The following is a 57,274-nucleotide window of genomic DNA, read 5'->3' on the forward strand; positions in this document are numbered from 1 at the left end:
CACCCAGCCGGGCGCCGACGCCCTCATGGCGCAGGTCGCCCGCGGACTGCGCGACCATCTCCGGCAGCTCTAGCCTGCATTCCGGGCCGGGGCTTCTTCGCCGGCGAGCCGTACGCCGCCCGGCGGGGCATCGCGTGCGGCACGGCAGGCGCCGCACCTCACCCGGGCCGCCGATGCCCGGCGCCTGAGGACCGGAACGGGGGCAGAGCCCGGTTCGGAGCGGAGTGGTTCGAGGCGGAGTGGTTCGAGGCGGGGCGGGAAACAGCCCCGCAGGGCCGGATCCCGAGCGCCCGGGATCCCGGTCCCGGGGCCGGAGCCCCGGGACCGGAGGCCGTCAGGTCAGGAAGTCGCGGGCGATGTTCTCCGCCACGCGTTCCAGCAGCGGGCCCGCCTGCGCCATGGAGCGGGCCGGGTCCGGCTCCAGGTCGGCCAGGGCGTACGCGCGGCGGATGCCCGCCGCGCCGAGGACCTCCGGGGGGAGGGCCAGACGGCCGCAGACCGCGATGACCTCGACGTTCTTGGCGCGTGCCGCCGCCGCCACACCCGCCGGCGCCTTGCCGTGCAGGGTCTGCGCGTCGAGGGAGCCCTCGCCGGTGATGACCAGGGTCGCCCGTTCCAGGGCGGGGGCGAAGCCCAGGACGTCGAGCATGACCTCGATGCCGGGCCGGAAGCTCGCGCCGAGGGCGATCAGCGCGCCGTAGCCGATGCCGCCGGCCGCGCCCGCGCCGGGCGAGTCCTCGTGCTCCGGGCCGAGTACGGACGCGTAGTGCGCGAGGGCCGCGTCGAGGGTGGCCACGTCCTCCTCGGTGGCGCCCTTCTGCGGTCCGTACACCGCTGCCGCGCCCTTCGGGCCGGTCAGCGGGTTGTCGACGTCGCTGGCGAGGACGAGGTCCACGTCGGCGAGACGCGGATCCAGGCCGGACAGGTCGGCTGTCGCGAGGGCGCGCAGGCCACCGCCGCCGGGGCCGACGGGCTCGCCCGCCGCGTCCAGGAAGCGCGCGCCGAGCGCGGCCAGCATGCCCGCGCCGCCGTCGGTGGTGGCGCTGCCGCCGACGCCGAAGACGATCGTGCGGGCGCCCGCGTCGAGTGCGGCGCGCAGCAGTTCGCCGGAGCCGTACGTCGTCGCGGTGAGCGGTGCGAACACGCCCTCGGGGAGGTGCTGGAGGCCCGAGGCCTCCGCCATTTCGACCACGGCGGTGCCGTCGCGCAGCGCGAACGCCGCCGTGAGCTGTTCGCCGAGCGGTCCGGTGACCCGTACCTCCCGGCGCTCGAATCCGGCCGCCACCGCCGCGGCCACCGTGCCGTCGCCGCCGTCGGCGACGGGCAAGGCCTCGACGACGACGTCGGGGACAACCCGCCGCAGCCCGGCCGTCACCCGCTCCGCGACCTGCACGGCCGTGAGCGAGCCCTTGAACTTGTCCGCCGCGACGAGCACGCGGGCGGTCTCAGTTACTGCTCCGTCCGTCACCTTGCTATCCCTTGCTTTCGAACAGGCAGTCGCGCCGCCCCGACCCTATCCGCAGGAAGGGCCCCGTGCCCATGGGCACCCGTCACGGCCCGGCCTCCCGTACGGCGCGTCAACCTGATTTGTCATCTTTTGGCGCCCATAGTGGTGCGTCATGCGCAGCAAAACGATCGGACGGCCTTCACCCGGACGGCGGCGGCTCCGGCCGGCCGGAGCGCCGCCAGAGGGCCGCCCGTGTGCGCACGGCGCTCCGCACCGCGTTCCACTCTTCTCGCATACCGGTGAAATACCTATAAATGCCCCATGCTCGACCACGGGAAGTGGGTAGAGCCGACGCATGACGCCACACCGCACGCACACCGCCGACCGGATTCTCGGCGGCTGGCTGGGCCGAATCGCCGGCAACATGCTCGGCAAGCCCGTGGAGCGCGGCGACCACTGGACACGAGCACGCATCGACCGCTACCTGCGGCTCACCGGCGCGCTCCCCCTCACCGACTACCTGCCCGAACCCCCGCCGGCCGCGGCCGGCTTCGAACTGCGCCCGGAATGGCCGCACTGCGTGCGCGGCAGGATCAGCGGCAGCTGCCGGGACGACGACGTCGACTACGCGATCCTCGGGCTGCACCTCCTGGAGACCCACGGCTTCGCGTTCACCACCGAGGAGGTCGGTGAGCTGTGGTTGCTGCGGCTGCCGTATCTGCAGACCTTCACCGCCGAGCGGGCGGCGTACCGCAATCTCGCGAACGGCCTCAGGCCGCCGCTGACGGCCACCTACGAGAATCCGTACCAGGAGTGGATCGGTGCCCTCATCCGCGCCGACATCTTCGGCTGGACCAACCCCGGCGACCCGAACCGGGCGGCCGCGCTCGCCCGCCGCGACGCCGTGCTCTCGCACACCGGCAACGGCGTGTACGGCGCGATGTGGGCGGCGGCGCTGATCGCCGCCGCGTTCACCGCGCCGGGGCCGCGCGCCGCGTTGGAGGCGGCGCTGGAGCGCGTGCCCGCGAGCAGCCGTCTCGCCCGTACGGTCCGTCACACCGCCGCCCTGCACGCGGCCGGAGTCGCCTGGGAGGACACGCTCGCCGAGATGGAGGAGGAGACCGGCGGCCTCGGCTGGATCCACACCGTCCCGAACGCCGCCGTCATCACGGCCGGACTGCTGTACGGCGACGGCGACTTCACCCGGACCGTCACGCTCACCGTGCGCGGCGGCCTGGACACCGACTCCAACGGCGCGACGGCGGGCTCGGTGGCCGGGGTGCTGTGCGGGGCGGCCGGGATCGGACCGCAGTGGACCCGGCCGCTGGAGGACACGGTGCGCAGCGCGGTGTTCGGTTTCGACGGGGTGCGGATCAGCGAACTGGCGGACCGTACGGCCCGGCTGGCGCTCGGCTGAATCGGGCCTGTCCGCCAACGCCGGTGCCCTCTACGGTCTGTTGCCTCGGCGCCTTCACCCGGTGTTGCACCGGAGTGCACCGAGTGGCCCACAACGCCGCCCAGCATGACCGGCATCGCCCGCTCCCCCGCTCCCTCGCTCCTTCTTCCGCTCCAGCCCGCCCCAGCCCGCTTCAGTCCTCGACGAGACCCGGAGAGCCTCATGCGTCCATTCGTTGGCGGAGTCCTGACTGCCCTCGCCGCCGGGGCCCTTGTGGCCCAGGGCACCCTCGCGGCCGGTGCGGCGGAGCCCCCCGCGTCCGCGGCGGCGGACCGGTCGGCCAAGGCGAGGCACCTGCCCTCCGAGATAAGGGGCGGTGCCTGGAAGGCCGGACACGTGCAGGGCGTGGCGGTGGACCGTCGCAAGGGGTTCGTGTACTTCTCCTTCACCAACCTCCTCGTCAAGACCGATCTGCGCGGCGATCCGGTGGGCTCCGTGTCCGGGTTCACCGGGCATCTCGGCGACCTGGACTTCAACGAGAGGGACGGCCGGGTCTACGGTTCGCTGGAGTACAAGGCGGCGAAGGCCTTCTACATCGCGGTCCTCGACGTGGACCGGATCAACCGCATGGGCATGGACGCGCACACCAGTGGCGTCGTGTCGACGGTCCATCTCCAGGAGGTCGTGGACGACTACACGGCCGACATGGACGGCGACGGGAAGTTCGACGGCGACACCGCGAACACCCCCGACCACCGGTACGGGTGCAGCGGGATCGACGGAGTGGCCTTCGGGCCCGAGCTGGACCGGGGCGGCCGGGCCAAGTCCGGCAAGCACGTCCTGACCGTCGCGTACGGCATCTACTCGAACGTCAAGCGGCAGGACAACGACCACCAGGTCCTGCTCCAGTACGACGTGAGCAAGTGGCGCACGTACGAGCGTCCGCTGCCCGAGAGCGCCCCGCACACCAGTGGCCCCCCGCGCGTCGACGGCAAGTACTTCGTGCGCACCGGCAACACCCGGTACGGCGTGCAGAACCTGGAGTACGACGCGTACACGGGCAACTGGCTGATGGCCGTCTACAAGGGCGCGAAGCCGCAGTTCCCGAACTACTCGCTCTTCGTCGCCGACGGCTCGAAGCGGCCGTCCTACGGGAGGGTCACCGGCCAGCCGGAGCCCACGAACGGCTGGCACCTGCCGCTGCTCCGCCGGGGGCTGCACCACGAGCCCTCCGGCGTCTACGGCTGGGAGTCCAGTGGCCAGTACGGTCTGGTCTCGCTCGGCGACGGCCGCTTCTACCTCACCGAGGCGGGCACGGTGGTGGAGGACGGCGTGACGAAGCAGACGGCCCGGGCGGTCCTGCACCGGTGGACGGGCCGGCCCCCGACCCCCTTCACGCCGATCGCCGGCCAGACCGCGGGCAGGACCGGGCCGTAGGGCGGGACCAGGTCGCGGGGCGGGGCGAGTCCTGGAACAGCTGGTCCTCGGCTCCCGCCCCGCCCGCCTCGAACGCCAGCAGCCTGCGCTTGCGGTCCAGGCCGCCGCCGTAGCCGGTGAGACTGCCCGAGGCGCCGACGACGCGGTGGCACGGGACGACGATGCCGACCGGGTTCTTGCCGTTGGCGAGGCCGACCGCGCGGGAGGCGGCCGGGTTGCCGAGGCGCTCGGCCAGTTCGCCGTACGTCCAGGTCTCGCCGTACGGGATCCGCTGGAGCTGGGCCCAGACGCCGCGCTGGAACGGCGTGCCGTCCAGGGCCGGTTCCAGATCGAACTCCTTCAGCTCGCCCGCGAAGTAGGCGTCGAGCTGACGGACGGCTTCCCCGAGGATCCCCTGGGTCCGGTCGCCGAAGGACTCCTCCGGCGGCCGGTGGCGCTGCCCGGTCATGTAGAGCCCCGACAGCCTGCCGCCGGTGGCGACCAGCGTCAGGGGGCCGTACGGGCTGTCGACAACGCGGTGCTGCTTCATGGCCGTGCTCCTCATACCGGGAGGTTGTTGATGGGATGGTCGTCGGTGGCCCACAGGTACTGGACGGCGTACGCCCGCCACGGCCGCCAGGCGGCCGCCCGCGCCGTGAACGCCGCCGGTGTGGACGGCAGGCCCAGCTCCTGCGCGGCCCGCCGGATCCCGAGGTCGGTGGGCAGGAACGCGTCGGGGTCTCCGAGCGCGCGCATCGCGATCACCTCGACCGTCCAGGGCCCGAAGCCGGGCAGCGCCCTGAGCTGGGCGCGGGCCTGCTCCCAGTCGCTGTCGATGCCGAGCTTCAGCGTGCCGTCGGCGAGCGAGGAGACCAGCGTCGTCAGGGTGGTGCGGCGGTTGCGCGGCAGGGCCAGCGACTCGGGGTCGAGGCCGGCGAGCGCGGCCGGGTCCGGGAAGAGACGGGTGAGACCGCCGGCCGGATCGTCGACCGGGGTGCCGTGCGCGGTGACCAGGCGGGCCGCGTGGGTGCGGGCGGCGGCCGTCGAGACCTGCTGGCCGAGCACCGCGCGTACCGCGAACTCCGCCGCGTCGGTCGTACGCGGCACCCGGCGTCCCGGGGCCTTGTCGACGAGCGGGGCGAGCAGGGGGTCGGTGCGCAGCTGGTCGTCGACGGCGACCGGGTCGGCGTCGAGGTCGAGCAGGCGGCGGCAGCGGCTGATGGCGATGGTCAGGTCACGCAGGTCGGTGAGCGAGAGCAGGCAGCCGATGTGGTCGGGGCGCGGGGTGAGGGTCACGATGCCGTGCCCGTACGGGAGGGCGAGCGTGCGCCGGTAGGCGCCGTCGCGCCATTCCTCGACGCCGGGCACGGCGGTCGCGGCGAGGTGGCCGAAGAGGTTGGTGGGGTTGAGCGGGGCGCGGAACGGCAGGCGCAGGGAGATCACGCCGGGGGTCTGCGGCTGCTTGTGACCGCGGCTGCGCAGCTCGCCGGGTGAGAACGCGAAGACCTCGCGGACGGTGTCGTTGAACGTACGTACCGACGAGAACCCGGCGGCGAAGGCGACGTCCGCCATGGGCAGCGGGGTCGTCTCGATGAGCAGGCGGGCGGTCTGGGCGCGCTGGGCCCGGGCGAGGGCGAGCGGTCCGGCGCCCAGCTCGGCCAGCAGCTGCCGCTCGATCTGGCGGGTGCTGTAGCCGAGCCGGGCGGCGAGCCCCGGCACGCCCTCGCGGTCGACGACGCCGTCGCCGATCAGACGCATCGCGCGGGCGACGGCATCGGCGCGGGCGTTCCACTGCGGGGAGCCGGGGGTGGTGTCCGGCCGACAGCGCTTGCAGGCCCGGAATCCGGCCTGCTGGCAGGCGGCCGCGCTCGGGTAGAAGGTCATGTTCTCGACCTTGGGCGGCACGACCGGACAGCTGGGGCGGCAGTAGATCCGGGTGGTCAGGACCGCGGTGAAGAACCAGCCGTCGAAGCGCGAGTCCTTGGACCGCACGGCGCGTACGCAACGCTCGGTGTCGGTGTGCATGGCTCAAGCATCGGGCACACCGCACACCCGCGGCTGGCAGGAATCCGACATCAGGGTGCGGCTGCCAGGGCCGTCCCGAACGCCTCGCACGTCGCTCCCGCCGAAGAGGACGGACCGCACCGCACGCCGCCTGCGCGACCGGCCCGCCGGCCGCTTCCCCAGCCGTACGGACGGCGGTACGCGCCCCGTCGTCCGCCGGCCGCCCGTGGACACCGGGGGAGACGGCGGGGAACGTGGCGCCCCTCGCCCCCGGATCCCCTGCCGCGCGCAGCGGTCGCCGGGCGGGCATGCCGCCGGGCCGGGCCGGCCGGTTCGCGGGGCCTCGGGAGGCCGTCTTCTGAAAGTACGGCGCCGTACCGGGCACCGACGCCCCGCCTGCGGCATCGAAGCGGTGACGTATCGGGGCCGGTGACGCGCGGACCGCGGCCGGCGCGCGTTCCCTCGCGGACCGCGGGCGTGGAGCTGTGCGTCTTCCGGGCGCGCCGGGTGAAATCACCACGTCACAGCCAGGCGTGGGAACTCCACGGCTCCTCGCAGGGTTTCGAGTGGGTACTCGTCATGGGGCGGGCGGACGGCGGCGCCCGGCGGAAGGGGCCGGTCCGGCGGCGCCTGCTCAGAGGGAGGACGGTGAGCCCGCTCCGCACGCCGGGGCCATGAGCGAGAAGTGGACAGCGTCGTCCCTGCCCGCGGGGTTCACGGCGGGCAGGGCGTGTTCTGCGGCCATCCTCGGCAGCATGAACTGCCAGAACGTGGTGACCGAGGAACGGGACAGCCACACGTTGTTGGCCCTGCCGAGGACTTCGAAGCCCGTACTGGCCGCCACCACGACCGAGGCGAGACAGCTCAGCGGCATCTCCGGCCGGAAGGTTCCCTCGTCCACTGCCCGCGTCAGCAGACGCTGCACGCAGTGCTGCCATTCCCTGCGCAGATCCATGCCGGAGACCCTGTCCGTTTCGCCGTTGAGCCGGACCCCGGCGCGGACGACCACGTCCTCACGGAGCAGCATGGCGAAGACGTGCGAGATGTCCGTGAGCGCCTGGAGCGCGTCGCCCTCCCCGTGGTGCACCCGCTGCGCGGCTCGGCGCAGGCACCGGGAGGCGCTCCACTCCACCGCGTCGGCCAGTGCCGCCTTGTTCCTGAAGTGGAAGTGCAGAGCGCCGGAGCTCACTCCCGCTCCCGCGCTGATCTCACTCAGGCAGGCCTGGACGTAGCCGTGCCGGTCGAAGAGGCCGGCCGCAGAGTGAATCAGGGCGTTCCGGGTGCGCTCGGACCTTTCCTGTCTGGTCACCCTCGGCTCCCGTCTCTCGTCCCGGCCGCGGCAACGGAACGTTCCGCTGCGGTGCGGGGCGAGGTGCGCAGGACCACTGAAAGGGTTCGGGAAGACTCCATACACGTATCAAACCAGCATGCCGGTTTTCTTTCCAGCCGGAGAGTCAAGTCTTTATGTCGCCAGTGGATCATCGGTGCCCCCGGCGGCTGGAATGACCCCAGCATCGGATAATTTGCGGCAGTTTTATACTGCTATGCGTTAAATCGAAGCATGCAGTGATTCAGAAAAACTGACGTGCATCGAAAGTTTTTGACAAACCAGCTCCCCGGTTTATAAATTGGCGGAGACCGGTCCACTCGTGAGTTCCCATCCTTCAAGCGTGCAGGGGAGCACCAGATGAAGCGGCAGACCACGGACCTTCTGGAACCACACATACCGCGAGACCACCACGCCGGCCGGCACCCGGTCCAGCGGCAGCACGACATGCGGCCCCCGCCGCCGGGAACCGCAGGGACCGACGCCCTGAAAGTCCTGGTCGTCGAGAGCGACGTCTCCTCCGCCGACTCCCTCATCCAGGGGCTGCGCCGCCACGGGCACTCGGCCGGCAGCGTCGGCACCGGAGCCGAGGCCCTGCGAGCCTACCGAAGCGCCGACCTGCTGCTTCTCGACCTCGATCTGCCGGACCTGGACGGCCTGGAGGTCTGCCGCAGCATCCGCAGCGCCGGGGCGACGCCACTCATCGCCGTAACGGCCCGCGACAGCGAACTCGACAGGGTGCTGGGGCTCCAGGCGGGAGCGGACGACTACCTGGTCAAGCCCTACGGCTTCCGCGAACTCATGGCCCGTATCGAAGCGGTGATGCGCCGGGCCCGGCCGCGGCAGTCGCTCCAAAGCGTGATCACCCACGGCCAGCTCCGTATCGACGCGGGCACCCGGGAGGTCGCCGTACAAGGCCGGCAGATGGAATTGACCCGCAAGGAATTCGGCCTGCTCCACCTCCTGGCCTCACATCCGGGCACCGTGGTCTCGCGCAGGCAGCTGATGACCCTGGTGTGGGAAGACTCCTGGTCGCGCCCGGGGCGGACCATCGACACACATGTCAGCAGCCTCCGGAACAAACTCGGCTGCAACGACTGGATCATTACGGTCCGGGGGGTCGGATTCCGGCTGGGGCAGCCGTAAACACCCCCTTCCGGCTTTCCGGCCGTTTCCGCCGCACAGCCCGGATCCGGCGCATGGAGCCCTTTCCGGACTGACGACGGCGGGTCATTGCCGGCAGTGGGCTGTACGGGTGGCGAAACTCCTGGTGGACGGATTCTTGACCGGGATCACCGCGTCTCCCGGGGGCTTCGCGCGCTTTCCCATCCCTCCTCGACCGATCCAGACAGGCAACTCACCGTACGACGGCGTGAGTTCGGGATGCGTCGGCGGCGTCTCGTGGCCGGACGGCACGGACGGCAGGTCCTGGTCACGCCGGCCCGCCTGCGCTGCGGCCACCCCCGCGCCCCGCTCGCCGCCGGGTTCGGGACCGCCGCCGGCTGCGGATCGGACGCACCTGGCCCCGGCCCGGCCGGTCGCCCAGCACGCCGGCGTCACCGTGAGCGTGGCGGAGTCCAGCCTCGCCGGCGGCCTCACTGCTCGCGTCCGGGCGGTCCGCAGCCCGGAGAGACTCCGTCCGTGGACCGGGAACGGGCAGAGCTGCTCCGACACCCTCAACAGCTTGGAAAAGGTTCGGACTCCCGTCCGGCCGCACGGGCGGTCCCTCCGGACCGGCCCGGCCCTTTCCCTCCGAGTACCCCGAGCACCCCGAGCCCTCCGAGCTGATTTGACGTTCCTCTGACCTTTCTCTCTCCCGGCCGTTCAACAGATGCGCATACATGACCAAACGTCACGGTCATCTGCACCGGGCTCCCTTGAAGACCACCTTCCCGCGGAAGAGGCTGATCACCGGTCTTCGCCGCTCTTCCAGAGCCGGGGACATCCGCGGGCACGACCACAGGTACGCCGACGATCCGCCCCTTGCGAAGGAAACCGTGCGATGGCCGAGGAGAGGTATATGGACGCTGCAGTGGTGGTCGCGGGTACGGGGCCGGCCGGCGGACGCGACTCGCGGGAGTCGACGTCGTCGTCCTCGAGCGCCTGGCGGAACGCAGCGGGGAATCCCGCGGATTCGGCTTCACCGCCCGCACGGTGGAGGTCTTCGGCACGACCCGCTCACCTGGTGGTTCCCGGCCGGTGCGACGGCGACCCGATTCCACAACTGGACGGCCGCACGATGACACGCCGTCGCACCGGCACGAAGGGAGGCCACCAGCCGTGGACCGTCGCGCAGTGACCACCGGAGCGGGGGTGCCGGCGCCGGGCGGTACGGGCGTCAAGAACTTCTGGAGTCTGCTGAGCGAAGGACGGACAGCGGCCCGGGACATCATCCCCCTCACCCCGTTCCGTTCCCGGGGCGCGGCACCGCCCCCAAGACCATGATCGGCGGACTCTGCTCCGGGACCGCTCCGGTGGATGTGGTCAACACCGTCCCGACCATGCGCGAGGGCCTGACCCCGTCCGCCGCCCCCGTGGAGCCGTCGTCCGGGTACACCTTCGAACCGGTGTCCCGACGAGGGCCTCGTCGCGTTCTGGAACACCGTCTGTCCGTGGAGAAGAAGGACATGCCGGGGCAGGACAAGCGGGTCGCCCCGCGCTTCGCGAAGCACCGGGGCCCACGGGGGGAGCACGGTCAACAGCGTCGCGCCGGGCATCACGCACGGCGGCAGCCCGGTCTCCGGCACCCCTGAAGCCGTGGAGCGGACGGCCGGGTCGCCGGCCTTCGACCGTGCCGTCGAGCCGCAGGACGCGCCGCCCGCGGGGCGCCGCGCCGACTGCTCACCCGTTGGCCGCTGGTGTCCCCGCGGGCCGTGCGGTTCGTCCGGGACCGTGGCCGGGGCGCGGTACGGCGCACGGAACCCGGCACCCCTACGGCTGGCGGTACTGGACGTTCCGTGCCCCGCCGCCCACACCGCCGCCACTGTGCGCGGTTCGGCTCCGCAGTCGTCCGCGTCCGCCGGCCGGCGGGTGGGCGGGGAGCGGCTACGGGCCCGGGACGGTGAGGGCTGCCGGACGCAGAACCGTTCCCACCTCCGACCGACACAAAGGACATGACCGTCATGAACCGCACCGCCGCCTTCGTCTTCCCCGGCCAGGGAGCGCAGCGCCCCGGAATGAGCGCGGAACTGCTCGCCCTGCACCCCGAGCTGGCCGGCCGCTACCACTCCGTCGCCGACGCGGTGCTGGGGCTCCCCCTGTCGCAGCTGTGCCTGCGCGGTCCGGCCCGGGACCTCGACGATCCGCCGATCGCCCAGCCGGCGGTCTTCCTGACCAGCCTGATGACGCTGGAGGTGCTGCGCTCGTACGGCGTGGAGCCCCGCGCGGTGGCGGGTCACAGCCTGGGTCACTACACGGCGCTCACCGCGACGGGTGTCCTGGAGTGGACCGAGGCGCTGCGACTCGTGCGGCTGCGCGGTGAGCTGATGGCGTCCGTCGACGACCGCGTGCCCGGTTCCACCGCCGCCGTCCTGGGCCTCGACCGGTTCCGGGTCCAGCGGCTGTGCGCCGCGGCCTCGGCGGCCACCGCCCGCGTCGTGGAGGTCACGGGCCACTACGGTCCGGGGGGGAACGTCGTGTCCGGCGAGGACGCGGCCGTGGAACACGTGACGCGTGCCGCCCGGCGGGCGGGGGCCGCGCGGGTCCTCCGGCTGACGCCGGGCGGTGCCTTCCACTCCAGCCTGCTGCGGGACATCGAGGAGGAGTACGCCGACGCACTGGCGACGGCCGAGTTCCACGACCCGGACCGTCCGCTGATGTCCGGCGCGACGGGACAGTGGCTGACGTCCGGCGCCGAGGCGGCCGCGACTCTGCGCGGCGAGCTCACCCGCTCGGTGCGCTGGAGCGACGCCGTCGAGGCACTGGCCGCCACGGGTGCGGACCGCTTCGTGGAGGTCGGCCCGGGCTGTCTGCTCGGCGGCCTCATCCGCCGCGCCCTGCCCGCCGCCAGGGTGCATTCGACCGGAAGCGCCCGCCAACTGGCTTCCACCATCAGTTCGTTCGCCCCCGCGTACGCCGGTGCCTGACACCTCGGCCCATCGGCCCGGCGGAGGACGGAAGCCCATGTCCGCAGCACAGGGAACGATCCGGTCCCGGACCGAGGAGCTCCACCGGATCAAGGACTCCGCGCGCAGCGGCCCGGACCCCGCTGCCACGGAGGGGGCGGCGAACGTCGCCCTCCACCGCACTGACACCACGCCCGGCACCGGGGGCGGAGTGCCTCCGCTCCTCCGACGAACAGGATGGCGATGAGTACCGACGAACACTCCATGGAGCAGATCCGCCCAGTGGTGAAGGGCGGACCGGACCGCGTGGGACCGGCCGTACTCCTCGACCGCTCACCGGCGGTGCCCGGCGCGCCCGGGATTCCGCGTACGGTGCCGGCCCGGTGGGACCGCCCCGAGCGCGTGCGCGGAGCGCGGGCCGTGAGCGGCCGGCGGAGCGTCGCGCCGTGACGCCGTACGCGGACTCCCCGTCGGCGGCCGCCCGCCGCGTGGGCGGCGGACGTACACCACCTGGAGGACGGCGATGAGACCGAGGGGAACGAAGACCGGCGGGACGGAGTCCCGGCAGGGGCTCGACGAGCTTTTCGACCGGGCGGCGATATCGGAACTGATCGACCGCTACGCCCTTCTCCTCGACGCCCAGGACGAGCCCGGAACCGCTTCCGACTGGCCCCGGTCGGTCTTCACGGACGACTGCCGGCTCGCGTTCCCGATCGGGAAGCGGCACGGCCTGGCCGGCCTCGCCGCGTTTCACGACGCGGCCAAACAGAAGTTCAGCGCGACGCACCACCTCAGCTCCAACCATGCGATCGCCCTGGACGGCGACCGGGCCGACGTGCGTTTCCAGATGATCGCCACGCACGTGCACCGGGCGGAGACGCGGGAGAGGGCGTCGCGGGATCCGGGCCCGCTGTTCCAGGTGGGCGGCTACTACGCGGGCCAGGCGGTGCGGACGGCGGGCGGCTGGCGTTTCGCGAGCTGGTCGTTCCACGTCGTATGGACGGCGGGAGCAGGACCGGCCGACCTCGATTGACCCGCCCGCGCCGCCCCGCCCGCCGGAGCCGCCGTCCCCACACGATCCACCCGTCACCCACTCGCCCCGCACCTTCCGAGGAGCCACCGATGTCATCGTCCCCCGGACACGCCGCACGGCACTGCCAGAGCGCGCTCAACACCTTCCACTCCCTTCTGTACTTCAGCCCCGATCTCGACAAGGAACTGGCCGGCCACGGAGTGGGGGATCCGATGGCCTGCTACATCGCCGGCCGTGCCGCGGCACTCGGCCGGGTCGGCCCCGGGGTGGTCACCGCCGCCTTCTACGGCTTCCGTTACGAGCTGGTGGCCCGCCATCTCCCGGCGGTCTGGGACCTGGTGTCACCTCGGGAAGTGTGGGAGGCGCGTCTGGCCGCCGCCGACTCCACGCTGCACCGGACGCTGGGCCCGGACGTACTTCGCTCCCGGCCGGTGGAGGAGGCTGCCCGGCTGGTGCTCCGCGCCATCGGGGGCGCGCAGCGTCCCGGGCGCCCGCTGTACGCGGCCCATGCCGATCTGCCCGTCCCCCCGGCGCCTCATCTCGCCCTGTGGTACGGGGCGACTCTGCTGCGCGAGCACCGCGGGGACAGCCATGTCGCGGTGCTGCGGGCGAGGGGCCTGGACGGCCTCGAGTCCCTGGTGTCGCACTGCGCGAGCGAGGAGGGGATGCCCCGCGAGATCGTGATGACCAAGCGGGGCTGGACCGAGGAGGACTGGAGTGCCGCCGAGGAGCGGCTGCGTGAACGGGGCGTGATGGCCGCCGACGGTTCGCTGACCCGGCAGGGACGGGAACTGCGGGCCGACCTGGAGGAGGAGACGGACCGCGCCGACGCGGCGCCGTATCTGCACCTCGGCCAGGACGGCGTCGCGGAACTCACCTCGCTCGTCGAGAAGCTGGTCGGAGCGGCCATCGGGGCCGGTGCCATCCCCGAGCCGCTCGCGGCGTTCTTCACGCCGGCCGAGCGCTGACAGCGGCGGCGGGCCGGCGGGGGCACGTGCCGCCGCCGGCTCCTCACCGCGCGCCGGCCGGTCCGGGTCGGCGCGTCAGCCGACCGGCCCGGTGTGCCGTTCGTGCAGGAGGTACCGCTTGCCGGCGAGGCCCCGTACCCCCGCGAGCGACTTCAGGGCTTCGAAGGCGTCACGGGACATCTCGCTGCGCAGGAACTCCTCGTGGGCCGTCTGGCTGGTCCACTCCGCGTAGTTCAGTACCCGGCTGCCGTCGTCGCTGAGCAGGAAGTGCATGGCCCTGAGCCCGGGAAAACGCGCGTTCAGCGGGCCGTCGAGCAGCGTGTCGACGGCCCGCCGCTGCCTTTCGGGGCCGTCCACGTCGAAGATGGGGACCACGACACAGACCGCCTCTCCCTCCTCCCCGGCCACCTGGCCGCGGTAGCGGCGGTACAGCTCCGGCCTGAGCCGGCGGGTGTCGTCCGCCGTCTCGACGCCGGGGATCACGAACGGCTGACAGGAGCGGAAGAACCGGTCCCAGGAATCCTCCCCGCGCCACTGCACGACCGTCATGACATTTTCTCCGTCCACGCTTTCGAAGCAATTGGCTGTTGGACAGTTACCACAGCGAACGGTTCCCCGTGGGGCAGCAGTTGCTGACCCAGACCCGCGCCCAGGGGCTGCTGTTCTTCGGCGGCCGGGAAATGCAGCCGCTGCGTGACGTGATGACGGATCTCATACGGTTCGACGAGGTCAACCGCCACCTCATCGGCAAGGCCAGCGGCCTGGACATCCGGTACGACGTCAGCCCGGGCGACCATCCGGCGCTCGGCCTGCGCATGCCCGACATCGAGCTGATCACCACGCGGGACACGACCGGTTCCGGCCGGCCCGGCAAGACGACCGTCGCCCAACTGCTGCACGGGGCCCGGGGCGTACTCATCGACCTCGCGGACGACGCCGCGCTGCGCCGGACCGCCGCGGGCTGGAGCGACCGCGTCGACGTCGTCACCGCCACCCCCCACGATCTGCCTCCCTACGACCCCTTCGCCGGCACCGCGGCCGTACTGCTGCGCCCCGACGGCCACGTGGTGTGGACGGGACCGGGAGCGGGCGAGCTCACCACCGCGCTGAACGGCTGGTTCGGCACCCCCCGGAACGGCTCGTAAAAGCCCTGCTCACCAGCTCCAGAACTTGACCTCAACACGAGTTGAGGTTCTAGCGTGCCTGGCGGCGACCTTCACCGGGCCGCCATCCGCGTGTGAGAGAGGAAGACTTCGCCATGGAAGTGCAAGCTCCGCCCAAGGCGGGCAAGCGGGAGTGGATCGGGCTGGCCATGCTCGCCCTGCCGACCCTGCTCGTCTCGATGGACCTGACGGTGCTGCACCTCGCTGTGCCGGACCTGAGCGAGGATCTCAGTCCGACCAGCACACAGCTGCTCTGGATCGTCGACATCTACGGATTCATGATCGCCGGCTGGCTCGTCACGGCCGGAACGCTGGGAGACCGCATCGGCCGTCGCCGTCTGCTGCTGGCCGGTGCCGCGGCCTTCGGCGTGGCGTCGGTACTGGCGGCCTTCTCCACCAGTGCCGAGATGCTGATCGTGACGCGCGGAATCCTGGGTGTCGCCGGTGCGACGCTGATGCCGTCGACCATGGCGCTCATCCGCAACATGTTCCACGACGACGTCGAGCGTTCCCGCGCCATCGGCGTGTGGATGACCAGCTTCATGGTCGGTGGGACCCTGGGCCCGCTGGTCGGCGGTGTGCTGCTGGACGCCTTCTGGTGGGGTGCGGTCTTCCTCATGGGCGTGCCGGTGATGCTCCTTCTGCTGGTCCTCGGCCCCAAGCTGCTCCCCGAGTACCGCAGTGAGGAGGCGACGGGACCGCTGGACATCACCAGCGCGGTGCTGTCGCTGGTGGCAGTGCTCTCGGTGGTCTACGGCGTCAAGCAGGCCGCCGAGCACGGTGTCGGGCCGGCCGCCGTGGGTCTGGTGGTCGTCGGTGCCCTGGTCGGCTGGGCCTTCGTACGCAGGCAGCGTTCGTCCCGTGACCCCCTGCTCGACCTGCGCCTGTTCAACAACGCCCGGTTCAGCGTCGCGCTGGTGGCGCTGACCGTGAACACCGGTGTCATGATGGGCCTCAGCTTCTTCGCCGCGCAGTACCTCCAGCTGGTCGTGGGGCTCTCCCCGCTGGAAGCCGGCCTGTGGACGCTGCCGATGACCATCGCGGGCATCCCCGCGGCACTGCTGACCCCCAGCCTCGTGCGGCACGTCCGCCCCGCCTACGTGATGGCCGCCGGACTCCTCGTGGCGGCGGTCGGTTTCGCCCTCGTCACCCAGGTCGACGGCTCCGGCCTGGCCGTGCTGGTGACCGGCACGGTGGTGATGTTCGTGGGCCTGGCCGTCATGGGCGTACTCGGCACCGACATGGCGGTCGGAGCCGCGCCGCCCGAGCAGGCCGGAGCGGCGTCCGCCGTGACGGAGACGGGCAACGAACTCGGCGGTGCGCTGGGCCTCGCCCTGCTCGGCAGCATCGGCAGCGCCGTCTACAGCTCCCGTATCGGCGACAGCAGCCTCAGCGGGGTCCCCGACGCGGCGGCCGAGGCCGCCCAGGGCTCGCTGGGCGGCGCCGTGGCGGTGGTGGGAGACCTGCCGGCGCGTATCGGCGACGGTCTTCTGGAGGCCTCCCGCGGAGCCTTCGTGAGCAGCCTGCACGTCGTCGCCCTCGTCTGCTGCGCCCTCGTCGTCGCCCTCGCCGTCGCGGTGGCCGTCCTGCTCCGGGGTGTCGGGCGGCAGACCCCGGAAGGCCCCGAGGCCGCGTCGGTTCCGGCGCCCGCCACCGACGTTCCGGTGCCCGCCGCCGACGGTCCGGTGGACCGGTGACCGGGCAACGGCCCGCCGTCCGGCGGCCGGCCGCGCAGGACCGCACCTCCCCGAGACCCCAGGAAACCGAAGGAGCACCCTTATGCGCGTCATGTTCACCGTCCTACCGGTCACCTCACACCTGCTGATCATGGCGCCGATGGCGTCCGCCCTGCAGAGCGCGGGGCACGACGTCCGTGTGGTCACGCACAATCACCCCGAGACCGTCGCGTCGATCACCGCGGCCGGCCTGTCGGCCGTTCCCCTCGGTGAGGGGATCGACCTGGTCGCCGCCGTCCAGGACACCTTCGGCCACCAGGCCCTGGAGGACATCGCCCGTACGACGGGCGTGGACCCGGAGGACAGCAACCTCTGGCCCATGATCCGCAATTACCTGGTGGCCACGTACGCCATGTACTACCCGGCCGATCCGGATGCGCCCGGCGCCGTCGGCATCACCGACGAGATGGTCCGCTTCGCCCAGGACTGGGAGCCGGACCTGGTCATCTGGGACCCGCTGTTCTTCCCGTCCCCGATCGCGGCCCGGGCCTGCGGCGCCGCCCACGCGCGCCTGCTGTGGGGGCTCGACCGTTTCGGCTGGCTCCGTTCCCTGTACTCCGAGGGCCGCGCCTCCGCCGACGACGGCCGGCCGGACCTGATGGCGGCGATGATGCGTCCGCTCCTCGACCGCTTCGGCGTCGAGTTCGGCGAGGACCTGATCACCGGTCAGTGGAGCATCGATCCCTGGCCGAGCCGCATGCGGCTGCCGCTCGACCTGGACTACGTCGCGGTGCGCCCCGTGCCCTTCAACGGCGCCACCGTGGTGCCCGACTGGCTGCACGGCACTCCCGAGAACCCGAGGGTGTGCCTCACCCTGGGCACCAGCGGGCGCGAGCTGTTCGCCGAGAACGGTATCTCCATCACGGACGTGTTCGACATGGTCGCCGATCTGCCGATCGAGCTCGTGGCCACGCTCAACGAGGCCCAGCTCGCCGGCGTCGAGTCCATTCCCGACAACGTCCGCACCACGGACTACGTACCGCTGAACCTGCTGCTGCCGAGCTGCTCGGCGATCATCCACCTCGGCGGTTCCGGCACATGGGCGGCCGCCGTCGTCCACGGGGCACCGCAGCTGATGGTGCCCAAGAGCGGCTCGGAGTACGTCGACTTCGCCCGTTACACGGCCTCCCGCGGCGCCGGGCTGGTCATCGAGGACGAGAAGCCCACGATCGAGGCCATGCGCGAGGGGCTGCTGCGGATCCTCCGGGAGCCCTCGTTCCAGGAGGCGACCACCACTCTTCGGCAGGAGATGTGGGAGATCCCCAGCCCGGTGGACATCATCCCGGAGCTGGAGCAGCGCACCCGGCGCCACCAGGGCCGCTGACCCGGCCCCGCAGTCACGCACCTGTCACACGCACGAAGGAGAAAACCATGGGCACCGCCACTCTTCCCGGCGTCGACCGCCAGGACGCCGGGCTGGCGCTGGTCAGTCCCCTCTATGTGGGCTCACCGGAACTGCAGCAGAAGGTGGCGGACGCCATCGTGGCCGAATGGGCCGCGGCACCGCGGCCCGAGGGCCTGCTCTCGCAGAACTGCTACGTCAGCACCGACGGCGAGAACGTGTGGACCTACGAGCAGTGGACCGGGCTGTCCGCCTACCGGGCGTCCGGAGCGCAGGAACCGCCCGCGCCGCTGCGGGGTCTGGGCCAGGACGGCGCGGACATCGAGCGCTGTTCCCCCACGCCGTTCCAGCGCTACCGCAGCAGGGTCTACGAGCCGGGCAGCGTCCCCACCCGCTTCGTGGCGCCGGCGTTCGACACCGACGGCCGGGCTCCGCAGCGGGGCATCGTCGACGCGCTGCTCGACGGTCCGCTGACGACGGCCACCCCCGGTCTGATCGCCACGCACTTCCACTACAGCCTCGACGGCGGCCGGGTGCTGAACTTCGCGGAGTTCACCGAGGACTCGGCGCACGAGGTCTTCCTCGACAGCCCGTCGGCCCAGGTGACGACCCGGATCACCCAGGACATGCCGGGAGTCCGCGGCATCGGCGGAAGGCGCTACGTACTGCACGGCAGCGTCGTCACCGTGCCGCCGGCCGCGGGCTGACACTCCCCCCGACCTCCCGGGGCGGGTCCGGTATTCCCCCGTACGGACCCGCCCCGGGAGCACACCCCTGCACGCGCGTACGACCGTCCGCCCGCAGCCGCACAGAACCGTTTCCGCACCGCTCGGGCCGACGGGCACCGCACGCTGCCCGGAACCGGCCGTCCGTACCCGGGCACGTGCCCGAAAGCTGTCCGTCCCGCCCTGCCAGTCGCCCCGACCTCCAGGAGACAGACATGATCGATCTCTTCCAGCCGCAGGTGGGCCAAGAGGAACTCGCGGCCGTGGCCGAGGTGTTCGAGAGCAAATGGCTCGGCCACGGCCCGCGCACCAAGGCGTTCGAGGCCGCTTTCGCGGAACACATCGGCTGCTCCCCGAGCAGGTCGTGTTCATCAACTCGGGCACGGCCGGTCTCTTCCTCGCCCTGGAGACGCTCGATCTGGCCGAGGGCGACGAGGTGATCCTGCCGTCGCTCAGCTTCGTGGCGGCGGCCAACGCCGTCGTCGCGACGGGCGCCCGCCCGGTCTTCTGCGACGTCGACGCCCGTACGCTCAACCCCACCGCGGCCGACATCGAACGGGTGATCTCGCCGCGCACCAAGGCCGTGATCGTCCTCCACTACGGCGGCTGCCCCGGCGACGTCGTACGCATCGCCGGCCTCTGCGCCGAGCGCGGCATCCCGCTCGTCGAGGACGCCGCGTGCTCACCCGCGTCCCGCGTCGACGGGCAGGCCGTCGGCACCTTCGGCGACCTCGCCATGTGGAGCTTCGACGCCATGAAGGTCATGGTGACCGGTGACGGCGGCATGCTCTACGCCAAGGACCCGGAGCGAGCGGCCCGCGCACGCCGGCTCGCCTACCACGGGCTCTCCCAGCCCAGTGGTTTCGGGTACGCCAAGGTCTCGCACCGCTGGTGGGAACTCGACGTCCCGGAGGTCGGACGGCGTGTGGTCGGCAACGACCTGACGGCCGCGATCGGATCGGTGCAGCTTCGCCGGCTGCCCGGGCTCGTCGCCCGGCGCAGGGAGATCGTCGAGCTCTACGACCAGGAGCTGGCATCGCTGGAAGGTGTGCGGACCCCGCCGCCGCTGCCCCGGGGCCACGAGTCGAGTTACTACTTCTACTGGGTCCAGATGAGTCCGGACATCCGGGACCAGGTCGCCTCCGACCTGTACGCCGCCGACATCTACACGACGTTCCGCTACGCGCCGCTGCACAAGGTGGCCGCCTACGGGGCGACGGATCCGGAACTGCCGCGATCCGACCGGGCCTCCGGCGAGACCCTCTGTCTGCCGCTGCACCCCGGCCTGTCCGACTCGGACGTCGTCGCCGTGGCCACGGCCCTGCGGAAGGCGGTCGAGGCGCGGTGCTAGGCCGTGCCTCCCGGGCTGGCCCCGTCCGGCCCCCGGGGTCCCGCGGCTCCACCCCGCAGGGTGGGCACCGCACGTTCCGCAGCACCGCCCGTGCGTACGGCACATCCCGAACCCACCTCACGAGGAGAACCCCATGAAGGCTCTGGTGCTGTCGGGAGGATCAGGAACCCGCCTCCGCCCATTCAGCTACTCCATGGCCAAGCAGCTCATCCCCATCGTCAACAAGCCGGTCCTCGAATACGTCCTGGAGAACATCCGCGCTCTGGGCATCACCGAGGTCGGCATCATCGTCGGCGACTGGGCCCGGGAGATATCCGACGTGGTGGGGGACGGCAGCCGGCTCGGTCTGCGGATCACCTACATCCCGCAGGAGGAGCCGCTGGGCCTCGCCCACTGTGTCACGCTGGCCCGCGGCTTCCTGGGTGACGACGACTTCCTGATGTACCTGGGGGACAACATGCTCCCGGAAGGCATCGGCGAGATCGAGCGGGAGTTCCGCGCACGGCGTCCGGCGGCGCAGGTCCTCGTCCGCAAGGTGGCCGACCCGCGGGCGTTCGGCGTCGCGGAGACGGCACCGGACGGCTCGGTGATCCGGCTCGTCGAGAAGCCCCAGCAGCCCCGGAGCAACCTGGCGCTGATCGGTGTCTACTTCTTCACTCCGGCGATCCACCGCGCCGTGGCGTCGATCGAGCCCAGCGGACACGGCGAACTGGAGATCACCGACGCGATCCAGTGGCTGGTGGAAACCGGTGCCGACGTCAGGGCGAGCGAGTACCACGGCTACTGGAAGGACACCGGGCAGACCGAGGACGTCCTGGACTGCAACCAGAAGCTGCTGGGCGGCCTGAGGCCGGAGGTCCTCGGCAGCGTCGACGACTTCAGCGAGCTGAACGGACAGGTGCGGGTGGAGCCCGGCGCCCGGGTGGTGCGCAGCCGTGTCGACGGACCCGCCGTCATCGGCGCGGGCTCGGTCCTGGAGGACTGCCACATCGGCTCCAACACGTCCATCGGCCGGGACTGCGTGCTGAGCAGCACCAGGATCCGCGACTCCATCGTGATGGACGGCGCGCGGATCCAGGACGTGCCCGGCCTGCAGAACTCCCTGATCGGCCGGAACGCCGCCGTGGGCACCGGACGTTCGGGGGCCTCCTGCCACAGCCTGGTCGTGGGCGACCACACCCGGATCGAGGTGGCGGCGTGAGGCTCCTGATCACCGGGGGTGCGGGCTTCATCGGTTCGCACTTCGTCCGTACGGTGCTCGACGGCGGTTACGCCGGCTACGAGCAGGCCCGGGTGACCGTCCTCGACAAGCTCACCTACGCGGGCAACCGCGACAACCTTCCCGCCTCCCACCCCCGGCTGGACTTCGTACGGGGCGACATCCGCGACTCGGCTCTGCTGCACCGACTGCTGCCCGGCCATGACGCGGTGGTCCATTTCGCCGCCGAGTCGCACGTCGACCGGTCCCTCACCTCCGCGGGCGAGTTCGTCCGGACGAACGTCGAGGGCACGCAGACCCTCCTGGACGCCTGCCTCGCCACGGGGGTCGAACGCGTCGTGCACGTGTCGACCGACGAGGTGTACGGCTCGATCACCGAGGGCTCCTGGACCGAGGACCGGCCGCTGCTGCCCAACTCCCCGTACGCGGCGTCCAAGGCCGCATCTGATCTGATCGCCAGGTCCTACTGGCGCACCCACGGGCTCAACGTGTCGATCACCCGCTGCTCCAACAACTACGGGCCCTACCAGCACCCGGAGAAGCTGATACCGCTTTTCGTCACCCAGCTGCTGGAGGGCCTTCCCGTCCCGCTCTACGGCGACGGCGGCAACATCCGCGAGTGGCTGCACGTCGAGGACCACTGCCGGGCCATCGCGCTGGTGCTCTCCAAGGGCGGAGCGGGCGAGGTGTACAACATCGGCGGCGGCAACGAGCAGAGCAACCTGCACATCACCGACCGTCTGTTGGAACTGTGCGGAGCCGACCGCTCCATGATCGTCCACGTGCCCGACCGCAAGGGGCACGACCTGCGCTACGCGCTCGACGAGACGAAGATCCGCGAGACCCTCGGCTACGCCCCGGAGGTGCCTTTCGAGCAGGGCCTCGCGGACACGGTCGCCTGGTACCGCGACAACCCCGGCTGGTGGAAGCCAGTGAAACAGCGCGGCGCCGCCGCGGCGAGCCAGGAAGGGACCGTGCAGTGAGCGTCCACAAGGGACTCGTCCTCGACGAGACCAAGCTGTTCCATGCCGACCTCCAGAACCACGAGCCCTTCGTCCCCGGCACGACCGAGATCTGGCCGGCGGGCGCGGTGCTCGACGAGGCGGACCGGCTGGCGCTGGTCGAGGCGGCCCTGGAGATGCGGATCGCGGCCGGGCCCAGCTCGCGGAAGTTCGAATCGCGGTTCGCCCGTACGCTCAAGCGCCGCAAAGCGCACCTGACCAACTCCGGTTCGTCGGCGAACCTGCTCGCCATGACCGCTTTCACCTCCCACCTCCTGGAGGACCGGCGGCTCCGGCCGGGCGACGAGGTGATCACCGTCGCGGCCGGTTTCCCGACCACCGTCAACCCCATCCTGCAGAACGGGCTCATCCCCGTCTTCGTCGACGTGGAGCTGGGCACCTACAACACCACGGCGGACCGGGTCGCCCGGGCCATCGGCCCGCGCACCCGCGCCATCATGATCGCCCACGCGCTGGGCAACCCGTTCGAGGTCGCCGAGATCGCCCAGCTCGCGGAGGAGCACGACCTCTTCCTCGTCGAGGACAACTGCGACGCCGTGGGCTCCACGTACGACGGCCGGCTCACCGGCACCTTCGGCGACCTCACGACCGTGAGCTTCTACCCCGCCCACCACCTGACCATGGGCGAGGGCGGCTGCGTCCTGACGTCCAACCTGGCGCTGGCACGGATCGTGGAGTCGCTGCGGGACTGGGGCCGGGACTGCTGGTGCGAACCGGGTGAGAGCAACAAGTGCCTCAAGCGGTTCGACTACCAGATGGGGACGCTCCCGGCCGGCTACGACCACAAGTACATCTTCTCGCACGTCGGCTACAACATGAAGGCGACGGACATCCAGGCCGCCCTGGGGCTGACCCAGCTCGACAAGCTCGACGACTTCTGCGCCGCCCGCCGCCGCAACTGGCGCAGGCTGCGGGACGGGCTGGCCGACGTCCCCCACCTCCTGCTGCCCGTGGCCACCCCGCGCAGCGATCCGAGCTGGTTCGGCTTCGCCCTGACGGTCGACCCCGAGGCGCCGTTCTCCCGGGCGGAACTGGTGGCCTTCCTCGAAGGCCGGAAGATCGGCACGCGCCGCCTCTTCGCCGGGAACCTGACCCGGCACCCCGCCTACATCAACCAGCCGCACCGGGTGGCCGGGGACCTGACCAACAGCGACATCATCACCGAGCAGACCTTCTGGGTCGGGGTGTACCCCGGCCTCTGCGACGAGCAGCTCGACTACGTCATCTCCTCCGTCAAGGACTTCGTGGGGGCCCGCACATGACCGGGCGGACGAGGGCCGGCGTCATGGACCCGGCAACGCGGTTGCGGCCCCGGCACGACCGCGCGCTCGGGAACCGCATGGCCCGGTCCGCCGCCGCCACCGCGGGTGCGGGGCTGCGGACCGAGGAGATCGGCCCCTGGCTCGCCGAACGCCGCGGGGCCCACCGCTTCCAGGTCGACCGCATTCCGTTCGCCCGGTTGGACGGCTGGTCGTTCGAGAGGACGACGGGCGACATCAGGCATCGCACCGGCCGGTTCTTCACCGTCGAGGGCCTGCACGTGAAGGTCTCCGAGGGGCCGGTCCGGGAGTGGCACCAGCCGATCATCAGGCAGCCCGAAGTCGGCATACTGGGCATCCTGGTCAAGGAGTTCGACGGTGTCCTGCACTGCCTGATGCAGGCCAAGATGGAGCCGGGCAACCCCAACCTCCTCCAGCTGTCGCCCACCGTGCAGGCCACCCGGAGCAACTACACGAAGGCGCACAAGGGCGCCGATGTGAAGTACGTCGAGTACTTCACCGAGCCCGGCCGGGGCCGTGTACTGTCGGACGCGCTCCAGTCCGAACACGGCTCGTGGTTCTTCCGCAAGAGCAACCGGAACATGCTCGTCGAAGCCCTCGACGACGTGCCGCTCGACGACGACTTCTGCTGGCTGACCCTCGGGCAGATCGGCGAGCTGCTGCGCCGGGACAACGTCGTCAACATGGACGCCCGTACCGTTCTGGCCTGTGCCCCGTTACCCGCCACGGACGCCTACGCGCTGCACTCCGACACGGAGCTGCTCTCCTGGTTCACCGTGGAACGCGCGCGCCACGACGTGTCGGCGGAGCGGGTCCCCCTCGCAGGCCTGACCGGCTGGGTCCGCGACGAGCACTCCATCCGCCACGAGGCCGGACGGTACTTCGACGTCGTCGCGGTCGCCGTCCAGGCAGGCAGCCGCGAGGTCACCGGCTGGACCCAGCCGCTGATCGAGCCGCGCGGAACGGGTGTCACGGCGTTCCTCTTCCGCCGCTTCGGCGGCGTACCGCACCTGCTGGTGCACGCCCGTGTCGAGGGCGGGTTCCTCGACACCGTCGAACTCGGCCCCACGGTCCAGTACACACCGGAGAACTACGCCCATGTGACGGGCTCCGCCCGTCCGCCCTTCCTCGACACCGTGCTCGGCGCGGACCGGTCCAGGGTGCGCTACGAGGCACTGCACTCGGAGGAGGGCGGCCGGTTCCTCAACGCCCAGAGCCGCTACCTCTTCGTCGAGGCCGACGAGCACGAGGCTCCGCTCGACCCTCCTGCGGGCTACCGCTGGGCGACACCGGGCCAGCTGACCGGGCTGCTCCGCCACAACCATTACCTCAACGTCCAGGCGAGGACCCTGCTGTCCTGCCTGACCACGGGAGCGGTGCGGCTCTGATGGAACCCGTACGCATCGGCGTCCTGGGCTGCGCCGACATCGCCCGGCGCCGCATGCTGCCCGCGATGACGGCCTGCCGGGACGTCGACCTCGTCGCGGTCGCCAGCCGGCGGGAAGCGGCGGCGGCCGAAACCGCGAGCCGTTTCGGATGCCGGCCCGTGCACGGCTACGCGGCGCTTCTCGAACGTCCGGACGTCGACGCCGTCTACGTCCCGCTGCCGGCCGCCCTGCACGCCCGTTGGACGCGGGCGGCCCTCGACGCAGGCAAGCACGTCCTCGCCGAGAAGCCGCTCACCACCGACCCCGGGCTCACCGAGGAACTGGTCGCACTGGCCCGGAGCACCGGACTGGTGCTGATGGAGAACGTCATGTTCGTCCACCACTCCCAGCACGCGGCGGTACGCCGGCTCGTCGCGGACGGCGCGATCGGTGAACTGCGGTCCGTGCACGCCGCGTTCGCCGTGCCCCGGCTGCCGGCGCACGACATCCGCCACCGTCCGGAACTCGGTGGCGGCGCGCTCCTCGACACCGGCGTCTATCCGCTGCGCGCCGCCCTCCACCACCTCGGTGAGGACCTGCGGGTCGTGGGCGCCACCCTCACCAGCGCGGCGGGGCACGCGGTCGACACCGCCGGCACGGCGCTGCTGACCACCCCGGAGGGCGTCGCCGCCCAGTTGTCGTTCGGCATCGACCACGCCTACCGCTCCGCCTACGAGATCTGGGGCAGCGAGGGCCGGATCACGGTCGACCGGGCGTTCACTCCCCCCGCCGGCCATGTGCCCGGGGTACGTCTGGAGCGCCGGTCCGGCACCGAGCAGGTGCGGCTGGCACCGGACGACCAGGTCCTGCGCACGGTGGAAGCGTTCGCCGGCGCGATACGTACCGGAGCGGATGCCGCCGGAGTGTCCGTACGCCAAGCCGTGCTGCTGGACGAAGTGCGCCGGCACGCGATGCGGTACTGACCGGGCCCGCCGCCCCGTCACGACGTCGCGCCGCGGGCGGCCGTCCCCCGGTGCGGTCGTCGGGGCGGCGGCCTCGTCCGGCGTTCCGGGGATCCTGGCGGCCCGGCGCCCGGCTGTGCCCCAGCCGCCGCGCTCCTCTTCCGCACGCGCTTCGGCTCGGTACGGAACCCTCCCGCCGGGCCGGGGTGACGGCCGCCCACGCACTGGGCTTCCAGGGAAGGACGCCGCTCGGCGCCCTCCTCGCCGGCAGTCTCAGCGAACGCTTCAGGGCATGCCGGTCCGCCTCTTCGACCTCAACCGAAGTCGAGGTTCCAGGGTGCTGGAGCGGGCAGTCCCCGGCAAGACAACAGAAGATGAACCGACCATGGTCCTCGTGACCGGTGCGACCGGAAACATCGGAAGCGCTCCCCTGGAAGGGCTGCACAGGGACGGCGTGCGGCCCCTGCGGGGACTGACCCGTGACGCCGCGCGGGCCGGGTTCCCCGACGGCGTGGAGGCGGTGGAGGCGGACCTGGCCCGGCCCGCGGCGCTCGGGAACGTGTTCAGCGGCGTGGAGGCGCTCTTCCTGGTGACGGGGATCTGCACCGAGGCAGCGGTGGTGCGCGCCGCCCGGCGGGCAGGAGTACGGCACGTGGTCCTCGTGTCGTCGATCACGGCCCAGGCCCACCGGCGGATGACCCCGTTCCTCGGGGCGCGGACCGCGGCCGCGGTGCTCGACCCGCTCGGCGACGACGTCAACGACGAACTGCTGAAGGTGCGCGGCACGGTCGAGGAGATCACGGGGTCCCCCGGCCGTACCTTCCGGCAGTGGGCGACGGAGAACGCGTCAGCGTTCGGCCCCGCATGAGGGCCGGCCGAGCCTCGCGGCAAACGCCCCGCAGGCCCGGTCGTCGAAGAGGGCGGACCCGGCTTGCCCGCTCCGGGCCCGTCGGCGACGCGCAAGGACTCGCGGTGGCGGGGCTCCGGCGGGGAGGAACCGGCGGCGCCGGCGTGCTGTTCGGCGGTGTCACCGCGCCCCGGCGTGACGGCTGACCGTCACGGGCCGGTCCTCCCGGAACGCAGCCGCCGCCAGACCGCCTTCGCCGCGTTGTGCCCCGACATCCCGTGCACGCCCGGTCCCGGCGGTGTCGCGGACGAGCAGATGAAGACCGCCGGATGCGGCGTCGCGTACGGGAAGAGGGACACCTTCGGCCGCAGCATCAGCTGAAGTCCCGTCGCCGCGCCGCACGCGATGTCCCCGCCCACGTAATTGGCGTTGCGCTGCGCGAGCTGCGGCGGCCCGGCGACGGCGCGCGCGAGCACCCGGTCGCGGAAGCCGGGCGCGAAGCGCTCGATCTGGCGCTCGACGGCCCCCGTCAGGTCGCCGTCCCAGGCGTGCGGGACATGCCCGTACGCCCAGAAGACGTGCTTGCCCTCCGGAGCGCGGGAAGGGTCGACCAGGCTCGGCTGAGCGGTGATCAGGAACGGTGTCCCGGGAGCTGTGCCGCTCGCCGCCTGCTTCAGCGCGGTACCGATCTCCCGGCTGCTCGGCCCGACTTGGACGGTGCCGGCCCGCCGGGCCTCCTCGGCCGTCCAGGGCACCGGCCCGTCCAGCGCGTAGTCGATCTTGAACACACTCGCGCCGTACCGGTACTTCTCGTACGTCCGTCCCAGACCGGCGATGCGCGCCAGCGCGGTGGGCGAGGTGTCGAAGACGTACGCGCGCGCGGGCGGCAGGTCGTCCAGCCGCTTCACTTCGTATCCGGTGTGCACCACGCCGCCGAGATCGCGCAGGTACGCCGCGAGCGCGTCCGAGATCGACTGCGACCCGCCGCGCGGCATCGGCCAGCCGCCGGCATGCGCGGCCAGCGCGAAGACCAGTCCCACCGCGCTCGTCGCGAGGCCGCCGAGCGGCGCGATGACATGCGCGACGAGCCCGGCGAAGAGCGCCCGCGCCCTGTCGTCCCGGAACCGGCGCATCAGCCAGGTGCTGGGCGGCAGTCCGTCGACGCCGAACCGGGCCAGGGTGACCGGATCGCGCGGCAGCGCGCTCAGCGGCAGCGACATGAAGTCCCGGGCCAGCGTGTCCCACTTCCCCGCGTAGGGCGCGACCAGCCGCCGGTACCTCCCGGCGTCGTGCGCGCCGAAGGAAGCGGCGGTCTCGGCGACCGACCGCGACAGCACCGCGGCGGTGCCGTCGTCCCACGGGTGGGCCATGGGCAGTTCGGGATGCAGCCACTCCAGCCCGTACCGGTCCAGCGGCATGGCCTTGAAGGCCGGCGATCCCGCGCCGAGCGGGTGTACGGCGGAGCAGGGGTCGTGCCGGAACCCGGGCAGCGTGAGCTCCTCGGTCCTGGCGCCTCCCCCCACGGTGTCCAGTGCCTCGAACAACTGCACCGAGAAGCCCCGGCGGGCGAGTTCGACAGCGGCGGTCAGTCCGTTGGGCCCCGCCCCTACGACGACGGCATCGAGCATCGACGGCACCTTCGGACTCCTTCGTCAGCCGATGGCCAGAAGCCTCGGGATGTTCGGCCTCAGGATATTCCCGGCTCCGGGGGCGGGGACGGCGGGAGGGGGACAGCCCCCGGCACCGCTCCCGCCGGCCCCGGCGCCCGGCGCCGCCCCACCGCTACGCTCCGCCCCTCAGAAGTCCGGCCACCCGCGCGACCGTGGCCGCGTCCCGTCCGGCCGTGAACGGCAGGGCGTTGCCCCCGACAGCCGGAACCGCTCCCCCGCCACCGTCGTGTGCGACCCGCCGGCCTCCTCGACCAGCAGCAGCCCCGCCGCGTGGTCCCAGGCCAGCTCCCAGGAGAACGCCACCGCGTCCAGGTCGCCCCGCGCCACCGCGAGGTACTCCAGCCCGGCCGACCCGCAGGGCCGCGCGTCGACGCCCTTGACGTTCAGCCCGAGCAGCGCCGCCTTCTGCTGCTCCGTCGTGAAGTCGGGGTGCGAGGTGGCGACCCGCAGCGTCGCACCCGTTCCCGGCACCCCCGCCCGCAGCGCCTCGCCGTTCAGCCGTGCCCCGCCGCCCCGCACCGCCACGGCCATCTCGTCGAGCACGGGCGCGTACGTCCACGAGGCGAGCACCTCGCCCCGGTGGGCGAGGGCGACCAGCGTGCAGAACCCCGCCTCCCCGCGCACGAACTGCCGGGTCCCGTCCACCGGGTCCACGATCCACACCGGCGCGTCGCCCCGCAGCGCGTCGTACACCGCCGGGTCCTCGTGGACCGCCTCCTCCCCCACGACCACGGAACCGGGCAGGAGCCGGGTCAGGGACGCGGTGAGGTGCTCCTCGGCCTGCCGGTCGGCAATGGTGACCAGGTCGTGCGGCCCGGTCTTCTCGACGATCTCGTGCGCGGCGAGCTGCCGGTACCTCGGCAGGATCTCGGCGGCAGCCGCCTTGCGCAGGGCCTCTTCGACGTCGGGCAACTTGTCATCGATCATCATGCTTCCAGCAAAGCACGACCCGCTGACAACACCGACAACCCGTGGTGCCGTCACCGCCCGACCGCGTAACCCTGCATTCCCCTGGGGTTCGCCGCGGCGGACAGCACGCCCGTCTCCGGGTCCCGCGCGACCGCGCACAGCCGCCCCTCCGACCACGGCCCGCCGACCGTCACGTCATGGCCGCGACGCCGCAGCTCCTCGACGACGTCCGCGTCCATGCGCGACTCGACGGTCACGCTGCCCGGCCGCATTCCGCGCGGATAGAAGGAGCCGGGAAAGGAGTCGTTGTGCCAGTTGGGCGCGTCGATGGCCCCCTGCAGGTCGAGACCGCCCCGCACCGGGGGCGCCCCGAGCGCGACCGCGAGGAAGAAGTGGAGCTGCCACTGGTCCTGCTGGTCGCCGCCGGGCGTACCGAAGGCCATCACCGGCACCCCGTCCCGCAGTGCGAGGGAGGGCGTCAGAGTCGTGCGCGGGCGCCGTCCCGGCGTGAGCGTGTTCGGCAGCCCCTCGTCCAGCCAGGCCATCTGGAGCCGCGTGCCGAGCGGGAAGCCCAGCTCGGGAACGACCGGGTTGGACTGGAGCCAGCCGCCGCTCGGTGTGGCCGCGACCATGTTGCCCCAGCGGTCGACGACGTCCAGGTGGCAGGTGTCGCCACGGGTGGTGCCGTCCTTGGCGACGGTCGGCTCACCGGCGCCCGCCGCGGCCGCGGCGCCTGTGGCGTCGGAGCCCGGCTCCCCGGCTGCGACGGCGAGCGCGTGCGCGCCGAGCACGGGCGTACGCCCGTCCGGGCTGCCGGGCCGCAGCTCCAGCGACGCCCCGTCCCCCACGAGGGCGCGGCGCTCGCTGTTGTACGACGCCGAGAGCAGCGCGTCGACCGGCACCTCGGCGGCGTCGCCGTACCAGGCCTCCCGGTCGGCCATCGCCAGCTTGCACCCCTCGATGAGCAGGTGCACGTACGCGGCGGAGCCTTGGGCGGGCAGTTCGGGCGGCAGCAGCGCGAGTTGCTGGAGGAAGGCGGGCCCCTGGCTCCAGCCGCCGGCCTTGCACAGCGTCCAGCCGTTCCAGTCGTACGTGGCGGGCGCCTCGTACGTCGCGGACCAGCCGGCCAGGTCGGCCGCGGTCAGCGTCCCCGTGTGCCGGGCGCCGCTGGTGTCCAGCGTGGGGCGGGCGGCCTGCCGGACCAGCGCCTCGGCTATGAACCCCTCGCGCCACACCGCACGCGCGGCGTCGATCTGCGCCGCGCGGCCGGTGCCGCCCGCCGTCTCCGCCTCGGCGATCACGCGGCGCCAGGTGGCGGCGAGGGCGGGGTTGCGGAAGAGCTCGCCCGGAGCGGGCACCCTGCCGCCCGGCAGGTACACCTCGGCGGACGAGGTCCACTCCTCCTCGAAGAGCGCGCGCACGCTCTCCACGGTCTCGCCGACCCGCTCGACGGGGGCGTGCCCGTCCTCGGCGTACCCGATGGCGTACCGCAGCACCTCGCCGAGCGACTTGGTGCCGAAGTCGCGCAGCAGAAGCATCCACGCGTCGAACGCCCCCGGCACGGCGGCGGCCAGCGGCCCGGTGCCGGGCACGAGGCCGAGCCCCAGGGCGCGGTAGTGGGCGGCGCTCGCGCCCGCCGGCGCGGTTCCCTGCCCGCAGAGCACCCGCACCGGTGCGCCCGCCGGCGCCAGGATGATCGGCACTTCGCCCGCGGGCCCGTTGAGGTGCGGCTCGACGACGTGCAGCACGAAGCCGGCGGCGACGGCGGCGTCGTAGGCGTTGCCGCCGTCCTCCAGGACGGCCATCGCGGACTGCGAGGCGAGCCAGTGGGTGGAGGACACCATGCCGAAGGTGCCCTGGAGGGTGGGGCGGGTGGTGAACTGCATCTCTCACCTCGCTGTTCGGGCCGCCGGCCGGTCCCGTCGGCCCTCAGGATCCGCTGAGTTCCGGTGATCCGGAAGGAGCCGGTCTCGTGGGTTTTCCGGCACGGGGCCGCGGGTGTGTCCGTTCCGGCCACGGCGATCGCGCAGCCGAGGGCCCCCGGCTGCCCGCGGTGTCACGGCCGCCGTCCCGTGCCGCCGGCCGCCGCCGGGGTCAGGCGGACGCCGTCCCGGGGGACGGCCCGCTCGCGGCGGAGAGCGCCTGCTTCTCCGCCCGGCGCAGGAGCGCCGCCGCGAACAGCCCTCCGAGGAGCACCGCCGCCGCACCGGCCAGCTGGCTGGTCTCCACGCCGGAGGCGAAGGCGTCCGTGATCCGCTGCCGTTCGTCCTCGGAGCCGGCCGCGCCCAGAGCTGCCGGGAGCGAGGCCGCCGAGACCGGTATGAGCGCGGCGAAACGGGAGTTGAGCACCGCGCCGAGGACGGCGACACCGAGGCCGTTGCCGAACTCCGTGACGGTGCCCTCGATCCCGGCGCCGATGCCCGCCTTCTCGCGCGGTATCGCGTTCAGGACCGCCACCGCCATGGCCGGGTTGGCAAGCGCGCAGCCCATGCCCATCAGGACCAGTCCGCCGAGCATCGCCCCGTATCCGAAGCCCCGCGCGCCCAGCACCGCGACGGCCGCCAGGCCGGCCGCGAGCAGTCCCATGCCGAGGGCCACCGAACCGGGGATGCCCAGGGCGCGGCTCGCGCGGGCGGCGACGCCGGTGAAGTTCAGCAGGACCACGGTCAGGGCGAACGGGGCCGTACGCAGCCCCGCCTCCAACGGCTCGTACCCCAGCACGAACTGCAGCTGCTGCGTGAGCAGATACAGGGCTCCGCCGCTGCCGAAGGTGATCAGCAGTGCTCCGGTGACGGCTCCGGTGAAGGTACGGTTCCGGAAGAACCCGAGGTCGAGCATGGGGTGCGGGGTGTGGTGTTCCCACCGTACGAAGGCGGTCGCGGAGACGGCGGCGAGGACGGCGCCCACGAGGACCGGGCCCGAGGTCCAGCCGTGCTCGGGCCCCGCGATGACGACGTAGACCACGGACGCCATGCCGACCGTGGACAGCAGCGCGCCCGGGAGGTCGGGCCGGGCGCTGCGCGGGGCGGTGCTCTCCGGCACGAGGATGCCGGCCGCGACCACGCCGAGCACCACGACCGGCAGGTTGACCAGGAAGAGCGCCCCCCACCAGAAGTGGGCGAGGACCACTCCGCCGACCAGCGGCCCGGCGGCGAAACCCAGTGCGTTGACGGCTGCCCAGATGCCGATGGCCCGGACGCGTTCCGGCTCGGGGAAGACCTGGAGCGCCACCGCGAGCGTGGTGGTCAGCAGCAGCGCCGCCCCCACCCCCATCCCGGCCCGGGCGGCGATCAACTGGCCGGTGGTCTGGGCGATTCCGGCGGCCAGCGAGCCGAGGCCGAACAGCACCAGTCCGGTCAGGAGCATCTTCTTGCGGCCGTAGCGATCCGCCGCGCCGCCCGCGGTGAGCAGCAGGCCGGACTGGACGAGCGCGTAGGAGTTGATGATCCACTGGATGTCGGCGGCGGAGGCGCCCAGGTCCCGGGTGAGGGTCGGGACGGCGACGTTGAGGATGGTGTTGTCGAGGATCACCACGAGCTGCGCCAGACAGATCACGCCCAGGATGAGCCAGCGTCTGGGGTGCCCCTGGTCGCTGTGGGGCGTCTGCTCGGTCATGGCTGTCATGGAACTCCCTCGACGATTACTTAGGTGAGCCTAACCAACCTTGCCGGGATGTCGTGCACCAGGTCCGGTTCCGCCCCCGCGGACGCGGTGCGGCTCCGCCTCGACCCCGAGGAGTGAACGGCGGGGTGTTCCCCGGGCGTACGGCGTGGGCAGCCACTGGTTCGGGCCGGTCGGCGGACCGGTACCGCCGTATCCGTACCGACCACCCGCCTCCCGGGAGCGAGCAATGACAGCGGACCGTCACGGGCAGCGCATGAGCCATACCGGCGCCGACGCCCTCCTGAGGTACGAACAAGCCGTCGATGACCTGCTCTTCTTCCGGCCGCGCGTTCTCGACACGGCCAAGTCGGTGCTCGCGGCGTCGCCCCGGTCCGTCATGGGGCACGTCTTCCTCGCCTATCTCGGGGTACTGGGCACGGAGCAGAAGGACGCGGCCGCGGCACGATCGGCCCTGCTCCGGTACCGGTCCGGCCTCGACGAGGACGCGCTGACACCACGCGAACGCACGCACCTCGCCGCCGCGGCCGCCTGGCTCGACGGTGACCTCCACGGCGCCGGCGCCCTGCTCGGCGACCTCACGGCCGGCCACCCCCACGACGCGCTGGCGCTGTTCGCCGGCCACCAGGCCGACTTCCTCACGGGCGACGCCCGACGTCTGCGGGACCGCGTCGGCGGCGCGCTCGGCGCCTGGGACGAGGACGACCCGCACCGCGGCCCGCTGCTCGGCATGTACGCCTTCGGCCTGGAGGAGAGCGGGCACTACGAGCGGGCGGAACAGGTCGGCCTGGCAGCCCTCGCCCGTCACCCGCACGACGTCTGGGGCATCCACGGCGTGGTGCACACGTACGAGATGCGCGGCCGCTTCAAGGACGGAGTCCGCTTCCTCGACGCCCGCAGCGGGGACTGGGCGAACGGTACGCTCCTCAGCGTTCACAACTGGTGGCACTACGCCCTGTTCGCGCTGGAATCCGGTGACACCGCCCGCGTGCTCGACATCTACGACGCCTCCCTGCACCACGAGGGCTCCTCGGCCGTGGCGATGGAACTGCTGGACGCCTCCGCCCTGCTGTGGCGGCTGTACCTCGCGCAGAACGACCAGAGCGCACGGTGGAACCGGCTGGCCGACGCCTGGGAGAGCCGCGGCGACGGAGCCCACTACGCGTTCAACGACGCCCATGCCGTCATGGCTTACGTGGGCGCCGGCCGCATCACGGGAGCCGAGCGCCTGGTGCGGGACCGGCAGGGGTGGGTGGCCGGGGCAGACCCCCGTGTCTCCAACCGGGACATGACCGCGGAGATCGGCCTCCCGGTCTGCCGGGCGCTGATCGCTTACGGGAAGGGCGAGTACGACGGGGCGGTGGACCTCCTGCTCCCGGTCCGCGACCGGCTCGGTGAGTTCGGCGGCAGCCACGCCCAGCGGGACGCCGTCCAGCGCACCCTCGTCGAGGCGTCCTTGCGCGCCCGGCGGACGGACCTCGCGCGCACGCTGCTGAGCGAACGCATCCAGCTGCGCCCGGTCTGCCCGTACAACTGGTCGGCGCAGGCCCGCCTCGAGGAGGCCCTCGGCGATCCCGTACGCGCCGCGGCCTCCAGGGAGCGCGCCGCCGCCCAGGCGTCGGCCTGATCCCGGCTCAGCGGGTACGCGCGGCGCGTGACGTTCCCCTGCGGGCGGGGGGACGTCACGCGTACGGGTGCGCGTGCGGGAGCGGGCACGGCGGCACTCCAGGGCGCGAGGCGGGAAGGCGGCGCCGCGCGGCGGACGGGTCCGGTGGCGGGAGGCGTCGGCGTACGGGCGCGGGATGTGCCACGACTATGCGTTCCGGGCGCCGGCCCGCCCACCCCCGGGGCGATCCGATTTTCGGATGCCGTTGATCCAGGGCGTGGATACCCCCGTGGTTCCGGGTCCGGAGCACCGGATGCGGGCGGGGTGCGCCCGTCGCGGGGCGTGCCTCACATCCGGTGCGTGTCCGCCAGCCGCCTGCCGACCCGCGCGGCCGTCTCACGCAGCCAGATGTGGGCCGCGTCGTGCGTGTGCACCGGATGCCACCACAGCGCCTCGCGCAGGGGCACGGCCTCGTACGGCGGCTCCAGTACGCGAACGGCGGCGAGCGGTGCGAGGAGCCGGGCCAGACGCGCCTGGACCAGGGCGACGCGCCGGGTGCCCGCCACCAGCAGCGGCAGCAGCTGGAAGCTGTCCACGGAGACCTCCACGCGCGGCTCGACGCCCAGCATGCCGAGCTGGCGTACGGCCGGGGCGTCGTAGGTCCGCTGGTAGGTGACCCACGGCAGCCGGGCCAGGTCCTGCCGGGTGATCCGGTCGACGACGCTCGGGTGGTCGTCCGCGACGAGGAAGACCCAGCGGTCCTCGTAGAGGTCGGTGGCGGGGAAGTCGCTGATGACGCCGTGCGGCATGAGCAGGCCGTCGGTCGCGCTCAACAGGGTGGCGGTGTCGTCCACCACCGTGGGCGGCGTCTGGGTGAAGCGCAGCCGGATGCCGGGGGCCTCCTCGTGCACGACCCGGGCCAGTTCGGCGCCGAAGACGGCGACGGCGTAGTCGGACGCCACGAGCCTGAACTCGCGGCTCTCCTTGTCCGGGTCGAAGTCGGCCTGGCTGGCGAAGAGGCGTTCCAGCACGTCGTAGGCGGTGGAGGTGCGGTCGAGGAGGACCTGCCCGAGAGCGGTGAGCTCGTAGTGTCCGCCGACCCGGGCGAGCAGGTCGTCGTCGAAGTGGCGGCGCAGGCGGGCCAGGGCCGCGCTCATCGCGGGCTGGCTGAGCCCGACACGCTGCCCGGCGCGGGTGACGTTGCGTTCCTCCAGGAGGGCGCGCAGGGCGACGACGAGGTTGAGGTCGAGGCGGGACAGGTTCACGGGACTTCCCCCTGGCGGTACGGCACCGAACAGGGAGGAATAAACACGGTGGATGCCGACCATCCACAGAATCTATTTCCCTGATCGGAGGTGGTGGGTCCAGATTAGTCACACCGCAACCAGGAGGACATGTCCGTGAAACCCGAATCCGCGTCCGCGCTCTTCGCCGGCCCCTTCGCCCTTGGCACCCTCTCGGCTCCGGACGGGCCGGCCTTCCCCGCCCTCGTCACCCCCGACGCCCAGGTGCTCGACCTGGAAGCCGCCTTCGACGACGAGCGGTTGACGGTCCGGAGCCTGCTCGACCGATGGGAGACGGCTCTGCCACGGCTGCGGACGCTGGCCGGTGGGAGCGGCCTCGAACGGAAGCCGCTGGCGGACTTCCGGGTGCACGCGCCCGTCGAGCCGCGGCAGGTGTTCCAGTCGGGGGCGAACTACCGGCAGCACGTGATCGACCTGCACATCGCGCACCGGGACCCCGCCGACGACCGCTCCGAGGAGGAGCGGCGCGCCGAGGCGGCGGAGATCATGGACCGGCGGGCGGCCGAGGACCTGCCGTACGTGTTCATCGGCCTGCCGAGCGCGATCACGGGTCCGTACGACGACGTCGTGCTGCCCGCCCGGGCCGGGAAGCCGGACTGGGAACTGGAGCTGACGGCCGTGATCGGCCGGCCCGCGTACCGGGTGTCCGTCGAGGAAGCCCTGCGCTGCGTCGCCGGCTACACCATCGCCAACGACCTCACCGACCGCGCCACCGTCTTCCGGCGGGATATGCCCCAGATCGGCACCGACTGGCTGCGCTCCAAGAACGCGCCCGGCTTCACCCCGCTCGGCCCCTGGATCGTGCCCGCCGAGTCGGTGGCCGACCCCGACGACCTGCGGCTGACGCTGACGCTGAACGGCGAGACCATGCAGGACGAGTCCACCAAGGACATGATCTTCAACGTGGCGCGCATGGTGGCGTACGCCTCACAGACCGCCCGGCTGCTCCCCGGCGACCTGGTGCTGACCGGCTCCCCGGCCGGCAACGGCATGCACTGGGGCCGGCTGCTGCGCGACGGCGACGTCATGGAGGGCTCGATCACCGGGCTCGGTGCCCAGCGCACCCGCTGCGTGGCGGAGGTGGCCCGGTGACGCTGGACCGCACCGACCCCGAGGGGTCGATCGCCCGGACCGCGAAGGCGTACTCGAACTGGGGCCGCTGGGGCGAGGACGACGTGCTCGGCACGCTCAACTTCCTCGACGAGGCCAAACGCCGCGAAGGTGCCGCACTGATCCGGCGGGGCGTCAGCTTCTCCCTCTCCCAGCGCTTCGACATCAACGGCCCGCAGAAGGGCTGGCGGCGGCGGACCAACCCCGTCCACACCATGCTCGACACCGGCACCGACGCCGCCCTCGGCAACCAGGGCCTGCCGCACGGCATCGGCGGCGCCGACGACGTGATCGCCATGCCGTTGCAGTGCTCCACCCAGTGGGACGGGCTCGGCCACATCTTCGACCACGGCAAAGCGTGGAACGGCCGTCCGGCCGAGCAGGTCGTCACCTCCGACGGCGACCTGGTCACCGGCATCGAGCACATGGCCCCGCACGTCGCCGGACGCGGGGTGCTCCTGGACGTCGGCCGGGTCGTCGGCGAGGACGGGGAACTGCCGGACGGCTTCGCGATCACCGAGGAGCACCTGGCCGCCACCGCCGAGGCCCACGATGTGCGGGTGGGTCGCGGCGACATCGTCCTCGTCCGCACCGGCCAGCTCGCCCGGGTGCGCCGCGACGGCTGGGGCGACTACGCCGGCGGTCCCGCGCCCGGTCTGTCCTTCACCACCGCCGGCTGGCTGCACGGCACGGAGATCGCCGCGATCGCCACCGACACCTGGGGCTTCGAGGTGCGGCCCAACGAGTTCGAGCACGCCTTCCAGCCGCTGCACCAGGTCGCCATCCCCCACCTCGGGCTGCTCATCGGCGAGATGTGGGACCCGGACGCGCTCGCCGAGGACTGCGCGGCCGACGGCGTGTACGAGTTCTGGCTCACCGCCGCCCCGCTGCCCATCACCGGGGCCGTCGGCTCCCCCGTCAACCCGATCGCCGTCAAGTAACCAGTGGAACGAGGGAGTTCCCCATGAGCGAAGCCCGTAAAGTCCTGGTGATCGGCGGGGGTGCGGCCGGCAATGCTGTCACGATCCTGCTGCGCCGCGCCGGCCTCACCGTGGACCTGATCGAGGCCAAGGACGACTGGAACGTCACCGCCGGCTCCGGCATCACCCTCCAGGGCAACGCCCTGCGCGTCCTGCGTGAACTGGGTGTCTGGGAACAGGTGCGGGAGTCCGGCTTCGGTTTCGGCTCGGTCGGTATCACCGCCCCCGACGGCACCGCCCTGCACGTCGCCGAGGATCTGCGCACCGGCGGCGACGACCTGCCCGCCACGGTCGGCATGCAACGCCCCCGGCTGCAGCAGATCCTGACCGACGCCGTCCGCGCGAGTGGAGCCCGCGTACGTCTGGGCACCAGGGTGGAAACGCTGGAGCAGGACGCCGACGGCGTGTCCGTCCGCCTCAGCGACGGCGCCGAGGACCGCTACGACCTGGTGATCGCCGCCGACGGCCTGGGCTCCGCCACCCGCGCGGCGATCGGCATCACGGTCAGACCCGAGCCGACCGGCATGGCCATCTGGCGCGTCACCGCCCCGCGCCCGGCCGGCGTGGTGCGCACCGACCTCGCGTACGGCGGCCCGGCCTACATCGCCGGGTACTGCCCCACCAGCGACACCACCCTGTACGCGTACGTCGTCGAGGCCAACCGCGACCGCGCCTCGATACCCGCCGGTTCCCACGCCGACGAGATGCGGCGCCTGGCCTCCGCGTACGGCGGGTTCTGGCCGGAGATCACCGCGCACATCACCGACCCGGCGAAGGTCAACTACACCTGGTTCGACCGGATGCTGGTGGAGGGTTCCTGGCACCGCGGCCGGGTGGTCCTCGTCGGCGACGCCGCCCACTGCTGCCCGCCCACCCTCGCCCAGGGCGCCGCCCTGTCGCTGGAGGACGCGTGGGTGCTCGCCCGGATGCTGTCCGGCGCCGGGCAGTGGGACGACGCGCTGCTCCAGGCGTACTACGAGCGGCGGATCGCACGCGTCCGTCCGGTCGTGGAGGCTTCCGTGCAGATCGGGCAGTGGCAGCTCGACGGCGTCCGCGACGCCGACGTGCCCGGCCTGATGGCCCGCACCATGACGATGCTCCGGGAGCTGCCGTGACCGCCCGCCCGTCGCCGACCGTCGACGTACACGCCCACGTCCTGCTGCCCGAGGTCGAGGCGCTGGTGGCGGACCTGCCGGGGCTCGCCGGGGCGAAGGCGCTGGACGCCCGCCGCAACGGCCCCGCCGCCCTCGCCGTCAGCGGCCCCATGGTGCGCGAACGCGTCCCCCGGCTGACCGACGCCGCCGCACGCCTGGCCGCGATGGACGCCCAGGGCGTGGACGTCCAGCTGGTCAGCCCCTCCCCCTCGCACTACCACTACTGGGCCGACAAGGAGACGGCCGAGAAGGTGTACCGGACCGCCAACGAGGTGACGGCCGCGCACTGTTCGGCCGCCCCCGACCGGCTGCGCGGGCTGGGACTCGTACCCCTCCAGCACCCGGACCACGTGGTGCGCGCACTCGACCACGCCCTGACGCAGGGGCTGTCCGGCGTGGAGATCTCCAGCCACGCACCGGGGCGGGAACTCTCCGACCCGGCCTACGCGCCTTTCTGGGCGCGGGCCGAGGAGACGGGCGCGATCGTCTTCCTGCACCCGTTCGGCTGCACGCTCGACGAGCGCCTCGACCAGTGGTACCTGTCCAACACCGTCGGCCAGCCCACCGAGAACGCCGTCGCCCTGTCCCACCTCATCTTCTCCGGCGTGCTGGACCGCCACCCCGGCCTGAAGCTGATCGCGGCGCACGGCGGCGGTTACCTGCCCACCCACATCGGCCGCTCCGACCACGCGTGGTCGGTCCGCTCCGACGCGGGCGCCGGCTGCGCGCACCTGCCGAGCAGCTACCTGAAGCGGCTGTACTTCGACTCGCTCGTCCACGACCCGTACGTACTGCGCGAGCTGGTCCGGGCCGCCGGCCCCGACCGCGTGCTGCTGGGCTCGGACTTCCCCTTCGACATGGGCACCGAGGACCCGGTGGCCGTCCTGCGCGCCGCGCGTCTTCCCGAGTCCGACTTCGACGCCGTACGCGGCGGCAACGCCTGCACCCTGCTCAACCTCGCCCTCGCCTGAGGAGGAACCCGTCATGAACGCACGTCTGCTCACCCATCTGCGGCACGTCGACCTCGCCGTGCCCGACTACGACAAGCAGCTCGACTTCTACGCGGGCGTCTGGGGCCTGACCAAGGTCGCCGAGGACTCCGGCATCTCCTTCCTGGCCGCCGAGGGCAGCCCGGAGCAGTACGTCGTACGGCTGCGCGAGGCCGAGGAGAAGCGCCTCGACCTCGTCTCCTACGGCGCCGCGAACCCCACGGACGTCGACACCCTCGCCGAGCGGCTGCTCGCGGGCGGCGTCCAGCTGATCTCGCGGCCGGACACCGTCGACACCCCCGGCGGCGGCTACGGCTTCCGGTTCTTCGACGTCGACGGCCGCACCATCGAGGTCTCCGCCGACGTCGAGGTGCGGCAGCACCGCAAGATCGAGGAGAAGGAGGCCATCCCGGTCAAGCTCTCCCACGTCGTGCTCAACTCGCCCGACCTGAACCGCACCCGTGAGTGGTACGAGCGCCACCTCGGCTTCGCGCTCAGTGACACGCTGTCCTCGCCCCGCATGGGCGAGGTCATGCACTTCATGCGGATCAGCAGCCGACACCACTCCATGGCCATCGCCCAGGGCCCGCACACCGCCCTGCACCACGTCTCCTTCGAGATGCGCGGCATCGACGAGTACATGCGCGGCTCCGGCCGCGTGCTGCGCGCCGGTTTCCGCAAGATCTGGGGACCGGGCCGGCACATGGCGGGCGACAACACCTTCACCTATTTCCTCGACCCGCACGGCAACACCGTCGAGTACACGACGGAGCTGGAAGAGCTCGACGAGGACACCTGGCACCCGCACGTCTACGACTTCTCCCAGCCCGAGGTCACCGACCAGTGGGGCACCGCCAACCCCATGAACGAGCTGATCGCGAAGGAGTCCTTCAACGACGTCGACCGCGGCGTGTTCGTCGCCCCGCCGGTCTGACCACTCCCCGAACCCCGGGGGCGCGGCACTCCTGTCAACGCCCTGACTGCCGCCGCGCCCCCGGCCCGGGACCGTGATCCGCTGGTCCGCTGGCCCACGAAGCCGTCGACACCGCGTAGCACGAGAAGCACGAACCACCCGGGCAGCGGGCTGCCGCGGACGTCCCCTCGTGGGCCACGGCCTCATGCGCATCCCCTTCACCGACCTCCCCGGCCTCCCCCCCAACAGGAGTCGCACCATGCGTTTCGCCGCTTACGAGCACCGGCACCGCCACCGAGTGGCCGTCGTGGAAGAGGACGGCACCCTCCTCCCCCTGCCCGGCGTCACCTCGCTCACCGCTCTGCTCACGGAAGCCGACGGCCTGCCGGGACTGCTCGCCGCCGGGGCGGCGGCGCTCGACGTGCCGCCCGGCCCCCATGTCTCACAGGTACGGCTGCTTCCTCCCCTCCAGCCTTCCTCCGTAAGGGACTTCGTCACCTTCGAGGAGCACGTCGAGGGCGTACGGCGGTCCGTGGAGGGCACCGGCGGCGTCCCCGCGCAGTGGTACGCGGCCCCGACCTTCTACTTCACCAACCCGCACGCCGTCCTCGGCCCGCACGACGACATCCCCGTGCCGCCCGGCTCCACCGCCCTGGACTTCGAGCTGGAGGTCGGTGCGGTGATCGGCCGCGAGGGCCGCGACCTCACCCCCGGGCAGGCCCGCGACCACATCGTCGGCTACACCGTCTTCAACGACTGGTCCGCGCGCGACCTGCAAGCGGCGGAGATGAAGGTGGGCCTGGGCCCCTGCAAGGGCAAGGACACCGCCACCACGCTCGGCCCGTACCTCGTCACCGCCGACGAACTGGAGCCGTACCGGGACTCCGAAGGCTTCTTGCGCCTGGCCCTGACCGCCGAGGTCAACGGCGAGAAGGTCGGCGAGGACCTGCTGTCCAACATGAGCTGGACCTTCGAGGAGATGACCGCCTACGCCTCCCGCGGCACCCGCGTCGTGCCGGGCGACGTCCTCGGCTCCGGCACCTGCGGCAACGGCGGCTGCCTCGCCGAACTGTGGGGCCTGCGCGGCGAGCGGACGCCGCCGCCGCTGAAGCCGGGCGACACCGTCACCCTGACCGTCGAGGGCATCGGCACCGTCTCCAGCACCGTCGTCCCGGGTGCCGAGCCCGTGCCCCTGCCGGCCGGCCGGCGCCGCGGCCGGGAGCGGCCGTGACCGGCCCGCAGCCCCCGGGGCACCCCCCGGCCGAAGGCCGGGGGAGGCTGCTCGGCAAGGTCGTCGTCGTCACCGGCGCGGCCCGCGGCCAGGGCGCCGCCGAGGCCGAGGCGCTCGCCCGGGAGGGCGCCCGCGTCGTCGCCACCGACGTCGGCCCCGCGAGCGGCTGCCGGCGCCTGGACGTCACCAGCGAGAAGGACTGGGCCGGACTCGCCGCCGACCTGCGCGAGGCGTACGGGGAGGTGCACGGCCTGGTCAACAACGCGGGCATCACCTGGCGCGCCCGCGTCGGTGACGTACGCCCCGAGGACATGGCCCGGGTCCACGCGGTGAACGTCACCGGCCCCCTCCTCGGCATCCAGCACCTGGCCCCGCTCATGCCATCCGGCTCCTCCGTCGTGAACGTCGGCTCCTCGGCGGCCCTCACCGCCCATTACCCGGTCGCCTACACGACCAGCAAATGGGCGCTGCGGGGCCTGTCGAAGACCGCCGCCCTGGAACTGGGCCCGCGCGGCATCCGCGTCAACACCGTCCACCCCGGTTACATCGAGACCGGGATGACCGCCTCCGCCGCGCCGGCCTTCCGCGAGGCCAACGTCCGCGAGACCCCGCTGGGCCGCACCGGAACCGTCGGCGAGGTCGCCCCGCTGGTCGTCTTCCTGCTGTCGGACGAGGCGTCGTTCATCAGCGGAGCCGAGATCCCCGTGGACGGCGGACTGACCGCGCACGGCGGCGTCAAGTCCGTCTCCGACGCCCTGCGGCCGGGGGCCGGCGGATGAGGCGGCCCGACGGCGGGGTGGCCCCGGTCTCCGGCACCGCCCGCGGCCGGGGCCACCCCGCCGTCCTGCCCGGCTCGGCACACTGAAAGGAACACGCACACCATGGACAAAGTGATCGGCAGCGCCGCCGAGGCGGTCGCCGGCATCCCCGACGGCGCCTCACTGGCCGTCGGCGGCTTCGGCCTCAGCGGCGTACCCGAAGTCCTCGTCCGCGCCCTGTACGAGCAGGGCGCGAGCGGCCTGGAGGTCGTCTCCAACAACTGCGGCGTGGACGGCCGGGGTCTGGGCATCCTGCTGGCCTCGGGCCGCATCGCCCGGGTGACCGGCTCGTACGTCGGCGAGAACAAGGAGTTCGCCCGCCAGTACCTGTCCGGCGAGCTGGAGGTGGAGCTGGTGCCGCAGGGCACCCTCGCCGAGCGCCTGCGGGCCGGCGGCGCGGGCATCCCCGCCTTCTACACCCCGGCCGGCGTGGGCACCCAGGTCGCCGCCGGCGGCCTGCCCTGGCGCTACGCCGCCGACGGTACGGTCACCGTCGCCTCACCGCCCAAGGAGACCCGCGACTTCGCGGGCCGCCCGCACGTCCTGGAGCACGGCATCACCACCGACTTCGCGCTCGTACGGGCCTGGCGCGGCGACCGGCACGGCAACCTCTGCTTCCGCCGGGCCGCCGCCAACTTCAACCCCCTCGCCGCCATGGCCGGCCGCGTCACCGTCGCCGAGGTCGAGGAACTCGTCGAGCCGGGCGAGCTGGCCCCCGAGGAGGTGCACCTGCCCGGCATCTACGTGCAGGGGGTCGTGGAGCTCGACGCCGACCAGGCCGCCGACAAACAGATCGAGCGCCTTCTGACTTCCGCATCCCCGGCACGAGGGACGGTACGTTCCCGATGACCTGGACCCGCGACCGGATGGCCGCCCGAGCCGCCGCCGAACTCACCGACGGCTCCTACGTCAACCTCGGCATCGGCCTGCCCACCCTCGTCCCCGGCCACCTCCCGCCCGGAGTGCACGTCGTCCTGCACTCCGAGAACGGCATCCTCGGCACCGGCCCCTACCCCACCGAGGACGAGGTCGACCCGGACCTGATCAACGCCGGCAAGGAGACCGTCACCGTGCTGCCGGGCGCCTCCTTCTTCGACTCGGCGCTGTCCTTCGGGATGATCCGCGGCGGCCACATCGACACCGCCGTCCTCGGCGCCATGCAGGTCTCCGCCCACGGCGACCTCGCCAACTGGATGATCCCCGGAAAGACGGTCAAGGGCATGGGCGGCGCGATGGACCTCGTGCACGGGGCCCGACGCGTCATCGTCCTGATGGAGCACACCGCCAAGGACGGGAGCCCGAAGATCCTGGAGGAGTGCACCCTGCCGCTCACCGGAAAGGCGTGCGTCCACCGGATCATCACCGACCTCGGCGTCCTCGATGTCACCGACGACGGCCTCGCTCTCGTCGAGACCGCTCCCGGCGTCACCGTCGAGGACATCACCGCGCGCACCGGCGCCCCCCTGCGCCTGGGCAGCTCCACCGCCGCCTGCTGATCAGGTGGGGCTCGCCGACCGGAGTGGGGCCGCGCGGACAACGGACAGCGAGTCGTTCGGCGGGGCGTAGCAACCGGTCTCAGTGGCCGGGCCCCGAAGAACCCCGGCTCAGGTACCACAACGGGGAAGCCCAGGGGCGGAAACAGCGCCATGACGGCTCGATCCGGCATTCAGGGTCCGTTTTCGGACAACGAGCCGTGTCTCGCGGTGCCCCAGACAACCCATGCCGCCCTCCAGCAACTCTCACGGGCCGGAGACAGTTCCGCGATCAGATCAGGCACCCGGAAAACGAGGAATTATGACCAGATTCCCCCAAGCCCGTCCATGGCGTTCGGCGATCGCCGGCGCCGCGGCGATCACCGTGACCGCCGGCCTCGTCGCCGCCGCGCCCGACGCCGAGACGGAGCAGCCCGCCCCGAAGCTCAGCCTGATCGCCGCCTCGGGCTCGGTGACGCTCACCTCGTGGAAGGAGAGCCCCGGCGTCTACCTGGACCTCGGTACGTACGTCACCGCCGAGAACGGCCCCCTCGAACTCAAGGTGACCCGCAAGTCCTACAAGGACCCGGTCGTGGCCACGCAGGTCATCCGCGAGGGGACGAGGACCCGGACCAAAACCCTTCCCCAGGGCCTGGTGAAGGACTTCGCGGGACTACCGGACTTCGCCCAGATCAAGATCACCGACGCGGCCGGCCGGACCGTGATGAACAAGTCCGAGGCCTTCTGCCCGAACAACGCCTCCGGCCGGATCCGCCCCGACGCCCCGGCCAGGTCGAAGTATCCCGAGAGCTGTCCCGAGAACCCGTTCACGCTCGGCTCGGTGTGGGGCGTCGAGAAGGGCTGGGCGTCCAACACGTACGCGGGCTACTACTCCGACCCGGTCGTCCTGCCGGCCGGGAAGTACACCGCCAAGGTGTCCGTGAAGAAGCGCTACCGCGAGCTGTTCGGCATGGAGAACAAGTCCCGGACGATCAAGGTGACCGTACGCGAGCGCAGCTACGAGGACGACACGGGCGCGGCGTCCGCCATGGCGCACGGGTCGCACGCGGCCGGGCACTCCGGTCACGGCGCGATGCGCGCGCCGGCGCCGGCCCCCGCGACGAGCGGGGCGGGACCGTCGTACAACGTGGGGCACGGGCCCTACACCCCCGCACCGCCGGCCCTCCCCTGGGCGCTCGGGAAGGAAGCTTTCAGGGCGGCCCGGGTGGGTGACAAGGCCGGGCAGACCGACGGCTCCCGGAAGGCTCCGGCGGTGAAGCCCGCCGCGAAGCGGCCGACCGGCGCACCGAACGTGCCGAACGTCCCCAAGCCCGACCTGCGTTCGCTGCCGGCCTACGGCATCACCACCGACAAGGGCGAGGGCAGCACGGCGGGCAAGGACTACCTGGCCTTCAGCGCCAACGTGTGGAACGCGGGCCCCGCACAGCTCGTGGTCGACGGCTTCCGCGCTCCGGGCAAAAAGGTGATGGACGCCTACCAGTACTTCTACGACGCCGACGGGAAGCAGGTCGGCTACACGCCGACCGGCACCATGGAGTGGGACCCCCGCAAGGGGCACGAACACTGGCACTTCACCGACTTCGCCAGCTACCGACTGCTCAAGGCCGACCAGAAGGAGACGGTCCGCAGCGGCAAGGAGGCCTTCTGCCTGGCCAACACCGACGCGGTCGACTACACGGTGAAGAACGCCAACTGGCACCCGGACAACACCGACCTGTCCACGGCGTGCGGCCAGGAGAGCTCCATCTCCGTCCGGGAGGTGCTCGACGTCGGCTCCGGCGACACCTACACCCAGGACCTCCCCGGCCAGTCGTTCGACATCACCAACCTGCCGAACGGCACCTACTACATCCAGGTGCTGGCCAACCCCGAGAAGCGGCTCAAGGAGACCAGCCTCACCAACAACAGTGCCCTGCGCAAGGTCGTCCTGGGCGGCCGGGCGGGCGCCCGTACGGTGACCGTGCCCGCTCATCACCTGGTCGACGCCAACTGACCCGGGCCTGACGGAACACACGCATCGATACCGGCTCCCGGGCTCCGCGCCCGGGGGCCGACGTCGTGAGCGGGCCAGCCGGCGCGATCACCGCCGTCGAGCGCATCGAGGAGACCCTGTGGACCCCGCGCCCCCGCGCCTGTGAACCCCGTCGCCGAAGCCTGGGACGGGCCGGTCGGCGCGCACTGGGCCGAGCACCAGGACCGCTACGACGCCATGGTGTCCGACTTCAACGACGCGCTCTTCGCCGCCGCCGCGATCGGCGAGCGTGACCGCGTCCTGGACATCGGCTGCGGCAGCGGCCGGACCACCCGTCTCGCCCGCCCCTACGAGGCGGGGCGGGGAGTGGTGATGCGGGCCGGGGTCTGGATGGTCGGCGCGGTACGCCCGTAGAGGAGGCCGCGGGAGCGGGTCCCCGCCGGCCCCGTGGGGGTGGCGCCGCACGGCGGATATTGAGATGAGGCGCCACCCGCTGCTCCGTAGGGTCGACACTCGTGGAACCGCTCAGTGAGAAACAGATCCGCTCGTCCTTCGTGAACTGCACCAAGGGCGAGGCGACCCGCCTCAAACTGCCGCTCGACTTCGCCGAGCTGCCCTGGGGGGACCTGGACTTCCTGGGGTGGGTGGATCCGGGCGCTCCGCTGCGGGCCCACCTCGTACTGCCCCGCGTGAACGGTCCGCTGGGCATCTCCCTGCGCGTCCCCGCCGTGGGCCGCACCAGCGCCGTGAAGTCCAGCCTCTGCCAGATATGCCTGACGGGACACGCTTCCTCCGGAGTCTCCCTGCTCGCCGCCCCCCTGGCGGGTGCGCGGGGCCGGGAGGGCAACACGGTCGGCATCTATGCCTGCTCCGACCTCGCCTGCTCGTTGTACCTGCGCGGCAAGCGGCAGCCCAAGCTGCGTTCCGGGCGCTACGAGGAGTCCCTCACCCTGGACGAGCGCATCGCCCGCATGGCGGGCAGTCTGGACGCCTTCGCGGCCAAGGTCACCGCGGGCTGAGGTCCGCTCCGCCCCGCTCGCCGTCCGCCGTACGCGCCCTCCCGGCGGGGGCGGCCCGCTTCCGGCCCACGCCGGGGGCGACCGGTCCCGAGGCGAGGAGCCGGGAGGGGACGCTGTGCGCCATGCCGGCCCGCGGGGCCGCGAAGTCGTACGCCGTCCGGCGGCGCCGTTCCACCGGTACGGGGAGCACGTCGTCGGCGAAGCGGCTGCCGGAGCCGGCCGCGCCGGGGCGGGCCCGACGCGGCCCCTCCGGGCCGGGCCCGCGGGGGCGGGGACCCCTGGGAACGGTTGCGGTCACGGCGGCGGGACCCTTCGCGGGTGACTCAGGAGCTGAGCGCGGGGATGACCTCGGCGCCGTACGCGTCGATCGTCGCTTCCTTCGCGTCGTGCATGTCGTAGACCGCGAACTGGTCGACGCCGAGAGCGCGCAGCGCCCGGAGCTTCTCGATGTGCGCCTCGGCCGGTCCCAGCAGGCAGAAGCGGTCGACGATCTCGTCGGGCACGAAGGCGGTGTCCGGGTTCCCGGCCCGCCCGTGGTGGCTGTAGTCGTACCCCTGGCGCTGCTTGACGTACGCCGTGAGGGCCTCCGGCACCAGGCCGGAGTCCTCGCCGTACCGGGCCACCAGGTCGGCGACGTGGTTGCCGACCATACCGCCGAACCACCGGCACTGCTCCCGCGCGTGGGCGAGGTCCTCGCCGACGTACGCGGGGGCGGCGACGCAGATGGTGACGGACTCCGGGTCGCGTCCCGCGTCCGACGCGGCGGTGCGTACCGCCTTGACCATCCACTCGGTGAGGAACGGGTCCGCCAGCTGGAGGATGAACCCGTCCGCCTTCTGCCCGGCCAGTTCCAGCGCCCTGGGGCCGTACGCCGCCATCCACACCGGCAGCCGGCCGTCCTTCACCCACGGCAGCCTGATCCGCTGCCCTCCGATGTCCGCCTCCCGCCCCTCCGCCAGGTCGCGGATGACGCCGATCGCCTCGCCGAGCCGGGCCAGGGTGTTGGGCTTGCGGCCCGCCACGCGCATCGCGGAGTCGCCGCGGCCGATGCCGCACACGGTCCTGTTGCCGTACATCTCGTTGAGGGTGGCGAAGGTGGAGGCGGTGACTTCCCAGGTGCGGGTGGAGGGGTTGGTCACCATCGGCCCGACGACCAGGCGCTCGGTGTGTTCGAGGACGCGGCTGTAGATGACGAAGGGTTCCTGCCACAGCACGGCGGAGTCGAAGGTCCAGCCGTAGCGGAAGCCGTTGCGCTCAGCGCGCCGCATCAGGCCGACGACCGCCGATGCGGGCGGGTCGGTCTGCAGGACGAGTCCGAAGTCCATGACGTGGACCTCCCGGTTCGCTCGGGTCAGTTCAGGTTCTGACAGGTGGATCGGGGCGTGTAGATGCCGTGCCCTGCCCGGCCGGTGAACTCGCGGCCGTCGATGACGGGTTCGCCGCGCGAGAGCACCGTCTCGACCTGCCCGGTGATCCGCTTTCCTTCGTAGGCCGAGTAGTCGACGTTCATGTGGTGGGTGGCCGCGGAGATGATTTGCTCGGCGTGCGGGTCGTAGATGACGACGTCGGCGTCGGCGCCCGGCGCGATCGTCCCCTTCTTCGGGTAGAGGCCGAACATCCGGGCCGGGGACGCGCAGGCGATCTCGATCCAGCGGCGGCGCGAGATGTGCCCGTCGACGACGGCCTGGTGCAGGAGGTCCATGCGGTTCTCCACGCCCGGCAGCCCGTTGGGGATCTTCGAGAAGTCGCCCCGGCCCAGTTCCTTCTGTCCCGAGAAGCAGAAGGGGCAGTGGTCGGTCGATACGACCTGGAGGTCGTCGGTCCGCAGGCCCCGCCAGAGCGCGGCCTGGTGCTCACGCGGCCTCAGCGGCGTACTGCACACGTACTTGGCGCCCTCGAAGTCCGGCTCCGCGAGGTTGTCGGTGGACAGGAAGAGGTACTGGGGGCAGGTCTCGCCGAAGACGTTGAGCCCCTTGTCGCGGGCGGCGGCGATCTCGGCGACGGCCTCCTCGGCCGACACGTGCACGACGTACAGCGGGGCGTCCGCGACGCGTGCGAGCTGGATCGCCCGGTGGGTCGCCTCGGCTTCGAGGAGGACCTTGCGGACCTCTCCGTGGTAGCGCGGGTCGGTGCGGCCCTCGGCCAGGGCCTGCTCGACGAGGACGTCGATGGCGATGCCGTTCTCGGCGTGCATCATGATCAGCCCGCCGTTGCCGGCGGAGCGCTGCATGGCGCGCAGGATCTGCCCGTCGTCGCTGTAGAAGACGCCGGGGTACGCCATGAACAGCTTGAAGGAGGTGACCCCCTCTCCCACGAGCAGGTCCATCTCCTTGAGGGAGTGCTCGTTGACGTCGGAGAGGATCATGTGGAAGGCGTAGTCGACCGCGCACTTGCCGTCGGCCTTCGCGTACCAGGCGTCGAGTCCTTCCCTGACGGCGTGGCCGACGCTCTGCACGGCGAAGTCGATGACGGTCGTCGTGCCGCCCCAGGCGGCCGCCCGCGTGCCCGTCTCGAAGGTGTCGGAGGCGAAGGTGCCGCCGAAGGGCAGTTCCATGTGGGTGTGCGCGTCGACGCCGCCCGGGATGACGTACTTCCCGGTGGCGTCGATCGTGCGGTCGGCGGTCCAGGCGCCGGCCGCGCCGCTGCCGTGGGAGGCGAGGGCGGCGATCCGCCCGTCCTCGATCAGGACGTCGGCGTGGATTTCGTCGGAGGCCGTGATGACGAGCCCTCCGCGGACAACGGTACGGTTCACGGTTCTGCTCCCTTCAGGTCCGGGAAAAGCGACGGGCGGAGCCGCCCCGGGAGGCGGCCGGCGGCGGCTCCGCGGCTCACTGCGCGTTCCTCAGGGCCTTCTCGAGGATGCGCGCGCCCTCCTCTGCCTCCGTGACGGTCAGGGTCAGGGGCGGAGCGATGCGCAGTACGGCGGTGTTGTGGCCGCCGCCCTTGCCGATCAGCAGGCCGCCCTCGCGCGCCGCTTCCAGTACGGCCGCCGCCGTCTCGGGCGCCGCCTCGTCGGTGCCGGGCTTGACGAGCTCGATGCCCGCCATCAGGCCCCGGCCGCGCACTTCGCGTACGTACGGCACACCGGCGGTGATCGCGCGCAGCCGTTCCAGGAGCAGGCCGCCGACGCGCCGGGCGTTGCCCTGGAGGTCGTGTTCCAGGAGGTAGTTGAGATTGGCGAGGCCCGCCGCCATCGTGATGGGGCTGCCGCCGAAAGTGGAGATGGAGTGGGCGTCGAGGCAGTTCATGACCTCGGCGCGGGCGACGACGCCGCCGATGGACATGCCGTTGCCGATGCCCTTGGCGAAGGTGAGGATGTCCGGCGGGCCGTTCTGGGCGTGTGCCTGCCAGCCCCAGAAGTGTTCGCCCGTACGTCCCCATCCGGTCTGCACCTCGTCGGTGATCCACAGGATGCCGTGCCGGTCGAGGACCTCGCGGAACGCGGCGTACAGGCCGTCGGGCGGTGAGGTGAAGCCGCCGACGCCCTGCACGGGCTCGGCGAGGAGCGCGGCGACGCGGCCGCCCGCCTGGCCGAGGAGGTCTTCGAGGTCGGCGACGCACGCCTCGATGAACTGGGCGTCGGAGAGGTGGGCGTACGGGCCCCGGCAGCGGACGGCTCCGTGGACGTACAGCGTCTGGAGCGGGGAGAGGCTGGTCGGGGACCAGGCGCGGTTGCCGGTGACGGACACGGTGGAGAAGGACCGGCCGTGGTAGCTGTTGCGCATCGCCAGGATCTGGTTCGAGCGGCGGTACGTCGTGGCGAGGAGCAGGGCGGTGTCGTTGGCCTCGGTGCCCGACGTGGTGAAGAAGACCCGGGCGTCGGGGATGCCGGAGAGGGTGGCGACGCGCTCGGCGAGCTCGACCATGGGGCGGTTGAGGTAGAGCGTCGAGGAGTGGATGAGGCGGCCGGCCTGCTCGCTGACGGCCTTGGTGACCTCGGGGAGCGCGTGGGCGGTCATGGTGGTGAGGATGCCGCCGAAGAAGTCGAGGTAGCGCTTGCCGTCGGCGTCGTGGACGTACCGGCCCTCGCCGTGGGTGATCTCGATCGGCTGCCGGTAGTAGAGCGAGACCCAGTCGGGGATGACGGCCTTGTGGCGGTCGTGCAGGTTGATCGCCTGGGTCACGGGTTCACCAGTCCTTCGTACGCGTCGGGCCGGCGGTCCCGGTAGAACGCCCATTGCTGACGTACTTCCTCGATGAGATCGAAGTCCAGGTCCCGGACGAGGAGTTGCTCTTCTTTGTCGTCGGCCCTCTCGCCGACGAACTGGCCGCGCGGGTCGACGAAGTAGCTGGTGCCGTAGAAGTCGTTGTCGCCGTACTCCTCCTGGCCGACGCGGTTGATGGCGGCGACGAAGTACTCGTTGGCGACGGCGGCCGCGGGCTGTTCCAGCTGCCAGAGGTGGGCGGAGAGGCCGCGGTGGGTGGCGGAGGGGTTGTAGACGATCTGGGCACCGTTCAGGCCGAGTTGACGCCAGCCCTCCGGGAAGTGGCGGTCGTAGCAGATGTAGACGCCGACCTTGCCGACGGCCGTGTCGAAGACGGGCCAGCCCAGGTTTCCCGGCTTGAAGTAGAACTTCTCCCAGAACCCCTTGACCTGGGGGATGTGGTGCTTGCGGTACTTGCCGAGGTAGCTGCCGTCGGCGTCGATCACGGCGGCGGTGTTGAAGTAGAAGCCGGACTGCTCGCGCTCGAATACGGGGACGACGATCACCATGCCGGTCTCGCGGGCGAGGTCCTGCATGCGGCGTACGGTCGGGCCGTCCGGGACGGCCTCCGCCCACCGGTAGTGCTCGGGCTCCTGCACCTGGCAGAAGTAGGGGGCGTTGAAGACCTCCTGGAACCCTATGATCTTCGCGCCCTGCCGGGCCGCCTCACGGGCGTGCTCCTCGTGTTTGGCGATCATGGATTCGGTGTCGCCGGTCCAGGTCGCCTGGACGAGTGCGGCGCGTACGACGTTGGCCATGACTTGTCTCCTTCAACGGGACGTCAGAGACCTTCTACGCCCGTAGATTCGGGACGTAGAGGGATGAACGTAAGCCCCGGCGAGGAGTGGGGCAAGACCATCGTCGTCAACCCGCAGAGTCGATCATGTTTCGCACCCGAGGGGTGACACGGGGAGGCCGCGGGGTTCACGGCCTCCGGGGCGTTCACGGTGCGGCGCCCGCCACCCGCAGGGCGTGGACGACGGCCCGGTACCGGCTCTGCGACACCCGCCGCGCGGTGTCGAGCAGCAGCGGGGAGAGGCGGCGCGGGTCGGTCCGGGCGGCCTGGGCGACGTCCTCGGGCGTACGCACGTGCACGAACGCCTCGGCCAGCGCCCGCACTTCGCGCTCGCGTCCGCCCGAGCCGTCCAGGGCGAGCAGCGCGGCCGCGATCTCGGCGGCGGGGCGCGCGACGCCCTGCCGCAGCAGTTGCCGGCCGTCGTCGGCGAGCCCCGCGGCGCCGAGTGCCCCGGCGACGGCGGCGACCCGGTCGGGCGGCAGCGAGGCCACCTCCCAGAGGAGGGTGGCCCAGTCGGCGCCGAGCCCGGCCCGGTGCAGGGCGGCGGCGAGCGCGGGCAGCCGCGCCGGGGGCCAGCCGGCGGCCTCGCAGAGGAGCACGTGCGCCTCGCCGGTACGCCCCTGGGCGCGCAGCCGCACGAGCACGGCGACGGTGCCGGTGACGGCGCGGGTGTCCCGGGCGAGGTCCGCGGTGTCCGTCACGGCGGCGGCCTCCGGCTCCTCCACCCCGGCGTACCGGGCGCCCCGTGGAGCGGCGGCCCGGGCGGGAGGCGCCGCGGGCACGGCGGACGCAGCGCTTCCGTCGTCGTCGAGCCCGGCGTAGCGGGCCCCGCGGGGGCGCCGTCCGGGAGTGGTGACGCGGCCGGAGCCGGCGGGCCCCCTGGCCCCCGGGCGCCCTCCGGGCGTGTCCTCGCGCACCGGACGGGCCGGACCGGGCCGGGCCGGGTACGTCGGTGCGGCGGCTTCCGGCCCCTCCGGGGCACCGGCCGCCACGGACGCCTCCCCGCGGAACCACGAGCCCGGGGCCGGGGGACGGGCCGGAGGGCGTTCCCGGGGCGGCGGGGGCGGTGCGTCCAGGGCCGCCAGGCGCGCACTCAGCTCCGCGCAGCGGGCCGTCGCGCGTTCGTAATCGTCGCGCGCCCAGGCCAGCCGGACGTCGAGCCCCTGCCCGTCGGAACCGCCGGACGGCTCCCGCAGGCGCAGCGCCAGCTCCCGCTCCCGTCCGGCGGCGTACGTCTGCTCGCGCCGCATCGCCCCGAGCCGCTCCACCAGCGCCTCGCGTCCGCCCGGCCGCCGGTCGTGCGCGGCGGCCGCCGCCGTGTGCAGCTCCCGCGCGCGTACGGCCGCGCGCTCGGCGGCTGCCGTACCGTGCCGTGCGGCCAGGTCCTGGAGGAGTGCCTCCAGAACGTCTCCCGGCGGGAGCTCGGCACCGGCGAACCAGGCGCGCATGCCCTCGGGGTCGCGCTGCCCGAAGACGCCGCACCAGCCGACGCCCGTGTCGACGAGCGCCGACAGTTCGCGCAGACAGCGCGCGAACTCCTCGCCCGGTGAAGCGTGTTGACCTACCGCCATAGCCGCCCGCCCCTGCCGCCCACCCGGAACCGTTCGGTCCGATCCGGTCCGCAGGCATTGGACCGCAGCCGTGTTACGGCGCCGCTACGGGCGGTTTTCGCATGAGGCGCAGACTCCTCATGGCGGTCGGAGTCAGAAGCTGATGGCGATACCGACGTGCGGTCGCTTGCCGAGCCGGACGACCATGGCGGGCACGTCGGTGAGCCAGAACTGCCAGGTGTACTTGCGCGCGAGGAGCCTGCGCGCCGCGCGCAGGCCGTCCGCGTCCAGCAGCCGCGCGGTGCCCTCGGCGGACGGCGCGCCGTCCTTGACGCGCCCGCGCACGTCGCACGCCGCCACCACGACCCGCTGGTCGTTGCGCAGCCGCTTGACCTTCCAGGAGTCGGCCCTGGTCCATACGTAGAGTTCGGTGCCGTCGGAGGCGGCCCACACCGGCGTGGCGACCCCGGTGCCGTTCTTGCGGAAGGTGGTCAGGCTGACGTACGGGCTGCGGCCGAGCACGGCGAGCGGGTCGTCCTGGTCGGAAGTCATGCCCGTGAGACTACGTCGTACGCCGCCCGGGCCCCGGCCGGCTCCGGCAGGCGCTCCCCGCTCCGGGCGCGGCTCACACCGGAACCAGGGCGCAGCGGGCCGCGACGTCGTCCATCGACAGGCCGAGCGCGCCCGCCAGTGCCGCCACCGTGAAGAAGGCGGGGGTCGGGGCGCGGCCCGTTTCGATTTTGCGGAGGGTTTCGGGGGAGAGGCCGGCGCGGGCCGCGACGTCCACCATGGTGCGGTCACCGCGCGCCTGCCGAAGCAACTGGCCCAGACGCTCGCCGCGTTCGCGCTCTTCGGGGTGAGGGGGGTACGTACCATGACGTCATTCTAATACCGTCGAGACCGGTATAGTAATTGAAATGGCCCAGATCGGGACGGACCACTCGGCGGGTGCGCCGCGGGAAACAGGGCGGGGCGGCCCAGCCCCTGGCCTCCGTACGGGAAGCGGTGGGCGCCGGCGTCAGCCTGCGCGAGCCGGACGAGGCGGCCCGCGAAGTCCTGCGGGGGGCCGGTGCCTCGCAGCCCTGCCCGGACCACCGCCCGGACCGGCCCCCGTCCCCTCCCCCGCCGTTCCCCCGGCGTCATCCGCACCTCCGTCGACGACGCGATCGCGCACGGCGCCCCGACCGGTTGCCGCCTGCGCGGCGGCGATCTCGTCAGCACCGGCTGCGGCGCGACACCCGACGACCGGGCCGGCGACCCGGCCGTCACCTTCGGCGTCGGCACGGCCCGCCCCGACGACGTACGCCTGGCCGAAAACACCCGTGATGCCCTGTGCGCGGGTATCGCGTCCGCCGCCCCGGCAACCGCGTCGGCGACATCGCCCACACGATCGGGCGCGTCCGCCGGTCCGCGGGCCACGGCGTCCCGCAGGGCTCGACGGCCACGGGGCGCGTGGGCCCGCACCACGCAGGAGGCCCCGAGGTGCCGAACGAGGGCCGTGCGGGACGCGGCCCTCGTCCTGCGTCACGGCATGGCGCCGACCGTCGAACCGATGCTGATCGGCGGCGGCCGGGACGCGTACTGCGCGGCCCCCGCGGATGGACGCTGCGCACCTCCGGCGGCAGCCGGGCCTCCCCCGCGGAACACACGGCGGCGGTCACGGACACGGGTCCGCGCGTGCTGACGGTGCTGTGAGGCGGGGCGGGAATTTCGTACCGGGGCTCCGCCCCGGAGGACGCCCGGGATCCTCCGGGGCGGAGCCCCGCAGCGGCTCGCGCCGGCGCTACGGCCTGCCGCTCGGCGCCACCACCATCGCCGAGCCGCCGCCCCGCCGCACCTTCTCCGCCGCCGCGAGCCACCGTCCGTCCGGCAGCCGCTGAACGCCCGTCGCCGCGCCGATCTCCGGGTTCCTCTTGAAGGCGTGGCCGATGGATTCGAGTTCGGCCCGCAACGGACTGTTCCACAGGCCGGGTTCGATCTCCGTCGTCGCGGCGTTGCGCTGGCTCGCGCGCGGCGCCGCGATCGCCTCGGCCAGCGGCAGTCCGCGGTCCAGGTGGCCGGTCAGGGTCTGGAGCACCGTCGCGATGATGGTCGCGCCGCCCGGGGACCCCAGCGCGAGCAGCGGGCGGCCGTCCTCCAGCACGATCGTCGGGGCCATCGACGAGCGCGGGCGCTTCCCGGGCCCCGGCAGGTTCGGGTCGTGGACCGCCGGGTTGGCGGGCGCGAAGGAGAAGTCCGTCAGCTCGTTGTTGAGGATGAAGCCCCGGCCGGGGACGGTGATGCCGCTGCCGCCCGTCGACTCGATGGTGAGGGTGTACGCGACGACGTTGCCCCACTTGTCGGCCGCCGTGAGGTGCGTCGTGTTCTCGCCCTCGTACGTCGTCGGGGCCGCCGTCCCCGCCGCACCGCACCCCTTGGGCCTGCGCGGATCTCCCGGCGCGAGCGGGCTCTTCAGCACCGCGTCGTCCTTGATGAGGCACTCCCGCGAGTCGGCGAACCGCTGGGACAGCAGGCCCTTCACGGGGACGTCCTCGAAGGCCGGGTCGCCGACCCACCGCCCCCGGTCCGCGAACGCGATCCGGCTCGCCTCGATGAAGCGGTGCAGGTACTGCGCCTGCGTGGTGGCCCCGGGCCTCAGGTCGGTGCGCTCGAGGATGTTGAGGGCCTCGCCGACGCTCGTACCGCCCGACGAGGACGGCGCCATGCCGTACACGTCGAGCCCGCGGTAGGAGATCTTCGTCGGCTTCTGGCCGAGCGTGCCGTACGTGCGCAGGTCCTTCGCCGTCAGGTCGCCCGCCCGCACCACCCTGGTCGCCTCCGGGTCGACCGGGGGTTTGCGGACCGTACGCACGATGTCGCGGGCGATGTCGCCGCGGTACAGCTCGCCGACACCGCCGCGGGCCAGCTTCCCGTACGTGCGCGCGAGGTCGGGGTTCTTGAAGCGGGACCCCACCACCGGCAGCTTCCCGCCCGGCAGGAACAGCTCCGCCGTGTCCGGGAAGTCCCTGAACCGCGCCTCGTTCGCCTTGGTCTGGGAGCGGAAGGTGGCATCGACGGTGAAGCCGTCGCGCGCGAGCTTCTCGGCGGGGGCGAGCAGCGTGCGCAGCGGCTTGCTGCCCCACTGGTCGAGCACCGTGTCCCAGGTGGCCGGGGTGCCGGGCGTGCCGACGCTGCGCCCGCTCGTCATCACCTGGTCGAACGGGATGGGCTTGCCGTTCTCCAGGAAGAGGGATTCGTCGGCGCTCAGCGGCGCGGTCTCGCGCCC

General features: G+C 72.4%; 48 protein-coding genes and 7 pseudogenes (2 of these 55 cut by a window edge). 36 read left to right on the forward strand and 19 right to left on the reverse strand.

The genetic code is table 11. The features are described 5' to 3' along the window. Positions 1–73 carry the end of a serine hydrolase gene (locus BN1555_RS05085; RefSeq protein WP_176709955.1) on the forward strand. Its footprint begins 830 nt before the window's first position, so the window shows 73 of its 903 coding nt (coding positions 831–903); its start codon lies beyond the left edge, outside the window; the stop codon is at positions 71–73. Positions 74–334: 261 nt separating this feature from the next. On the opposite strand, the gene BN1555_RS05090 is transcribed toward BN1555_RS05085, so the two are convergent. Next, complete coding sequence (locus BN1555_RS05090; protein WP_093798252.1) at positions 335–1,468, reverse strand: glycerate kinase; 1,134 nt, start codon at positions 1,466–1,468, stop codon at positions 335–337. A 334-nt stretch (positions 1,469–1,802) separates the two neighbouring features. Between BN1555_RS05090 and BN1555_RS05095 the strand changes: the two genes are divergently transcribed. Together BN1555_RS05095 and BN1555_RS05100 are read left to right on the forward strand one after the other, a co-directional pair. After that, positions 1,803–2,864 carry an ADP-ribosylglycohydrolase family protein gene (locus BN1555_RS05095; protein ID WP_093798254.1) on the forward strand — a complete coding sequence of 354 codons (1,062 nt, stop codon included), beginning with the start codon at positions 1,803–1,805 and terminating at the stop codon, positions 2,862–2,864. Between the two features lie 201 nt (positions 2,865–3,065). Further along, on the forward strand, positions 3,066–4,280 hold the full coding sequence (locus BN1555_RS05100; RefSeq protein ID WP_093798256.1) for a hypothetical protein: 1,215 nt from the start codon (positions 3,066–3,068) through the stop codon (positions 4,278–4,280). Here BN1555_RS05100 and BN1555_RS05105 read toward each other — a convergent pair. From BN1555_RS05105 to BN1555_RS05115, 3 genes are all read right to left on the reverse strand, one after another. Continuing rightward, complete coding sequence (locus tag BN1555_RS05105) at positions 4,237–4,809, reverse strand: methylated-DNA--[protein]-cysteine S-methyltransferase (protein WP_093798258.1); 573 nt, start codon at positions 4,807–4,809, stop codon at positions 4,237–4,239. The genes BN1555_RS05100 and BN1555_RS05105 overlap by 44 nt on opposite strands. 11 nt (positions 4,810–4,820) lie before the next feature. After that, on the reverse strand, positions 4,821–6,284 hold the full coding sequence (locus BN1555_RS05110; RefSeq protein WP_093798260.1) for an AlkA N-terminal domain-containing protein: 1,464 nt from the start codon (positions 6,282–6,284) through the stop codon (positions 4,821–4,823). Between the two features lie 613 nt (positions 6,285–6,897). After that, positions 6,898–7,572 carry a ScbR family autoregulator-binding transcription factor gene (locus tag BN1555_RS05115; protein WP_093798262.1) on the reverse strand — a complete coding sequence of 225 codons (675 nt, stop codon included), beginning with the start codon at positions 7,570–7,572 and terminating at the stop codon, positions 6,898–6,900. Between the two features lie 378 nt (positions 7,573–7,950). Between BN1555_RS05115 and BN1555_RS05120 the strand changes: the two genes are divergently transcribed. The 8 genes and pseudogenes from BN1555_RS05120 (at position 7,951) to BN1555_RS05145 (ending at position 13,655) form a co-directional block, all read left to right on the forward strand. Beyond that, positions 7,951–8,736, forward strand: a complete 786-nt coding sequence (locus BN1555_RS05120) for a response regulator transcription factor (protein WP_093798264.1) — start codon at positions 7,951–7,953, stop codon at positions 8,734–8,736. Positions 8,737–8,955: 219 nt separating this feature from the next. Then, a pseudogene (locus tag BN1555_RS40115) lies at positions 8,956–9,081 on the forward strand (IS5/IS1182 family transposase); the annotation flags it as partial. A 492-nt stretch (positions 9,082–9,573) separates the two neighbouring features. After that, positions 9,574–9,699, forward strand: a pseudogene (locus BN1555_RS41540) (hypothetical protein); the annotation flags it as partial. 171 nt (positions 9,700–9,870) lie between these two features. After that, a pseudogene (locus tag BN1555_RS40120) lies at positions 9,871–10,017 on the forward strand (beta-ACP synthase); the annotation flags it as partial. 695 nt (positions 10,018–10,712) lie between these two features. After that, complete coding sequence (locus tag BN1555_RS05130; protein WP_093803196.1) at positions 10,713–11,675, forward strand: ACP S-malonyltransferase; 963 nt, start codon at positions 10,713–10,715, stop codon at positions 11,673–11,675. Positions 11,676–11,897: 222 nt separating this feature from the next. Beyond that, complete coding sequence (locus tag BN1555_RS05135) at positions 11,898–12,104, forward strand: hypothetical protein (protein ID WP_093798268.1); 207 nt, start codon at positions 11,898–11,900, stop codon at positions 12,102–12,104. Positions 12,105–12,177: 73 nt separating this feature from the next. Beyond that, a complete protein-coding gene (locus BN1555_RS05140) occupies positions 12,178–12,687 on the forward strand; it encodes a nuclear transport factor 2 family protein (protein ID WP_093798270.1) in 510 nt (169 codons plus the stop codon). 89 nt (positions 12,688–12,776) lie between these two features. Then, positions 12,777–13,655 (forward strand): SCO6745 family protein, encoded by an 879-nt coding sequence (locus BN1555_RS05145; RefSeq protein ID WP_093798272.1) that lies wholly within the window; start codon positions 12,777–12,779, stop codon positions 13,653–13,655. A 75-nt stretch (positions 13,656–13,730) separates the two neighbouring features. Here the strand turns inward: BN1555_RS05145 and BN1555_RS05150 are convergent, their stop codons facing one another. Further along, entirely contained in the window at positions 13,731–14,204 is a 474-nt protein-coding gene (locus BN1555_RS05150) for an antibiotic biosynthesis monooxygenase (protein ID WP_093798274.1), read from the reverse strand. Positions 14,205–14,242: 38 nt separating this feature from the next. Between BN1555_RS05150 and BN1555_RS05155 the strand changes: the two genes are divergently transcribed. The 11 genes from BN1555_RS05155 to BN1555_RS05205 all read left to right on the forward strand — a co-directional run bounded on the left by BN1555_RS05155 (position 14,243) and on the right by BN1555_RS05205 (position 26,690). Then, the gene (locus BN1555_RS05155; RefSeq protein WP_141662809.1) at positions 14,243–14,800 is read left to right on the forward strand and encodes an aromatic-ring hydroxylase C-terminal domain-containing protein; all 558 of its coding nucleotides are present in this window, start codon (positions 14,243–14,245) and stop codon (positions 14,798–14,800) included. Positions 14,801–14,913: 113 nt separating this feature from the next. After that, positions 14,914–16,515 carry an MFS transporter gene (locus BN1555_RS05160; RefSeq protein ID WP_093798278.1) on the forward strand — a complete coding sequence of 534 codons (1,602 nt, stop codon included), beginning with the start codon at positions 14,914–14,916 and terminating at the stop codon, positions 16,513–16,515. Between the two features lie 82 nt (positions 16,516–16,597). Beyond that, positions 16,598–17,878, forward strand: a complete 1,281-nt coding sequence (locus BN1555_RS05165) for a nucleotide disphospho-sugar-binding domain-containing protein (RefSeq protein WP_093798280.1) — start codon at positions 16,598–16,600, stop codon at positions 17,876–17,878. Positions 17,879–17,925: 47 nt separating this feature from the next. Further along, positions 17,926–18,603 (forward strand): hypothetical protein, encoded by a 678-nt coding sequence (locus BN1555_RS05170; protein WP_093798282.1) that lies wholly within the window; start codon positions 17,926–17,928, stop codon positions 18,601–18,603. 382 nt (positions 18,604–18,985) lie between these two features. After that, positions 18,986–19,972, forward strand: coding sequence for a DegT/DnrJ/EryC1/StrS aminotransferase family protein (locus BN1555_RS05175; protein WP_255305887.1), 987 nt, complete (start codon positions 18,986–18,988; stop codon positions 19,970–19,972). A gap of 133 nt (positions 19,973–20,105) precedes the next feature. Next, a complete protein-coding gene (locus BN1555_RS05180; protein ID WP_093798283.1) occupies positions 20,106–21,173 on the forward strand; it encodes a glucose-1-phosphate thymidylyltransferase in 1,068 nt (355 codons plus the stop codon). Beyond that, complete coding sequence (rfbB, locus tag BN1555_RS05185) at positions 21,170–22,174, forward strand: dTDP-glucose 4,6-dehydratase (protein WP_093798284.1); 1,005 nt, start codon at positions 21,170–21,172, stop codon at positions 22,172–22,174. The genes BN1555_RS05180 and rfbB overlap by 4 nt, the downstream gene beginning before the upstream one ends. After that, positions 22,171–23,475: a lipopolysaccharide biosynthesis protein RfbH gene (rfbH, locus tag BN1555_RS05190; RefSeq protein ID WP_093798285.1), complete on the forward strand. Its 1,305-nt coding sequence runs from the start codon at positions 22,171–22,173 to the stop codon at positions 23,473–23,475. Before rfbB ends, rfbH begins: the two co-directional genes overlap by 4 nt. A 23-nt stretch (positions 23,476–23,498) precedes the next feature. After that, the gene (locus tag BN1555_RS05195; RefSeq protein ID WP_093803197.1) at positions 23,499–24,881 is read left to right on the forward strand and encodes an NDP-hexose 2,3-dehydratase family protein; all 1,383 of its coding nucleotides are present in this window, start codon (positions 23,499–23,501) and stop codon (positions 24,879–24,881) included. After that, complete coding sequence (locus BN1555_RS05200) at positions 24,881–25,843, forward strand: Gfo/Idh/MocA family protein (RefSeq protein ID WP_093798286.1); 963 nt, start codon at positions 24,881–24,883, stop codon at positions 25,841–25,843. The genes BN1555_RS05195 and BN1555_RS05200 overlap by 1 nt, the downstream gene beginning before the upstream one ends. 364 nt (positions 25,844–26,207) lie before the next feature. After that, positions 26,208–26,690 carry an SDR family oxidoreductase gene (locus BN1555_RS05205; RefSeq protein WP_093798287.1) on the forward strand — a complete coding sequence of 161 codons (483 nt, stop codon included), beginning with the start codon at positions 26,208–26,210 and terminating at the stop codon, positions 26,688–26,690. 188 nt (positions 26,691–26,878) lie between these two features. On the opposite strand, the gene BN1555_RS05210 is transcribed toward BN1555_RS05205, so the two are convergent. The 4 genes and pseudogenes from BN1555_RS05210 to BN1555_RS05225 form a co-directional block, all read right to left on the reverse strand. Then, positions 26,879–28,306 (reverse strand): phytoene desaturase family protein, encoded by a 1,428-nt coding sequence (locus tag BN1555_RS05210; protein WP_093798288.1) that lies wholly within the window; start codon positions 28,304–28,306, stop codon positions 26,879–26,881. A 145-nt stretch (positions 28,307–28,451) separates the two neighbouring features. After that, positions 28,452–29,266, reverse strand: a pseudogene (locus BN1555_RS05215) (inositol monophosphatase). A gap of 53 nt (positions 29,267–29,319) precedes the next feature. Beyond that, on the reverse strand, positions 29,320–31,134 hold the full coding sequence (locus BN1555_RS05220) for a gamma-glutamyltransferase family protein (RefSeq protein WP_093798289.1): 1,815 nt from the start codon (positions 31,132–31,134) through the stop codon (positions 29,320–29,322). Positions 31,135–31,342: 208 nt separating this feature from the next. Then, positions 31,343–32,872, reverse strand: a complete 1,530-nt coding sequence (locus BN1555_RS05225; protein WP_093798290.1) for an MFS transporter — start codon at positions 32,870–32,872, stop codon at positions 31,343–31,345. A gap of 226 nt (positions 32,873–33,098) precedes the next feature. Here BN1555_RS05225 and BN1555_RS05230 point away from each other — a divergent pair, with 226 nt between their 5' ends. After that, positions 33,099–34,496 (forward strand): tetratricopeptide repeat protein, encoded by a 1,398-nt coding sequence (locus BN1555_RS05230; RefSeq protein ID WP_093798291.1) that lies wholly within the window; start codon positions 33,099–33,101, stop codon positions 34,494–34,496. Positions 34,497–34,822: 326 nt separating this feature from the next. Here the strand turns inward: BN1555_RS05230 and BN1555_RS05235 are convergent, their stop codons facing one another. After that, the gene (locus BN1555_RS05235; protein WP_093798292.1) at positions 34,823–35,740 is read right to left on the reverse strand and encodes a LysR family transcriptional regulator; all 918 of its coding nucleotides are present in this window, start codon (positions 35,738–35,740) and stop codon (positions 34,823–34,825) included. Positions 35,741–35,869: 129 nt separating this feature from the next. On the opposite strand from BN1555_RS05235, the gene BN1555_RS05240 reads away from it, so the two are divergent. From BN1555_RS05240 to BN1555_RS05295, 12 genes and pseudogenes are all read left to right on the forward strand, one after another. After that, complete coding sequence (locus BN1555_RS05240) at positions 35,870–36,871, forward strand: fumarylacetoacetate hydrolase family protein (protein ID WP_093798293.1); 1,002 nt, start codon at positions 35,870–35,872, stop codon at positions 36,869–36,871. Beyond that, the gene (locus tag BN1555_RS05245; protein WP_093798294.1) at positions 36,868–37,830 is read left to right on the forward strand and encodes a cyclase family protein; all 963 of its coding nucleotides are present in this window, start codon (positions 36,868–36,870) and stop codon (positions 37,828–37,830) included. Before BN1555_RS05240 ends, BN1555_RS05245 begins: the two co-directional genes overlap by 4 nt. A gap of 23 nt (positions 37,831–37,853) precedes the next feature. After that, the gene (locus BN1555_RS05250) at positions 37,854–38,984 is read left to right on the forward strand and encodes an FAD-dependent oxidoreductase (RefSeq protein ID WP_093798295.1); all 1,131 of its coding nucleotides are present in this window, start codon (positions 37,854–37,856) and stop codon (positions 38,982–38,984) included. Next, the gene (locus tag BN1555_RS05255) at positions 38,981–39,994 is read left to right on the forward strand and encodes an amidohydrolase family protein (protein WP_093798296.1); all 1,014 of its coding nucleotides are present in this window, start codon (positions 38,981–38,983) and stop codon (positions 39,992–39,994) included. Before BN1555_RS05250 ends, BN1555_RS05255 begins: the two co-directional genes overlap by 4 nt. A 13-nt stretch (positions 39,995–40,007) precedes the next feature. Continuing rightward, on the forward strand, positions 40,008–40,946 hold the full coding sequence (locus BN1555_RS05260; protein WP_093798297.1) for a VOC family protein: 939 nt from the start codon (positions 40,008–40,010) through the stop codon (positions 40,944–40,946). Between the two features lie 238 nt (positions 40,947–41,184). Further along, positions 41,185–42,156, forward strand: a complete 972-nt coding sequence (locus BN1555_RS05265; protein WP_093803199.1) for a fumarylacetoacetate hydrolase family protein — start codon at positions 41,185–41,187, stop codon at positions 42,154–42,156. Continuing rightward, positions 42,153–42,935, forward strand: coding sequence for an SDR family NAD(P)-dependent oxidoreductase (locus BN1555_RS05270; RefSeq protein ID WP_093798298.1), 783 nt, complete (start codon positions 42,153–42,155; stop codon positions 42,933–42,935). The genes BN1555_RS05265 and BN1555_RS05270 overlap by 4 nt, the downstream gene beginning before the upstream one ends. A gap of 102 nt (positions 42,936–43,037) precedes the next feature. Further along, positions 43,038–43,823, forward strand: coding sequence for a CoA transferase subunit A (locus BN1555_RS05275; protein WP_093798299.1), 786 nt, complete (start codon positions 43,038–43,040; stop codon positions 43,821–43,823). Beyond that, positions 43,820–44,470 (forward strand): CoA transferase subunit B, encoded by a 651-nt coding sequence (locus tag BN1555_RS05280; protein WP_093798300.1) that lies wholly within the window; start codon positions 43,820–43,822, stop codon positions 44,468–44,470. The genes BN1555_RS05275 and BN1555_RS05280 overlap by 4 nt, the downstream gene beginning before the upstream one ends. Before the next feature lie 298 nt (positions 44,471–44,768). After that, entirely contained in the window at positions 44,769–46,460 is a 1,692-nt protein-coding gene (locus BN1555_RS05285) for a lysyl oxidase family protein (RefSeq protein WP_176709956.1), read from the forward strand. Between the two features lie 141 nt (positions 46,461–46,601). Further along, a pseudogene (locus BN1555_RS05290) lies at positions 46,602–46,781 on the forward strand (class I SAM-dependent methyltransferase); the annotation flags it as partial. 173 nt (positions 46,782–46,954) lie between these two features. Continuing rightward, positions 46,955–47,458, forward strand: a complete 504-nt coding sequence (locus BN1555_RS05295; protein ID WP_093798301.1) for an FBP domain-containing protein — start codon at positions 46,955–46,957, stop codon at positions 47,456–47,458. Here BN1555_RS05295 and BN1555_RS05300 read toward each other — a convergent pair. From BN1555_RS05300 to BN1555_RS05335, 8 genes and pseudogenes are all read right to left on the reverse strand, one after another. Beyond that, on the reverse strand, positions 47,445–47,756 hold the full coding sequence (locus BN1555_RS05300) for a hypothetical protein (RefSeq protein ID WP_093798302.1): 312 nt from the start codon (positions 47,754–47,756) through the stop codon (positions 47,445–47,447). The two genes, BN1555_RS05295 and BN1555_RS05300, sit on opposite strands and share 14 nt — an antisense overlap. 25 nt (positions 47,757–47,781) lie before the next feature. Then, complete coding sequence (locus BN1555_RS05305) at positions 47,782–48,783, reverse strand: TIGR03842 family LLM class F420-dependent oxidoreductase (protein WP_093798303.1); 1,002 nt, start codon at positions 48,781–48,783, stop codon at positions 47,782–47,784. A gap of 26 nt (positions 48,784–48,809) precedes the next feature. Further along, a complete protein-coding gene (gene hydA / locus BN1555_RS05310; protein WP_093798304.1) occupies positions 48,810–50,210 on the reverse strand; it encodes a dihydropyrimidinase in 1,401 nt (466 codons plus the stop codon). A 76-nt stretch (positions 50,211–50,286) separates the two neighbouring features. After that, the gene (locus BN1555_RS05315) at positions 50,287–51,582 is read right to left on the reverse strand and encodes an aspartate aminotransferase family protein (protein WP_255305888.1); all 1,296 of its coding nucleotides are present in this window, start codon (positions 51,580–51,582) and stop codon (positions 50,287–50,289) included. Beyond that, positions 51,579–52,421, reverse strand: coding sequence for a nitrilase-related carbon-nitrogen hydrolase (locus tag BN1555_RS05320; protein WP_093798306.1), 843 nt, complete (start codon positions 52,419–52,421; stop codon positions 51,579–51,581). Before BN1555_RS05320 ends, BN1555_RS05315 begins: the two co-directional genes overlap by 4 nt. Positions 52,422–52,605: 184 nt before the next feature. Further along, entirely contained in the window at positions 52,606–54,030 is a 1,425-nt protein-coding gene (locus BN1555_RS05325) for a hypothetical protein (RefSeq protein ID WP_093798307.1), read from the reverse strand. 132 nt (positions 54,031–54,162) lie between these two features. Further along, entirely contained in the window at positions 54,163–54,561 is a 399-nt protein-coding gene (locus BN1555_RS05330) for a PPOX class F420-dependent oxidoreductase (RefSeq protein WP_093798308.1), read from the reverse strand. Between the two features lie 73 nt (positions 54,562–54,634). Then, positions 54,635–54,885, reverse strand: a pseudogene (locus BN1555_RS05335) (helix-turn-helix domain-containing protein). A 41-nt stretch (positions 54,886–54,926) separates the two neighbouring features. On the opposite strand from BN1555_RS05335, the pseudogene BN1555_RS05340 reads away from it, so the two are divergent. Next, positions 54,927–55,704 (forward strand): annotated as a pseudogene (locus tag BN1555_RS05340) (M24 family metallopeptidase). An 88-nt stretch (positions 55,705–55,792) separates the two neighbouring features. Here the strand turns inward: BN1555_RS05340 and ggt are convergent. Next, positions 55,793–57,274, reverse strand: the 3' portion of a protein-coding gene (ggt, locus tag BN1555_RS05345) for a gamma-glutamyltransferase (protein WP_093798309.1). 339 nt of this gene lie beyond the right edge of the window; only the last 1,482 of its 1,821 coding nucleotides appear in the window; the start codon falls outside the window, past its right edge; its stop codon occupies positions 55,793–55,795.

Source organism: Streptomyces sp. Wb2n-11, assembly GCF_001049855.1.
Lineage (GTDB): Bacteria > Actinomycetota > Actinomycetes > Streptomycetales > Streptomycetaceae > Streptomyces > Streptomyces altiplanensis.

Excerpts from the sequence above, each read along its gene's own strand:
- BN1555_RS05095 (WP_093798254.1), top strand. The coding sequence starts at position 1,803 with ATGACGCCACACCGCACGCACACCGCCGACCGGATTCTCGGCGGCTGG.
- BN1555_RS05100 (WP_093798256.1), top strand. The coding sequence starts at position 3,066 with ATGCGTCCATTCGTTGGCGGAGTCCTGACTGCCCTCGCCGCCGGGGCC.
- BN1555_RS05105 (WP_093798258.1), bottom strand. The coding sequence starts at position 4,809 with ATGAAGCAGCACCGCGTTGTCGACAGCCCGTACGGCCCCCTGACGCTG.
- BN1555_RS05110 (WP_093798260.1), bottom strand. The coding sequence starts at position 6,284 with ATGCACACCGACACCGAGCGTTGCGTACGCGCCGTGCGGTCCAAGGAC.
- BN1555_RS05120 (WP_093798264.1), top strand. The coding sequence starts at position 7,951 with ATGAAGCGGCAGACCACGGACCTTCTGGAACCACACATACCGCGAGAC.
- BN1555_RS05130 (WP_093803196.1), top strand. The coding sequence starts at position 10,713 with ATGAACCGCACCGCCGCCTTCGTCTTCCCCGGCCAGGGAGCGCAGCGC.
- BN1555_RS05135 (WP_093798268.1), top strand. The coding sequence starts at position 11,898 with ATGAGTACCGACGAACACTCCATGGAGCAGATCCGCCCAGTGGTGAAG.
- BN1555_RS05140 (WP_093798270.1), top strand. The coding sequence starts at position 12,178 with ATGAGACCGAGGGGAACGAAGACCGGCGGGACGGAGTCCCGGCAGGGG.
- BN1555_RS05145 (WP_093798272.1), top strand. The coding sequence starts at position 12,777 with ATGTCATCGTCCCCCGGACACGCCGCACGGCACTGCCAGAGCGCGCTC.
- BN1555_RS05150 (WP_093798274.1), bottom strand. The coding sequence starts at position 14,204 with ATGACGGTCGTGCAGTGGCGCGGGGAGGATTCCTGGGACCGGTTCTTC.
- BN1555_RS05160 (WP_093798278.1), top strand. The coding sequence starts at position 14,914 with ATGGAAGTGCAAGCTCCGCCCAAGGCGGGCAAGCGGGAGTGGATCGGG.
- BN1555_RS05165 (WP_093798280.1), top strand. The coding sequence starts at position 16,598 with ATGCGCGTCATGTTCACCGTCCTACCGGTCACCTCACACCTGCTGATC.
- BN1555_RS05170 (WP_093798282.1), top strand. The coding sequence starts at position 17,926 with ATGGGCACCGCCACTCTTCCCGGCGTCGACCGCCAGGACGCCGGGCTG.
- BN1555_RS05180 (WP_093798283.1), top strand. The coding sequence starts at position 20,106 with ATGAAGGCTCTGGTGCTGTCGGGAGGATCAGGAACCCGCCTCCGCCCA.
- BN1555_RS05195 (WP_093803197.1), top strand. The coding sequence starts at position 23,499 with ATGGACCCGGCAACGCGGTTGCGGCCCCGGCACGACCGCGCGCTCGGG.
- BN1555_RS05200 (WP_093798286.1), top strand. The coding sequence starts at position 24,881 with ATGGAACCCGTACGCATCGGCGTCCTGGGCTGCGCCGACATCGCCCGG.
- BN1555_RS05205 (WP_093798287.1), top strand. The coding sequence starts at position 26,208 with ATGGTCCTCGTGACCGGTGCGACCGGAAACATCGGAAGCGCTCCCCTG.
- BN1555_RS05220 (WP_093798289.1), bottom strand. The coding sequence starts at position 31,134 with ATGCAGTTCACCACCCGCCCCACCCTCCAGGGCACCTTCGGCATGGTG.
- BN1555_RS05225 (WP_093798290.1), bottom strand. The coding sequence starts at position 32,872 with ATGACAGCCATGACCGAGCAGACGCCCCACAGCGACCAGGGGCACCCC.
- BN1555_RS05230 (WP_093798291.1), top strand. The coding sequence starts at position 33,099 with ATGACAGCGGACCGTCACGGGCAGCGCATGAGCCATACCGGCGCCGAC.
- BN1555_RS05240 (WP_093798293.1), top strand. The coding sequence starts at position 35,870 with ATGTCCGTGAAACCCGAATCCGCGTCCGCGCTCTTCGCCGGCCCCTTC.
- BN1555_RS05250 (WP_093798295.1), top strand. The coding sequence starts at position 37,854 with ATGAGCGAAGCCCGTAAAGTCCTGGTGATCGGCGGGGGTGCGGCCGGC.
- BN1555_RS05260 (WP_093798297.1), top strand. The coding sequence starts at position 40,008 with ATGAACGCACGTCTGCTCACCCATCTGCGGCACGTCGACCTCGCCGTG.
- BN1555_RS05265 (WP_093803199.1), top strand. The coding sequence starts at position 41,185 with ATGCGTTTCGCCGCTTACGAGCACCGGCACCGCCACCGAGTGGCCGTC.
- BN1555_RS05275 (WP_093798299.1), top strand. The coding sequence starts at position 43,038 with ATGGACAAAGTGATCGGCAGCGCCGCCGAGGCGGTCGCCGGCATCCCC.
- BN1555_RS05280 (WP_093798300.1), top strand. The coding sequence starts at position 43,820 with ATGACCTGGACCCGCGACCGGATGGCCGCCCGAGCCGCCGCCGAACTC.
- BN1555_RS05285 (WP_176709956.1), top strand. The coding sequence starts at position 44,769 with ATGACCAGATTCCCCCAAGCCCGTCCATGGCGTTCGGCGATCGCCGGC.
- BN1555_RS05305 (WP_093798303.1), bottom strand. The coding sequence starts at position 48,783 with ATGGACTTCGGACTCGTCCTGCAGACCGACCCGCCCGCATCGGCGGTC.
- BN1555_RS05320 (WP_093798306.1), bottom strand. The coding sequence starts at position 52,421 with ATGGCCAACGTCGTACGCGCCGCACTCGTCCAGGCGACCTGGACCGGC.
- BN1555_RS05325 (WP_093798307.1), bottom strand. The coding sequence starts at position 54,030 with ATGGCGGTAGGTCAACACGCTTCACCGGGCGAGGAGTTCGCGCGCTGT.
- BN1555_RS05330 (WP_093798308.1), bottom strand. The coding sequence starts at position 54,561 with ATGACTTCCGACCAGGACGACCCGCTCGCCGTGCTCGGCCGCAGCCCG.